General features: G+C 38.9%; 54 protein-coding genes, 3 tRNA genes and 3 rRNA genes (2 of these 60 running past the window's edge). 16 read left to right on the top strand and 44 right to left on the bottom strand.

Annotated features, from left to right (window positions below):
* On the top strand, nt 1-332 hold the 3' portion of the coding sequence (locus AAHF87_RS00965; protein WP_342146374.1) for a hypothetical protein. The gene continues 310 nt to the left of window position 1, outside the view; only the last 332 of its 642 coding nucleotides appear in the window; its start codon lies off the left edge, out of view; it ends in the stop codon at nt 330-332.
* A 54-nt stretch (nt 333-386) separates the two neighbouring features.
* Here AAHF87_RS00965 and AAHF87_RS00960 read toward each other — a convergent pair whose 3' ends face one another.
* A complete protein-coding gene (locus AAHF87_RS00960; RefSeq protein ID WP_342146373.1) occupies nt 387-1,790 on the bottom strand; it encodes a metallophosphoesterase in 1,404 nt (467 codons plus the stop codon).
* Nucleotides 1,791-2,149: 359 nt separating this feature from the next.
* Between AAHF87_RS00960 and AAHF87_RS00955 the strand changes: the two genes are divergently transcribed.
* Together AAHF87_RS00955 and AAHF87_RS00950 are read left to right on the top strand one after the other, a co-directional pair.
* Complete coding sequence (locus tag AAHF87_RS00955; RefSeq protein WP_342146372.1) at nt 2,150-2,425, top strand: hypothetical protein; 276 nt, start codon at nt 2,150-2,152, stop codon at nt 2,423-2,425.
* 36 nt (nt 2,426-2,461) lie between these two features.
* Nucleotides 2,462-3,193, top strand: a complete 732-nt coding sequence (locus AAHF87_RS00950) for a hypothetical protein (protein WP_342146370.1) — start codon at nt 2,462-2,464, stop codon at nt 3,191-3,193.
* Nucleotides 3,194-3,196: 3 nt separating this feature from the next.
* Here the strand turns inward: AAHF87_RS00950 and AAHF87_RS00945 are convergent, their stop codons facing one another.
* Nucleotides 3,197-4,297 carry a D-alanine--D-alanine ligase family protein gene (locus AAHF87_RS00945; protein ID WP_342146369.1) on the bottom strand — a complete coding sequence of 367 codons (1,101 nt, stop codon included), beginning with the start codon at nt 4,295-4,297 and terminating at the stop codon, nt 3,197-3,199.
* Between the two features lie 281 nt (nt 4,298-4,578).
* On the opposite strand from AAHF87_RS00945, the gene AAHF87_RS00940 reads away from it, so the two are divergent.
* Nucleotides 4,579-6,048 carry a hypothetical protein gene (locus AAHF87_RS00940; RefSeq protein ID WP_342146367.1) on the top strand — a complete coding sequence of 490 codons (1,470 nt, stop codon included), beginning with the start codon at nt 4,579-4,581 and terminating at the stop codon, nt 6,046-6,048.
* A 330-nt stretch (nt 6,049-6,378) separates the two neighbouring features.
* Nucleotides 6,379-6,645, top strand: a complete 267-nt coding sequence (locus AAHF87_RS00935) for a hypothetical protein (RefSeq protein WP_342146365.1) — start codon at nt 6,379-6,381, stop codon at nt 6,643-6,645.
* Nucleotides 6,646-7,041: 396 nt separating this feature from the next.
* Here the strand turns inward: AAHF87_RS00935 and rrf are convergent.
* From rrf to rpsB, 22 genes are all read right to left on the bottom strand, one after another.
* Nucleotides 7,042-7,157, bottom strand: a 5S ribosomal RNA gene (rrf, locus tag AAHF87_RS00930).
* A 226-nt stretch (nt 7,158-7,383) separates the two neighbouring features.
* A 23S ribosomal RNA gene (locus tag AAHF87_RS00925) occupies nt 7,384-10,504 on the bottom strand.
* A 505-nt stretch (nt 10,505-11,009) separates the two neighbouring features.
* A tRNA-Ala gene (locus AAHF87_RS00920) sits at nt 11,010-11,085 on the bottom strand.
* Between the two features lie 174 nt (nt 11,086-11,259).
* Nucleotides 11,260-11,336 (bottom strand) — tRNA-Ile (locus tag AAHF87_RS00915).
* A 408-nt stretch (nt 11,337-11,744) separates the two neighbouring features.
* Nucleotides 11,745-13,305 (bottom strand): 16S ribosomal RNA (locus AAHF87_RS00910).
* Together the 16S, 23S and 5S rRNA genes with 2 tRNA genes alongside form the textbook arrangement of a ribosomal RNA operon.
* 620 nt (nt 13,306-13,925) lie before the next feature.
* Nucleotides 13,926-14,522: a ribonuclease HII gene (rnhB, locus tag AAHF87_RS00905; RefSeq protein ID WP_342146364.1), complete on the bottom strand. Its 597-nt coding sequence runs from the start codon at nt 14,520-14,522 to the stop codon at nt 13,926-13,928.
* A 172-nt stretch (nt 14,523-14,694) separates the two neighbouring features.
* Nucleotides 14,695-15,861 (bottom strand): lipid-A-disaccharide synthase, encoded by a 1,167-nt coding sequence (gene lpxB, locus AAHF87_RS00900; protein ID WP_342146363.1) that lies wholly within the window; start codon nt 15,859-15,861, stop codon nt 14,695-14,697.
* Nucleotides 15,845-16,618, bottom strand: coding sequence for an acyl-ACP--UDP-N-acetylglucosamine O-acyltransferase (gene lpxA, locus AAHF87_RS00895; RefSeq protein ID WP_342146362.1), 774 nt, complete (start codon nt 16,616-16,618; stop codon nt 15,845-15,847). Before lpxA ends, lpxB begins: the two co-directional genes overlap by 17 nt.
* A 1-nt stretch (nt 16,619) precedes the next feature.
* Complete coding sequence (gene fabZ / locus AAHF87_RS00890; protein ID WP_342146361.1) at nt 16,620-17,063, bottom strand: 3-hydroxyacyl-ACP dehydratase FabZ; 444 nt, start codon at nt 17,061-17,063, stop codon at nt 16,620-16,622.
* A 197-nt stretch (nt 17,064-17,260) separates the two neighbouring features.
* On the bottom strand, nt 17,261-18,301 hold the full coding sequence (gene lpxD / locus AAHF87_RS00885; protein WP_342146360.1) for a UDP-3-O-(3-hydroxymyristoyl)glucosamine N-acyltransferase: 1,041 nt from the start codon (nt 18,299-18,301) through the stop codon (nt 17,261-17,263).
* Between the two features lie 297 nt (nt 18,302-18,598).
* The gene (locus AAHF87_RS00880; protein WP_342146359.1) at nt 18,599-19,108 is read right to left on the bottom strand and encodes an OmpH family outer membrane protein; all 510 of its coding nucleotides are present in this window, start codon (nt 19,106-19,108) and stop codon (nt 18,599-18,601) included.
* A 25-nt stretch (nt 19,109-19,133) separates the two neighbouring features.
* Complete coding sequence (gene bamA / locus AAHF87_RS00875; protein WP_342146357.1) at nt 19,134-21,476, bottom strand: outer membrane protein assembly factor BamA; 2,343 nt, start codon at nt 21,474-21,476, stop codon at nt 19,134-19,136.
* A 194-nt stretch (nt 21,477-21,670) separates the two neighbouring features.
* On the bottom strand, nt 21,671-22,894 hold the full coding sequence (gene ispC / locus AAHF87_RS00870) for a 1-deoxy-D-xylulose-5-phosphate reductoisomerase (protein ID WP_342146356.1): 1,224 nt from the start codon (nt 22,892-22,894) through the stop codon (nt 21,671-21,673).
* Nucleotides 22,891-23,694 (bottom strand): phosphatidate cytidylyltransferase, encoded by an 804-nt coding sequence (locus AAHF87_RS00865; protein ID WP_342146355.1) that lies wholly within the window; start codon nt 23,692-23,694, stop codon nt 22,891-22,893. The genes ispC and AAHF87_RS00865 overlap by 4 nt, the downstream gene beginning before the upstream one ends.
* Complete coding sequence (locus AAHF87_RS00860) at nt 23,687-24,439, bottom strand: isoprenyl transferase (protein ID WP_342146353.1); 753 nt, start codon at nt 24,437-24,439, stop codon at nt 23,687-23,689. Before AAHF87_RS00860 ends, AAHF87_RS00865 begins: the two co-directional genes overlap by 8 nt.
* Before the next feature lie 12 nt (nt 24,440-24,451).
* Nucleotides 24,452-25,012 (bottom strand): ribosome recycling factor, encoded by a 561-nt coding sequence (gene frr / locus AAHF87_RS00855; RefSeq protein ID WP_342146352.1) that lies wholly within the window; start codon nt 25,010-25,012, stop codon nt 24,452-24,454.
* 2 nt (nt 25,013-25,014) lie between these two features.
* Nucleotides 25,015-25,740 carry a UMP kinase gene (gene pyrH, locus AAHF87_RS00850; RefSeq protein WP_425288008.1) on the bottom strand — a complete coding sequence of 242 codons (726 nt, stop codon included), beginning with the start codon at nt 25,738-25,740 and terminating at the stop codon, nt 25,015-25,017.
* A 148-nt stretch (nt 25,741-25,888) separates the two neighbouring features.
* Nucleotides 25,889-27,787: a hypothetical protein gene (locus tag AAHF87_RS00845; protein WP_342146349.1), complete on the bottom strand. Its 1,899-nt coding sequence runs from the start codon at nt 27,785-27,787 to the stop codon at nt 25,889-25,891.
* 153 nt (nt 27,788-27,940) lie between these two features.
* Nucleotides 27,941-28,636: a hypothetical protein gene (locus AAHF87_RS00840; protein ID WP_342146348.1), complete on the bottom strand. Its 696-nt coding sequence runs from the start codon at nt 28,634-28,636 to the stop codon at nt 27,941-27,943.
* A 227-nt stretch (nt 28,637-28,863) separates the two neighbouring features.
* Entirely contained in the window at nt 28,864-29,241 is a 378-nt protein-coding gene (locus AAHF87_RS00835; protein ID WP_342146346.1) for an ankyrin repeat domain-containing protein, read from the bottom strand.
* A gap of 88 nt (nt 29,242-29,329) precedes the next feature.
* On the bottom strand, nt 29,330-30,229 hold the full coding sequence (gene tsf / locus AAHF87_RS00830) for a translation elongation factor Ts (RefSeq protein WP_342146344.1): 900 nt from the start codon (nt 30,227-30,229) through the stop codon (nt 29,330-29,332).
* A 4-nt stretch (nt 30,230-30,233) separates the two neighbouring features.
* The gene (gene rpsB, locus AAHF87_RS00825) at nt 30,234-31,022 is read right to left on the bottom strand and encodes a 30S ribosomal protein S2 (protein WP_342146343.1); all 789 of its coding nucleotides are present in this window, start codon (nt 31,020-31,022) and stop codon (nt 30,234-30,236) included.
* A gap of 262 nt (nt 31,023-31,284) precedes the next feature.
* Here rpsB and wrbA point away from each other — a divergent pair, with 262 nt between their 5' ends.
* Nucleotides 31,285-31,878, top strand: coding sequence for an NAD(P)H:quinone oxidoreductase (gene wrbA / locus AAHF87_RS00820; protein ID WP_342146342.1), 594 nt, complete (start codon nt 31,285-31,287; stop codon nt 31,876-31,878).
* A gap of 12 nt (nt 31,879-31,890) precedes the next feature.
* Here wrbA and AAHF87_RS00815 read toward each other — a convergent pair whose 3' ends face one another.
* Entirely contained in the window at nt 31,891-33,054 is a 1,164-nt protein-coding gene (locus AAHF87_RS00815; protein ID WP_342146340.1) for a phosphotransferase, read from the bottom strand.
* Between the two features lie 735 nt (nt 33,055-33,789).
* Here AAHF87_RS00815 and AAHF87_RS00810 point away from each other — a divergent pair.
* A complete protein-coding gene (locus AAHF87_RS00810; RefSeq protein WP_342146339.1) occupies nt 33,790-38,655 on the top strand; it encodes a pentapeptide repeat-containing protein in 4,866 nt (1,621 codons plus the stop codon).
* A gap of 55 nt (nt 38,656-38,710) precedes the next feature.
* On the opposite strand, the gene hda is transcribed toward AAHF87_RS00810, so the two are convergent.
* Entirely contained in the window at nt 38,711-39,406 is a 696-nt protein-coding gene (hda, locus tag AAHF87_RS00805; protein ID WP_342146338.1) for a DnaA regulatory inactivator Hda, read from the bottom strand.
* Entirely contained in the window at nt 39,400-39,999 is a 600-nt protein-coding gene (locus AAHF87_RS00800; protein ID WP_342146337.1) for a CDP-alcohol phosphatidyltransferase family protein, read from the bottom strand. The genes hda and AAHF87_RS00800 overlap by 7 nt, the downstream gene beginning before the upstream one ends.
* Before the next feature lie 35 nt (nt 40,000-40,034).
* Between AAHF87_RS00800 and AAHF87_RS00795 the strand changes: the two genes are divergently transcribed.
* Nucleotides 40,035-40,355 carry an HU family DNA-binding protein gene (locus AAHF87_RS00795; RefSeq protein ID WP_342146336.1) on the top strand — a complete coding sequence of 107 codons (321 nt, stop codon included), beginning with the start codon at nt 40,035-40,037 and terminating at the stop codon, nt 40,353-40,355.
* Between the two features lie 173 nt (nt 40,356-40,528).
* Here AAHF87_RS00795 and cgtA read toward each other — a convergent pair whose 3' ends face one another.
* The 13 genes from cgtA to AAHF87_RS00730 all read right to left on the bottom strand — a co-directional run bounded on the left by cgtA (nt 40,529) and on the right by AAHF87_RS00730 (nt 47,599).
* Nucleotides 40,529-41,545 carry an Obg family GTPase CgtA gene (gene cgtA / locus AAHF87_RS00790; RefSeq protein WP_342146334.1) on the bottom strand — a complete coding sequence of 339 codons (1,017 nt, stop codon included), beginning with the start codon at nt 41,543-41,545 and terminating at the stop codon, nt 40,529-40,531.
* A gap of 173 nt (nt 41,546-41,718) precedes the next feature.
* A complete protein-coding gene (gene rpmA / locus AAHF87_RS00785; RefSeq protein WP_342146333.1) occupies nt 41,719-42,003 on the bottom strand; it encodes a 50S ribosomal protein L27 in 285 nt (94 codons plus the stop codon).
* A gap of 12 nt (nt 42,004-42,015) precedes the next feature.
* Nucleotides 42,016-42,321: a 50S ribosomal protein L21 gene (rplU, locus tag AAHF87_RS00780; protein WP_342146331.1), complete on the bottom strand. Its 306-nt coding sequence runs from the start codon at nt 42,319-42,321 to the stop codon at nt 42,016-42,018.
* A gap of 48 nt (nt 42,322-42,369) precedes the next feature.
* Nucleotides 42,370-42,445: transfer RNA gene (locus tag AAHF87_RS00775), tRNA-Asn, on the bottom strand.
* A 112-nt stretch (nt 42,446-42,557) separates the two neighbouring features.
* Nucleotides 42,558-42,833, bottom strand: a complete 276-nt coding sequence (locus tag AAHF87_RS00770; RefSeq protein ID WP_342146330.1) for a hypothetical protein — start codon at nt 42,831-42,833, stop codon at nt 42,558-42,560.
* Nucleotides 42,834-43,123: 290 nt separating this feature from the next.
* A complete protein-coding gene (locus AAHF87_RS00765; protein WP_342146329.1) occupies nt 43,124-43,780 on the bottom strand; it encodes a hypothetical protein in 657 nt (218 codons plus the stop codon).
* A 125-nt stretch (nt 43,781-43,905) separates the two neighbouring features.
* On the bottom strand, nt 43,906-44,313 hold the full coding sequence (locus AAHF87_RS00760; protein WP_342146328.1) for a type II toxin-antitoxin system VapC family toxin: 408 nt from the start codon (nt 44,311-44,313) through the stop codon (nt 43,906-43,908).
* Nucleotides 44,313-44,549, bottom strand: a complete 237-nt coding sequence (locus AAHF87_RS00755) for a type II toxin-antitoxin system prevent-host-death family antitoxin (RefSeq protein WP_342146326.1) — start codon at nt 44,547-44,549, stop codon at nt 44,313-44,315. Before AAHF87_RS00755 ends, AAHF87_RS00760 begins: the two co-directional genes overlap by 1 nt.
* Before the next feature lie 45 nt (nt 44,550-44,594).
* On the bottom strand, nt 44,595-44,795 hold the full coding sequence (locus AAHF87_RS00750; RefSeq protein ID WP_342146324.1) for a hypothetical protein: 201 nt from the start codon (nt 44,793-44,795) through the stop codon (nt 44,595-44,597).
* Nucleotides 44,796-44,871: 76 nt separating this feature from the next.
* Nucleotides 44,872-45,051: a hypothetical protein gene (locus tag AAHF87_RS00745; protein WP_342146323.1), complete on the bottom strand. Its 180-nt coding sequence runs from the start codon at nt 45,049-45,051 to the stop codon at nt 44,872-44,874.
* 49 nt (nt 45,052-45,100) lie between these two features.
* Complete coding sequence (locus tag AAHF87_RS00740; protein WP_342146321.1) at nt 45,101-45,682, bottom strand: DUF6475 domain-containing protein; 582 nt, start codon at nt 45,680-45,682, stop codon at nt 45,101-45,103.
* A complete protein-coding gene (locus AAHF87_RS00735; RefSeq protein WP_342146319.1) occupies nt 45,679-46,647 on the bottom strand; it encodes a hypothetical protein in 969 nt (322 codons plus the stop codon). The genes AAHF87_RS00740 and AAHF87_RS00735 overlap by 4 nt, the downstream gene beginning before the upstream one ends.
* Nucleotides 46,648-46,693: 46 nt before the next feature.
* Complete coding sequence (locus tag AAHF87_RS00730) at nt 46,694-47,599, bottom strand: YdaS family helix-turn-helix protein (protein ID WP_342146318.1); 906 nt, start codon at nt 47,597-47,599, stop codon at nt 46,694-46,696.
* 123 nt (nt 47,600-47,722) lie between these two features.
* Between AAHF87_RS00730 and AAHF87_RS00725 the strand changes: the two genes are divergently transcribed.
* Together AAHF87_RS00725 and AAHF87_RS00720 are read left to right on the top strand one after the other, a co-directional pair.
* On the top strand, nt 47,723-48,058 hold the full coding sequence (locus AAHF87_RS00725; RefSeq protein ID WP_342146316.1) for a hypothetical protein: 336 nt from the start codon (nt 47,723-47,725) through the stop codon (nt 48,056-48,058).
* Between the two features lie 22 nt (nt 48,059-48,080).
* Nucleotides 48,081-49,172: a tyrosine-type recombinase/integrase gene (locus AAHF87_RS00720; protein ID WP_342146315.1), complete on the top strand. Its 1,092-nt coding sequence runs from the start codon at nt 48,081-48,083 to the stop codon at nt 49,170-49,172.
* Here AAHF87_RS00720 and AAHF87_RS00715 read toward each other — a convergent pair.
* The gene (locus tag AAHF87_RS00715) at nt 49,162-49,458 is read right to left on the bottom strand and encodes a type II toxin-antitoxin system RelE family toxin (RefSeq protein ID WP_342146313.1); all 297 of its coding nucleotides are present in this window, start codon (nt 49,456-49,458) and stop codon (nt 49,162-49,164) included. The two genes, AAHF87_RS00720 and AAHF87_RS00715, sit on opposite strands and share 11 nt — an antisense overlap.
* The gene (locus AAHF87_RS00710; protein WP_342146311.1) at nt 49,445-49,702 is read right to left on the bottom strand and encodes a type II toxin-antitoxin system Phd/YefM family antitoxin; all 258 of its coding nucleotides are present in this window, start codon (nt 49,700-49,702) and stop codon (nt 49,445-49,447) included. Before AAHF87_RS00710 ends, AAHF87_RS00715 begins: the two co-directional genes overlap by 14 nt.
* Before the next feature lie 282 nt (nt 49,703-49,984).
* On the opposite strand from AAHF87_RS00710, the gene AAHF87_RS00705 reads away from it, so the two are divergent.
* The 6 genes from AAHF87_RS00705 to pdxT all read left to right on the top strand — a co-directional run bounded on the left by AAHF87_RS00705 (nt 49,985) and on the right by pdxT (nt 56,625).
* A complete protein-coding gene (locus AAHF87_RS00705) occupies nt 49,985-50,170 on the top strand; it encodes a hypothetical protein (protein ID WP_342146309.1) in 186 nt (61 codons plus the stop codon).
* 126 nt (nt 50,171-50,296) lie between these two features.
* Nucleotides 50,297-50,479, top strand: coding sequence for a hypothetical protein (locus AAHF87_RS00700; RefSeq protein WP_342146307.1), 183 nt, complete (start codon nt 50,297-50,299; stop codon nt 50,477-50,479).
* Between the two features lie 383 nt (nt 50,480-50,862).
* On the top strand, nt 50,863-52,158 hold the full coding sequence (locus AAHF87_RS00695) for a DEAD/DEAH box helicase (protein ID WP_342146305.1): 1,296 nt from the start codon (nt 50,863-50,865) through the stop codon (nt 52,156-52,158).
* A 213-nt stretch (nt 52,159-52,371) separates the two neighbouring features.
* Nucleotides 52,372-55,017, top strand: coding sequence for a hypothetical protein (locus AAHF87_RS00690; protein WP_342146303.1), 2,646 nt, complete (start codon nt 52,372-52,374; stop codon nt 55,015-55,017).
* An 83-nt stretch (nt 55,018-55,100) separates the two neighbouring features.
* Nucleotides 55,101-55,973, top strand: coding sequence for a pyridoxal 5'-phosphate synthase lyase subunit PdxS (gene pdxS / locus AAHF87_RS00685; RefSeq protein WP_342146302.1), 873 nt, complete (start codon nt 55,101-55,103; stop codon nt 55,971-55,973).
* A gap of 76 nt (nt 55,974-56,049) precedes the next feature.
* Nucleotides 56,050-56,625: a pyridoxal 5'-phosphate synthase glutaminase subunit PdxT gene (gene pdxT / locus AAHF87_RS00680; RefSeq protein WP_342146301.1), complete on the top strand. Its 576-nt coding sequence runs from the start codon at nt 56,050-56,052 to the stop codon at nt 56,623-56,625.
* 134 nt (nt 56,626-56,759) lie between these two features.
* On the opposite strand, the gene AAHF87_RS00675 is transcribed toward pdxT, so the two are convergent.
* Both AAHF87_RS00675 and AAHF87_RS00670 read right to left on the bottom strand, forming a co-directional pair.
* A complete protein-coding gene (locus AAHF87_RS00675; protein WP_342146299.1) occupies nt 56,760-57,050 on the bottom strand; it encodes a GIY-YIG nuclease family protein in 291 nt (96 codons plus the stop codon).
* 373 nt (nt 57,051-57,423) lie between these two features.
* A protein-coding gene (locus AAHF87_RS00670; RefSeq protein WP_342146298.1) for an SPFH domain-containing protein crosses the window boundary here: on the bottom strand, nt 57,424-57,671 show its end. Its footprint extends 661 nt past the window's final position; only the last 248 of its 909 coding nucleotides appear in the window; its start codon lies beyond the right edge, outside the window; it ends in the stop codon at nt 57,424-57,426.

The following is a 57,671-nucleotide window of genomic DNA, read 5'->3' as shown; positions in this document are numbered from 1 at the left end:
TTTGCATCGTTTCTTTAATATTATTTTCAGTTAATGTTTTTACGTTATTTCATCAAATGAGTGGTTATCAACAAGAAATCGATTGGAACAAACTAAAAACACACTGCTCAGAGTATACAAAAAAATTATATTCTAAACAGAAAATTTCTAGCCCTACCTCTATTTCATGCCTGTTTTCAGCTAAAAAAATCCCACTAAATGACGCGTTGCACAACAACATAAATAACTATCGTTTAAATGATGCTGAAGAGCGACTATCCTCTATCGATGAAGATTCCTATGAAGCTTCGGTCGAATCTAATGGGCGCAGACCTTTAATTTCGCTGACTTAATAGATCCTTCCATACGGAAAAACAAAGACCCTCATCTGCTAATAAATCTAATATCTATAATACACATTGTTTATACTCGGTTTCGTTCGGTGTTTGCAGATTACATACCAGCGCAGGGTAAATGAGATTTGAAAAAATTGAGCTCTCTCGACCAACAGCAAAGAATTTTTTGTATTCCTTTAAATACTGAGTATTTTTTGATAATTGCTTAAGACCATGTTCTAAAGTGCATACTTTACAATCCGCTTGATAGATTTGGTTAAAAGCATACTCTAATTTCCATTTTCCTTCCTGCAATGGATAATAATAAGTGAAATAATTCTTAAGCACATAATGCTGTGGATCGTAATAATAAACTTTATACGCAGGATTATTACCTACCACCGGACTAATGGATGGCGTAGCACTTATCACGACATTATTGGCAACCCCATTAAATTGCAGTAACTGTGCCCAATCCACATGTAAATGCGCAGGTAAGATCGCCATAATATGCGGAGCAGAACATTTAAGTAAATGCAGAAACTGATCGATATAGCGCGACTGCCAAAGTCCGAGTGCTGCAACAGGAATGTCGCGACTAATACTTGCTTCGGCAAGATTAGGTATATGTAATGCAATTAAAGCTTTGCTTTGGGTAGGGTCTAATAAGGCTAGTTGTTTTTTTAGCCAATTTAATTCGCGTTGTGCCTCTTGATCCATACCTACACCCCGAGTAGAGAAAAACGCGGTATTCAGTACAATTAAGCGCAATCTCTTTTGCGTACTCTTCATGCTTGGTATATCTAAGGCGTAATATCCCCCTGCAGTAAAATCCTTTTGCATCTCCTCACGATCTTTTTTATTCTGAATTAACTTAGACCATATAGGTGCGATATTTTTATAAAATACCGGTTGCGAACTATAGTGTTCGGCATAACTATCATTATTCCCAACAACCATATAGACATTGGTATCAGGAAAAGCCGCAGCCAATTCTTTGGTAATAAATTGCATGGTTTTATCAATAAAGTGTTGTAGGCCTTTTTCTGAAGTGTCGCCGGTATAATGTTGGTAATTTTTTTTATAATCATGACTGAGGAAGTCACCTAACACTAAAACGAACTGTAAATGCTGCTGCTGAGCGATTTTTTTTAGCTCATTCAAGGTCGATTTAAACAATACATAATTGGTATCTTCTTTATACCGAGCTGCCTGGGTGTCATATGCGGCGAGAATTTTTGGCCATGCTGCTGTGGGAGCCACTACCAGCTTATTAATGAGCGGACAGGCTTTACTGCGCTTATTACAAGTATAAAACGGATTAAAATGGATATCTGCAACGCTAACAAAACTAGCGTTCGCTGTAGCAGGTAAAAAGTTTGGCGTAGCAGCAGCTATGTCAACAGGAAAAATTGTTGAAATCACTATCAACACATAAGCAAAAAAGGCAATTTTTTTTAAAGCGTGTATCTGCATAATTTTATATTTATTAAATTTAAGTCATTTACAAGCCACATTTTTATCCAAGGTTTTCACCGAAAAATTTAAGCTTTTATTACCTTGATATTACGCCCTCTAAATAAAAAAGAAAACCATTTTTTAATTTTAAGGTTATAATTTAATTAAAATTTTACAGTGAGTAAATTAAAATGTTGCCGTTAAAAAAGCTAACAAAAAATTGACCTAATTCTTTGCTACCTTATTCGGATACATTAAATGAGGCAGAGCTAAGGAATGTTAATTTTCGATAAGTGTCTTAAATTTTATGATTTTGATTAAAATAATATAAAAAAAGTTTAGTTGGAATTAACTAACACCTTCAACTTGAAAAAGAATTGAGTAAAAATCGCGAAGTAGACTTAAAAAATACTTGCAATGCGGAGGAAGAAAATCATAAAAAAACATCCCCGTTTCAATTTGAAAAATTATTTAAACCGGTTATATCGAATGAATCTAATGATAAAACTGTATTTGTAGAAAAAGCAAATGAAATAAATAATACGCACTTAGACAATAATCTTATAACCTCACAATGCATTAGTATTTCAAATCCTTTGCATGGCATTAATCAGCCTACGCTTTACAAACTAACAACGCTTAAAATAGACTAAAGCGTCAATATTCAACATTCTCTACGAGCGACTGATATGCATAAATGGATGGTAAAGCAAGGTTTTATGTTTCTTGTTATTGTTTTATTCAATCAATCCGCGATTGCTAAAGATGTTTGTGCCTGCCATCCCTCCATCGATTCGCAAAGTCGGCAGTTTATTATTGCCTATGGCTCACTGATGGAAAGCAATTCCAAAAAAGCCACCGATAATCGCAGCGGTGAAAATAAACCGGTTTGGGTTGAACACTATCAACGTGGCTGGTTTTCTAAAGGTTTATCCGATGGATTTAGTACCACTTACTTAGGCGTGATTAAAAGTAAACATGCACATTTTAATGGTACTATCTTCAACTTACCCGCTGCCAATTCATTCAGAAATTATGACGCGCGAGAAAAATATTACTGTCGCGTCTTGGTTACGCCACGCGATATTCACTTATTAACGGGGAAAAAATTACCGCGCGGACAATTTTGGATCTATGAATTAAAGCCTGAATTACTCGCTCCACCCTCCGCTACTTATCCCATTGTCGAATCTTACGTCGATATTTTTTTAGCCGGCTGTTTAGAGATTGAGGAAAAGTATCATTTAAGAAATTTTGCTACGGCTTGTGTCAACACCACCAGTGATTGGTCACTGCATTGGGTTAACGATAGAATTTATCCGCGCCGACCTAGTCTGTATCAGCCTCGAGCCGCAACCATCGATAAACTGCTGCAACAACAAATACCGCAATTTTTTCAGCAAATAAAATTAGAATCTTAATTATTAATTAAGCGATCGCTTCAGTAAAGAGAGACGTTGATGACGTACCAACGCTAATTCGATTAAATGCGTCAATAATTGTTGATAGGATAGACTCGATGCCTCCCATAATTTGGGATACATACTGATCTGTGTAAATCCCGGGATAGTATTCAGCTCATTGAAATAGATTTTTTGCGATTGTTTTTCAATAAAAAAATCTATCCTAGCCATTCCCGAACAATCTAAGCAGTTAAATATTTTAATGGCTAGATTCTTTAATTGTTGCAATTGACCTTCCTGCAGTGCAGCTGGAATAATCAATTCTGCACCCTTAGGATCCAAATATTTGGCTTCATAAGAATAAAATTCATGACTAGGGATAATCTCACCCACATTACTCACTAAAGGGTCCGCCCCCCATTGCAGATTCTCTAATACCGCCGTTTCAATTTCACGGATTTCCAATGCTTGCTCAAGCAATATCTTGGTACTATAAGTGAAGGCCATCGCTATGGCATCGGCTAGTTCATTTGGTTTTTTTACTTTAGTAATACCCAAACTTGAACCCACATTCGCGGGTTTAACAAACAGAGGATAGCGTATTTTTTGTTCAATGTTTTGTATCAGTTGCTGTTTTTTAATCGCCCAAACACCCGAATTAAAGCTTAAAAAAGGCATGACTGGAATATCTGCTGCATTGGCTAAGCGTTTGGTCACATCTTTATCCATGCCGATGGCCGAACCTAATACATCCGCACCCACATAAGGCAAACCTAATACTTCCAATAAACCTTGTATGGTGCCATCTTCACCAAAAGTTCCATGTAATACGGGGAAAACAACGTCAACTGGATGTTTTTTATCGCGGCTTAGTTCTACTAAACTATGCAAATACTGCGCATTTTCAGTTTTTAACACTATCGTGTCATTTAAATATAAGTGTTGCATTTCATTGATAAAACAAGCGCCTTGTTTATCAATGCCGATGGGGGTAATGGTAAATTTATTTTTATCTAAATTTTTAATCACTGAAGCTGCGGATAACAACGAAACTTCATGTTCCGCCGATCGACCACCATACAGAACCGCCACTTTAATCTTTGAATTTTCTTTTAAGGACATAAAAGCTCATACACAATAATAAAAGTTCATTATAAAGCCTAATAAAGCTTAATTAAAGCCATCCTGAAAACCTTAAGCAGCTTTACCTTATAACGTCGATCATCAAAACATAAGTCGAGTATTGTTTGCTAAAAATCAATCTATATAGAATTTAATTAAAAGGATTTTTGACAATTTTTTTAAATTATAAAATAGGTCATATTTTTTGAGCCTATTATTCATAGACGGACTAATGATCATGTTAGTATGATAAAAAAGATTTCATGTTCAGGAGATTATTTATGAAATATTATGCTGCTTTTTTAGAAGAATTTGAACCTGTTGAAGAAAAAATAACTTCCTTTTTATTTAACATAATCCTTAAAAATTTAGAGAAAAATAAAAAAAAATCAAAATCTATCCGGATCGATAATGTTAATGAAAAAATTTGGCTGAAAGAAAAATTACTTTTTCATTTCAATAAGCAGACACGATTATTAGAAACAGAATCTGTTCAGACATGCAAAGCGGAGATGATAAAATTTTGTGAGTTATTTCCATACGCCGGATGTAGTGATTTTTTTAAAAATTTAAACTTTGCTAGCTCTGAAACAGAAGCGCTGATGTTAAGTGATAATGGACTTTTATTCTCACAAAGCATGAGGGTCCATAACAGTAAACGTAGCAAAAATCTTGCTTTATTCAATGGCATTGTAAGCCCAAGCTTTGCGATGCAACAAATTTTAATGCATAATTCAGGCTTGGTACTCGGAAATGTCCATAACGATGCCTCCTCTTATGCTACGCTCATCAGTTTACTTCCTACCTGTAAGTCTCAAGAAATAAAAATTCTTTATCTAGAGCTACCTTACTCCATTTTTTCACCCTTATTTGAAGATTTTAATCAGCAAAAATCTGATCATAGACTTATCATCAGTGAAATAAAGAAAGGAGCGAATAAGCTTTATCAAGATAAAACTTTTCTGAATAAATTTGGAAAATTGTTATTAAGAGCAAGAGAGCAGCAGATTAAACTCCAAGCTTGTGATGTTAATTCGTTAAATTTTATCAATCAATCTGAACTGATATTAGATGAAAAACATCGGCTCAATGTAGGAAATGCTTGTATGATAAGAAGCATCGAGGCACTACAATTTCAGCAAAAACATCCTAAATTTCTATTGTTAGTAGGATTAGCTCATGCGCCCACTATAGCCCATGAATTAGGCGTACCCTCCTGCTATATTGGTGACAAGAAAACTATACAAGACTTTTCAGATCTAGCTCGGATAGTGGATTATGAATTTTTTGCCGACAATGCTAGCTTCCATGCTCCAAAATCCAACTTTTTCATGAAGATCCCTCCTCAATTAGATCAAACGAGCGATCCTAAAATTAATGAAATAATAAACCATTGGCATGAACTCATTAAAATAATACCACGATTTACATCGATTACGGCGAGCGAAATTAAAGCCGCAAGAGAGGTATATATAGAATATATCTTGGAAAAATCACATATTCATAAACGCGAAATTTCTGATATTTGCAAAACCCAGCAATCGCTCATAATCGAATCATTGACGCAGGCTATTTACAGTAAATCTATCGAGTTAGCACATCCTAAAAACTGGTATCCATTATTTTATTGTCAACGTCCGTATGGCATTCGATTGGCCGAAGGCGAAGCAAATGCGTTTACCGTAACTCATTTATATGATAATGAAACAATAAAAACTGAAGAAAATTTGGGGAAGTTACATTATCACTAACCCCGTTTAAAACTTTAATTTGAGCCATGAGAATTTTGAGGTACATTAGAAATCGCGTTTTGATGATCAGCGACTTTTTCTCTTACGTCTTTCCATAATGATTTTAATGGCTTTGGCACTTCAATTTTTTAAGCAAATTATCAAAGTCTTAAACGTAAGCAGACTCGACTCAAATATTTCTCGAAGTTAATAAAAAAGTTAAGTTAATGGTAAAACTACGCATAAAAGACAAAGATAAATAAAAGCTTTGCTATCCATTTAAGTTACGTTTAATAATCAATACTGTTCAAGTATGATAAATCTTCTTAACTTAGCTCTCAGGAGAAAAAAATGCCAAAAAAACATCAAGCATCCGAAAATATTCCGCTTTCACCATCAACACCGGTGACCGCTTATGGCAGTACTGCTATAAATTCCCAAACTAACAGCCTAGAAAATATAGCTAATCCCATTAACCAAAGTATCGAAAATACTGATAGAACAGATTCAAATGTCTATGCTAATTTTTTTAGGCAAAAATTTAGAGAAGATTTTCCTGATGAATTTAACTTTTCAATTGGATTAGCAGGTGGAAGTATGAATGCATTTAGATTTTAATTCATAAATGGCCGCGCCCACTTTGTGAGCGCGCCACGACACCAATTATATATTTTTCGCAATTAAATTTTTGGCCAGGCGCTGCGAAATGAGCCAAACTATTATAATAATCAAGTCTGTTGCTTTAGTTCGAGGCGAATTGTTTTTGAGTAGCGGAGTGTACTGGAAAGTACATGAGTACCGCAAACAAGCATTCAACAAAGAAGTAAACAAAAAGACGCTGATTATATACTCAAAGGAATTGTATTTTTGTCAAGGCGCCGCGAAAACGGAGCAACCGGAGTGTATTAATAATACATGAGGATTGCGAGTTGAGTGGCAACACAGACAAAAGTTCAATTGCGAAGAGTATAAAGAAAAAACCCGCGGTTAAGCGGGTTTTTTGGTTACACAGTAGCCTGGCGATGCCCTACTTTCCCATGGGGGAACCCCAAAGTATCATTGGCGCAGAGTAGTTTCACGTCTGAGTTCGGAATGGGATCAGGTGGGACCTACTCGCTAAGGTCGCCAGGCGTTCTTTTAATTTCCGTCATGGCGAGCTCACGTTAGTGAGCGTGGCCATCTAGTTGGATTGCCGCGCGCTACGCGCTCGCAATGACGAGGATTTCTGCCCTCGCATTGACGGAAATAATTCTTAAATAATGCTTATCAAAACAAAAAAATCTGTAAGAAAAATGTTGTGTGGATATGCTTTATTCAGCTCCAAAGTATATTCCAAAGAATAACCAGTTGGATTCTCAAATCAAGCCACACGGTCAATTAGTATGGGTTAGCTCAATACATTGCTGTACTTACACACCCCACCTATCTACGTCGTCGTCTTCAACGGACCTTTAGGAGGAATAAATCCTCGGGAGATCTTATCTTGAGGGAGGCTTCCCGCTTAGATGCTTTCAGCGGTTATCCTGTCGGTACGTAGCTACCCGGCTATGCTTCTGGCGAAACAACCGGACCACCAGCGGTACCTCCACGCCGGTCCTCTCGTACTAGGCGTAGCTCCTCTCAAATCTCCAGCGCCCACGGCAGATAGGGACCGAACTGTCTCACGACGTTCTGAACCCAGCTCGCGTACCACTTTAAATGGCGAACAGCCATACCCTTGGGACCTGCTTCAGCCCCAGGATGTGATGAGCCGACATCGAGGTGCCAAACACCGCCGTCGATATGAACTCTTGGGCGGTATCAGCCTGTTATCCCCGGCGTACCTTTTATTCGTTAAGCGATGGCCCTTCCATTCGGAACCACCGGATCACTATGACCTGCTTTCGCACCTGCTCGACGTGTTTGTCTCGCAGTCAAGCACCCTTGTGCCATTACACGCAATGCGCGATGTCCGACCGCGCTGAGGGTACCTTCGTGCTCCTCCGTTACTCTTTAGGAGGAGACCGCCCCAGTCAAACTACCCACCATACACTGTCCCCAAACCCGTTAAGGGCCCTAGGTTAGAACTTCAACTTTAACAGGGTGGTATTTCACCGGTCGGCTCCACGAATTCTAGCGAACTCGCTTCATCGCCTCCCACCTATTCTACACAGTTAAATTCAAAGTCCAGTGTAAAGCTGTAGTAAAGGTGCACGGGGTCTTTCCGTCTTGCCGCGGGTACGCTGCATCTTCACAGCGATTTCAATTTCACTGAGCCTTGGGTGGAGACAGTGTGGCTGTCGTTACGCCATTCGTGCAGGTCGGAACTTACCCGACAAGGAATTTCGCTACCTTAGGACCGTTATAGTTACGGCCGCCGTTTACCGGGGCTTCGATCCGCAGCTTCACCTGCGCTGACATGACTTTTGATCTTTCTCTTCGAATTATTCTTTTCTCTAATTCAATTTCAAAAGCCATCTCAGCGCAAGTTAACCACTTCAATTAACCTTCCGGCACCGGGCAGGCGTCACACCCTATACTTCCTCTTTCGAGTTCGCAGAGTGCTGTGTTTTTGGTAAACAGTCGCAACCACCTGATTATTTCAACCTCCCTCAGCTTTTGGGGTAAACCCAATCACCAAAAAAGGTGCACCTTCTCCCGAAGTTACGGTGCCAATTTGCCTAGTTCCTTCACCCAAGTTGTCTCATCGCCTTAGTATTCTCTACCTGTCCACCTGTGTCGGTTTGCGGTACGGTTCCTATAGACCTGAAGTTTAGAGAGTTTTCCTGGAAGCAGGGCATCAATTACTTCATCGTTAACCGAGGTTAACAACTCGTCATCACGCCTCGAGATTAACGAACCTCCGGATTTTCCTAGAGATTCTCTCTACACGTTTAAACCGGAACTACCAGTCTCCGGCTAACCTAGCCTTCTTCGTCCTCCCATCACAGTCTATAAAAGTACAGGAATTTTAACCTGTTTCCCATCGACTACGCGTTTCCGCCTCGCCTTAGGGGCCGACTCACCCTGCGTCGATTACCGTTGCGCAGGAATCCTGGGACTTTCGGCGTGCGGGGTTTTCACCCGCATTATCGTTACTCATGTCAGCATTCGCACTTCGGATACCTCCAGCAACCTTTACAAGTCACCTTCAACGGCTTACCGAACGCTCCTCTACCACATCATTAATTCGTAAATCAATGACATTCACTGCTTCAGTATTAGGTTTGAGCCCCGTTCATTCTTCCGCGCAGACCGATTCGACCAGTGAGCTATTACGCTTTCTTTAAAGGATGGCTGCTTCTAAGCCAACCTCCTGGCTGTTTAAACCTTTCCACTACGTTTCACACTTAACCTAACTTTTGGGACTTTAGCAGGTGATCTGGGTTGTTTCCCTTTTCACGACGGACGTTAGCACCCGCCGTGTGTCTCCCGTGCATCACGTCCTAGGTATTCGAAGTTTGCATCGGCTCAGTAAGTCGGGATGACCCCCTTACCGAAACAGTGCTCTACCCCCTAGTCGTTAACACGAGGCGCTACCTCAATAGCTTTCGAGGAGAACCAGCTATCTCCGAGCTTGTTTAGCCTTTCACTCCTAGCCACACCTCATCCCCATCTTTTGCAACAGATGTGGGTTCGGGCCTCCACTTAGTGTTACCCAAGCTTCACCCTGGACATGGCTAGCTCGCTCGGTTTCGGGTCGACTCCTAGCGACTCAACGCCCTATTCAGACTCGGTTTCCCTTCGCCTACCCTATTCGGTTAAGCTTGCCACTAAAAGTCACTCGCTGACCCATTATACAAAAGGTACGCAGTCACTCCGCACTTTAATTACTCTGTGTACTATCTAAGACAATAATCTTTAATTTTGTTTTTTATTATTATCCTAATAGTCTTCTTTATTTTTCAGTTTCATATCTCTATTAACTGGTCTACAAAGTAATTTAAGTGCGGAGCTCCTACTGCTTGTACGCAGACGGTTTCAGGTTCTATTTCACTCCCCTCACCGGGGTTCTTTTCGCCTTTCCCTCACGGTACTGGTTCACTATCGGTCAGTCGAGAGTATTTAGCCTTGGAGGATGGTCCCCCCATCTTCAAACAGGATTTCTCGTGTCCCGCCCTACTTGTTTTCACGTTTAGTCTCATTAACAGATTTTCGCCGACGGGGCTTTCACCCTCTATGGCAGGCCTTTCCAGACCTTTTGGCTAACCTATTAACTAGCTCGTGAAGGCTCTTCCACGTTCGCTCGCCGCTACTTGCAGAATCTCATTTGATTTCTTTTCCTCGAGGTACTTAGATGTTTCAGTTCCCTCGGTTCGCTTTGTTAACCTATGTATTCAGTTAACAATGACCTATATAAAATAGATCGGGTTTCCCCATTCAGATATCTCCGGATCAAAGCTTGTTTGCCAGCTCCCCGAAGCTTTTCGCAGGCTTCCACGTCTTTCGTCGCCTTCGACTGCCAAGGCATTCACCTTCTGCGCTTCATTACTTGATCTGAGAACCCAACTCGTTACTCTTATCGGTGAACAATCTTCGTCTTTTAATTTATTTTTTCGTTGGACTTACTTTTCGAATGCTCATGTACTTTCCAGTACACTGCGCTTCTCAAAGCGCGCCCGCCTCGAACTAAATTAAAATACTTGATTTTCTAGATCAGCTTTTATTTCACTTTTTTAAGAGAAACATAAAAACTTCTCGCCAACTTAAGTGTAAAGCTTGCAAGCTTTGACTCGTTGGATTCCTCTCTTTCTGGTTCTTTTCGCTGAATGCAACATACCCTGAAATTGTTATAAAACAACTTCATTATTTCATTCTTGGAAGATCATAAAAAAATGTTACTTCTTTTATATCTTCGCGCCTTCTTACAGATTTCTGTTTTGTTAATGAACTTCTCTATAGTCGCCTAAGACGACTACGATCTCCTTTTTTACCTTCCTGGCTTCTTATTATTTTTTCCTACTCTTCCTTATATTCTAAAATTCTTTATGGGCCTGTATTCTTGGTGGAGCCAGTCGGGATCGAACCGACGACCCTCGGCTTGCAAAGCCGATGCTCTCCCAGCTGAGCTATGGCCCCTCATACTTTAGGAAGCTTGTCTTTTACTCCATCTCTGCGTTAAAAGCTTGTCTGCGGTACTCATGCACTTCGCAGTGCACTTCGTTCCTCGGCAATCTTTCGCCTTGAACTCGAATAAAATTCTTCGCTTCTCTAGTTCTGCACCCAAAAGACTTTTTTAATTTAGTCTTAAGCTGGTGGGTCTGGGTGGACTTGAACCACCGACCCCACGCTTATCAAGCGTGTGCTCTAACCAACTGAGCTACAGACCCCAAACACCTTTAACTTCGGTCTATTCTGCGTGTGCTCCTTTCTTCGCTACGCATTCCTGCTTCGCTCGAAAGCCAACCCTGCGCTCCTGCTCCGGGCGTTCGCAAGGAAAAAGCTTTGCTTTTTCTTTTCTTGCTCACCCAACTGAGCTACAGACCCTTAATCTTGTAAGGCCTTCGTCTTTTGTTTTATTTCTTCGTTGAACTTGCTTTTCGAATGCTCATGTACTTTCCAGTACACTCTGCTTCTCAAAGCGCGTCCGCCTTGAACTAAAACAAAATACTTGGCCTGCTAATTCAGTTATTTCTTTATTCTCTTATAGCCAAAAAGAATCCGAAGATTCATTTTGTAAGAGTAAGCAATGTGTGTGAGCGCTTAGGCGTTTAGGGTTTATTATTGTCTTATTTTCATAAGGAGGTGATCCAGCCGCAGGTTCCCCTACGGCTACCTTGTTACGACTTCACCCCAGTCATGAATCTTACCGTGGTCGGCGATCCCCTCTTGCGAGGTTAATCTACCGCCTTCTGGTAGAACCCACTCCCATGGTGTGACGGGCGGTGTGTACAAGGCCCGAGAACGTATTCACCGCGACTTGCTGATTCGCGATTACTAGCGATTCCAACTTCATGGAGTCGAGTTGCAGACTCCAATCCGGACTACGAGACGTTTTAAAGGATTGGCTCCCCCTCGCGGGTTGGCTTCCCTCTGTACGCCCCATTGTAGCACGTGTGTAGCCCTACCCATAAAGGCCATGATGACTTGACGTCGTCCCCACCTTCCTCCGGTTTATCACCGGCAGTCTCCCTTAAGTTCCCAGCATAACCTGTTGGCAATAAAGGATAAGGGTTGCGCTCGTTACGGGACTTAACCCAACATCTCACGACACGAGCTGACGACAGCCATGCAGCACCTGTCTCTTGGTTCCTTTCGGCACAAAGGCATCTCTGCCTTCTTCCAAGGATGTCAAGGGTAGGTAAGGTTCTTCGGGTTGCATCGAATTAAACCACATGCTCCACCGCTTGTGCGGGCCCCCGTCAATTCCTTTGAGTTTTAACCTTGCGGCCGTACTCCCCAGGCGGAGAACTTAACGCGTTAGCTTCGCTACGTCATGCAGAGATTGCTCCCTACACATCACAGCCAGTTCTCATCGTTTACTGCGTGGACTACCAGGGTATCTAATCCTGTTTGCTCCCCACGCCTTCGCGCCTCAGTGTCAGTTAAGATCCAGGTTGTCGCCTTCGCCACTGATGTTCTTTCCGATATCTACGCATTTCACCGCTACACCGGAAATTCCACAACCCTCTATCTCACTCGAGTCGACCCGTTTTCGACGCAATTCCCAGGTTAAGCCCGGGGATTTCACATCAAACCTAGTCAACCACCTACACGCCCTTTACGCCCAGTCATTCTGATTAACGCTTGCACCCTCTGTATTACCGCGGCTGCTGGCACAGAGTTAGCCGGTGCTTATTCTGCGGGTACCGTCACAGCAATGAGTTATTCGCTCATTACCTTTCTTCCCCACCTAAAGTGCTTTACAACCCGAAGGCCTTCTTCACACACGCGGTATCGCTGGATCAGGGTTTCCCCCATTGTCCAAGATTCCCCACTGCTGCCTCCCGTAGGAGTCTGGGCCGTGTCTCAGTCCCAGTGTGGCTGGTCATCCTCTCAGACCAGCTACGGATCGTCGCCTTGGTAGGCTCTTACCCCACCAACTAGCTAATCCGACGTAGGCTCACCCCAGAGCGCAAGGCCTTGCGGTCCCCTGCTTTTGATCTCTCGATATCATGTGGTATTAGCCCGAGTTTCCTCGGGTTATCCCACGCTCCAGGACAGATTCCTACGCATTACTCACCCGTCCGCCACTCGCCACCCATAAAGACCGAAATCTTTACTGTGCTGCCGTTCGACTTGCATGTGTTAGGCATACCGCCAGCGTTCAATCTGAGCCAGGATCAAACTCTTCACTTTTTTGTTTAATCCCGTCTCACTCAAATTATGATCTCTCACAATCTCAGCGCTCGGTTTGCTAATACTTATAACTATCAAAATTGCTTCTAATAGCCCTCATATCGGCTCTTGCCAAGCGCCCACACACTTTGCTTACTGCTTTACTTTGTTAATGAACTTTAAGATATTTTTAGATGCTTTATAGCTCTTACACTACTTCAACTCTAACTCTTCTCTCCACTCCCTCAAGCCAAAAACTCAAGAGCTCGCGAATTCTACCTCATACATTTTTTCTGTCAAGCGTTAAAAAATTTTTTAACTGTTTTGTTAGAAAAAACTAAGTAACTTGAAATAAGTTTCGTGTCTAAAGAAATTTATTTGCTTTTATACTGTAGAATAAGCCTATTATAACATTATTTAGTAAAAAAATTAACCATTATTAATGCTAATTTTACTATTTATAAAATCAAGCAGTTTACAAAACATTATCCGAAGTTTTGCAAATTGAGTTAAACAATTATAGAAAGGCATGGTGTGCGTATGTCTAAATTGTCGCGCACGTAAGATGCTTGCAATGACGAGAGTTTGCAACGGTGCACGCGAGACAAGGAATACTACACACGCGCGCAATGACGGGTTTGCTACACATTCGCAATGATGAGAGTTGCTTGTCTAACAGGAGCAAAAGAACGGCGATGAATTGGACTAGGGCCTAATTTTTTTAAAGCGAGTAAATGTTGCTGCGTACCATAACCTTTATGTTGTGCTAAACCATAGCCAGGATATTCTACATCTAGCAAGACCATGCTGGCATCACGATGTACTTTGGCTAATATAGAGGCGGCACTAATGACCGCAACTTTCTCATCGCCTTTAATGATGGCTTTGGTCGAGTAGTCTAACTTAGGACAATGTTTACCATCCACTAACACTAAGCTCGGAATCAACGCTAAAGTAAGAACTGCACGTTGCATAGCGAGTAAACTTGCATGAAAAATATTTAAGCGATCGATTTCTTCCACTTCAGCACGACCTATCGCCCAGGCCTTGGCTTTTTCTTGAATTTTTTCCGCGAGATATTCGCGCTTTTTTGCGGTTAATTGTTTAGAGTCGGCTAAACCTGCAATTGATTTTCTGCTATCCAAGATAACCGCTGCTGCAAACACCGGACCTGCCAAAGGGCCTCGCCCTGCTTCATCAACACCGGCTATACTCTTCGCACTTGAATGCTTTTCCATGAGAACAGAACTTATGGAATTAAAAAATTAAATCACATCGAGAAAAAATTTTACTCACAGTAATTGAGTTTTTGGCAAGTGCCGTGCTCGTGCAGTAATCTATGTATAACAAAGATACATGAGGATTGCGAATTGAGCGGCAACACAGACAAAAATCCAAGTACAGAGTATTTTAAATCGAGTGTGTGTTTAAAATTTTCAATACCGCATCCACTGCTTGTTTACTTGCGTGACAACTTAGTTGTTGATGGAGTACTAAAAATTCTTTTTCTAGTTTACTCACAATATCTGGATTGTTCAAATAATAAAAGAGTGCTTGCGACAAGCTATCAGCGTTAGCTTTTTCTTGAATAAATTCCGGAACCAATAACTTCTTAGCTAATAAATTAGGTAAAGCAATATAATCAACTTTAATTAAAAGTTTTGCCATCCAATAAGATAGTTTACTCATCCTATAAGCAACCACCATTGGTTTTTTTAGTAGCATCGCTTCTAAGGTAGCGGTACCAGAAGCCAACAATACTACATTAGACGCTGCCATGACTTGGCGAGATTTCCCGCGTATCACCTGCAAAGGAAGATCAGGTGTAATTTGATGAGCTAGTTGAAGAAATTGCTGCTCCCTTGCTTGATTTAGCATGGCAACGACAAAAATTAGCTTGGGGTCTTGTTGATAACAACGCAACGCTGTTTGAAGAAATAATTCACCTAAGTAATTAATTTCATTGCGTCGACTGCCGGGCAGTATAGCAACAATGGATGCAGATTCGGGCAAACCTAAGTCTTTACGCGCTGCTAAGCTATCGACAGCGAATGGAATTTCGTCGGCACTAGGATGACCAACAAATTGCACGGGAATTTTATGTTCTTCATAAAAACGTTTTTCAAAGGGAAATAGGCATAACATTAGGTCGACCGCTTTTGCAATTTTTTTTAAGCGCCAGCGACGCCATGCCCAAACGCTAGGACTCACATAATGTATCGTGCGTATGCCATGCTTTTTTAATTTTTTTTCTAAATCTAGATTAAATTCGGGCGCATCAACGCCAATAAACACGTCCGGAGGATTTGAAATAAAATATTCAGTAACTTCCCGCCGACAACGCAGTAGCTGTGGCAACTGTTTCAGGATTTCACCTAAACCCATGACAGACAAGCGTTCCATGGGTAATAAAGAATACGCGCCTTGTTGCTGAAGTTCTGGGCCGGTAATTCCAACAACAATAAATGGGATTTGTCGGCGTTTTAATTCTTTGCAAAGATCCGCAGCCAGCAAGTCGCCTGAGGCCTCGCCAACCACGATGCCAATGCGAAGTGGTAGTTTAACGAATGATGCCACGTTCAGAATTTTTAAGTGCTTCTGCCATGAGTCTCACCTGAGGAGAATTGAACTCCAAAGGCTTTAGTTCTTCTAAGGCTTGTTCAACGGTTAAATTTTTCCGGAAAATTAATTTATACGCACAGCGTAAAATACTAATCGCTTCGTCGGTGAAACCACTTCTTCTTAGACCTTCTTTGTTAAGACCACAAGCACGAGCTTCATGTCCGCCTTCAACCAAAATATAGGGTAATACATTTTGCCTTACCATACTTGAAGCGGCAATAAAACTATGATCGCCAATATGACAAAACTGATGCACGGCACTATAAGCACCTAAGATAGCGTAATCTCCGATGGTCACATGACCAGCCAAAGCCACATTATTAACAAAAATAGCATGATCGCCAATCACACAATCATGTGCAATGTGAGAACCAACCATGAAAAGATTATGGTGACCAATTTTAGTTAAGCTTTTATCTTGTGCGGTACCGCGATTAATCGTGCAATACTCGCGAATAACATTATGATCACCTATCTCTAAGTGGGTTTTTTCTCCTTGATATTTTTTATCCTGCGGATCATCACCGATGGATGAAAAAGAATAAATTTTGTTATGTGCGCCCAAACGCGTGGGACCTTTCAATACAACATGGGGTCCAATAATAGTATTAGGACCTACCTCTACGTCAGGTCCAATAATACTCCAAGGTCCTACACTCACATTAGGGCTTAACTTAGCCGCGGGGTCAACAATTGCCAGCGCATGTATCATGTTAGCATTTTCTCCCAGCACCCATGAGTGTTGCTTCACAAGCCAATTCGTTGTCCACTTTTGCAGTGACTTTACATTTCCAAATATTACCTTTTACCTTTATGACCTCAGCTTCAATTAATAACTGATCGCCGGGCACTACTGGCCGTTTAAAACGTGCATCATCAATACCGGCAAAAAGATATAAAAAACCTTCTTTATTTTCTCTATTAGCATGTAAAGCGAGTATGCCTGTCGCCTGCGCCATCGTTTCTAAAATAAGTACGCCTGGCATAATAGGATTACCGGGAAAATGACCCAAAAAATAAGGTTCATTAACGGTTACATTCTTTATAGCCACTATCGATTTTCCCGGCTCTATTGAAATGACTTTGTCGATCATTAAAATAGGGTAACGCTGCGGTAAATAAGATAGTATTTCTTGGATATCCATAACGTCGCTCATAGTTCTTACCTAAGTTTACTATTTTTTCTATTAATTGATTTATACATTCTTTATTCTGATCTTTTTAATCATTCACTTTTCGTCTTTACGACGCATAAAATATTAATCGTCATTGCGAGCGCGTAGCGCGCGGCAATCCATGGATGGCCACGGCCTTTCGACCTCGCCATGACGCATTAATTTTTACCCGTAATGACTTAATCATTATCGATTGATATATTATTAACCAATGCTTCAGTTTTTCGCAATCTTTTAGCTAATTGATCCAACTGACGAAATCTCACACTATTTTTTTGCCATTCACGCACCGGTTGCGTCGTATGTGTGGAAGAATAAATTCCAGGATGTCGGATAGAATGTACGACACTCGACATGCCAGTAATATAAACATTGTCCACAATTTCTATATGTCCATTGATACAAACTCCACCACCAATCATGCAGTTTTTACCAATATGCGTACTTCCAGCAATGCCTGTGCATCCTGCAATAGCCGTATTTTCGCCTATCGTAACGTTATGGCCTACCTGTATTTGGTTATCTAATTTCACACCATCACCGATGATCGTATCGCCTAGCGCGCCACGATCAATACTGACATTAGCTCCGATTTCGACGTCATGACCTATTTGCACTTTTCCTAATTGAGGAATCTTAACCCATTTATTATTTTCTTTGGCTAAACCAAAACCATCACTACCAATAACGCTACCATTGTGAATAATCACACGCTCGCCTATTTGCGTATCTGCACACACACTCACATGCGATGCTAAACGTGTATTGGCACCAATAACAACATTTTCGCCTATCACACAAGCTGCACCTATCACTACGCCTTCATCTAAACGCGTGTTAGCGCCTATTACAACGTATGGGGCAATACTCACACTAGGGTGAATATGACAATCTTTAGCTATGACAGCCGTTGTATGAATTTCGCGTATGACTTGCGGCAATCGTTCAAATAATTTAGCGACCTTAGCAAATGCAAGATAAGGATCAGCAACGACTAAGGCATTATTCGGAGCATGTTTTAAACTTTCTGCATTTAGAATAACCGCGGAGGCTTGTGTAGCTGCAAGATATTTTAGATAACGTTTATTATCTAAAAAAGAAATTTGCCCTGCCTTTGCGCTTTGCAACGCCATAATGCCGCTGATCAAACAATTCGGATCGCCTTTCAGATCAGCACCGATCAAACGAGCAATTTCTTGTAATGTATGTCGACGCTGCATATTTTACTCTATTTTTTGTTTCAGCAGATAATCAAGCATTTTTAGTTATTGCGAATGCGCAAAATATTAATCGATTGCCGACATGAAATATCACTAGTCATTGCGAGCACCGTAGTGGTGCGACAATCCATGCATTTGCACTATGCACAGACAAAAATTCAAGTGCAAAGAGTAGTTACTCACAGCAGTGGAGCTTTTGTCAAGGCGCCGCGACAGTGAGCAACCGGAGTGTATATACTATACATGAGGATTGCGAAGCTAGCGGCAACACAGACAAAAGCTCCACTGCGAAGAGTACTAAGCTCTTTTTAGCGCATCTAAAATTTGCTGTGTAATATCAAGATTATTTTTAGCATATAAAGTGCTACCTTTTTGAATGACCAAATCATAACCGGATTGCGCCGCTACTTTACTAACCACGCCGTCTAGTTGCTGACTAAAACCGTGTAATGATTCACTTTGTTGTTTAGATAAATCACTTTGAAAAGAAGCAACCATCGACTTAACCTTGTTCTCATCGGTCATGAGCTTATTCTCTAAAGCGCTTCGATCCGCCGCATTCATGACTGCCGCATTTTTTTGTAAATTCTCTGCTTCTTTGCGTAATGCGTTTTGCTCTTTAACGATACTATCTTGTCGACCTTTAAATTGGCGGGTTAATGCTTCATTAATTTTGGCAATCTGTGGAGCCTTTTGTAATACCACTTGCATATCCACGACAGCTAATTTTACTTCTTCTGCTTGAGCCGACACGGTCAGCAGACCTGTCATTAATGTGATGATAGATACTAAGCAAACTTTGTTCATTATCAGCTCCTTAAATAAGCTAAAATTAAAAACCTGTTCCAATATTGAACTGGAAGACTTGGGTTTGATCGCCTGGTTGAGGATTCATGGCCTTCGCTATGCTAAAGCTTAATGTTACATTAAAAACTGGAACTCGCCAATCCACATCTATTCCAGCGGAATAACGGAGGGGCCCTGAGGCAGTGCCGCCCCTAATAACATTAGGCGGATGAGTAACACCTTGAGTCGAATAAGTATTACCCGCATCGACAAAAATACTGGTTCTTAATTTATCAGACACCGGATTAGGCACAATTAAAGCTAGGCTACCGACCGTCATCACATTACCTCCCAGAGGATAACCGTTGGTATCTCTAGGCCCTAAAGAACTGATCTCATAGCCTCTTACTTGACCATCGGTACCGATACCGCCTGCATAATAATTGGTGAAAAAAGGCAATCCAGACGTCGAAGCAAAACCATTACCGTAACCTAAGCTTAGACGACTTTCCAGAATAAAATTATGCTTGAAAGGCAAATAACCTGTTCCGGAGTAATTTGTTTTATAATAGTATAAAGGTTGACCGCCGACCGGCAAGGCAAGTTGTACGTTGGCACTTTGATAAATTCCATTGGTGGGAAATACCAACCGGTCTAAGCTATTTCGTGACCAGCCCAGTGTAAATAAAAATTGATTAAATTGTACACCGTGTTGCGCAACAAATTTTTGCACTTCCAGCGATTGTTGATTAGTAGGTGGCAAATTAAGTTGTAATTTTTGTAAGCCACCTTGTAGCAGTAAGCTATCCCCACGTTCATCAAAAGGAATAACATAATGCAGATCACCACCATAGGTATTCGTATTATAGGTCGTGGTATTCAGATCACCGGGCGTAGATCGCTGATAGAACAGATCATATCCGCGTTGTATGCCATCCAAGGTGTAATAAGGATTATTATAACTAATACTATAAACCGTTGCCGCGCGCGTATTATTGAAATTTAAAGCTAATTGATTCCCGGTTCCGAAAACATTATTTTGATTTAAAGAGGCTCCGACTACCGGTCCGTTGGTACCATAACCTAAACTAAATAAAGCTTGTGCGGCATGCGCTTCATTTATATTGACATCGAGATCCACCTGATCGGTATATCCAGCAATGGGAACCGGTGTTAACTGTGGCTGTCCTTCCAGAAAACCACTGAGATTAAGCTGTCTTATAGATGCCTTCATATCCGATTCTGAAATCACACTGGCTTCTTGTTGGCGCAACAAACGCCGAAATACCAGATCCTGCGTTTTTAGATTGCCGGATATATTGATATGTCGTACATAGACTCGATTACCCGGATCAACATAGAAGGTTAAAAAAACGGTTTTATTTTCTTCATCAACTTGGGGTACGGTATTAACGGTCGCAAAAATATAACCAAAATCACCTAGTGATTTTTTGATACCCTGCTCTGCCGCTACAATTTTTTCACGCGAAAATATCTGGCCACTTTGTAAAGGCACTAATAGTTTATGTAATTTTGTTTGCGAGACGATAGCAGTTCCGGTGAACTGAAAACCACTGAGTTTGTATAGTGGCCCTTCAGTGACATGGATAATAAGATAAACATGTTTCCTATCGGGCGTTAGCGTAGCCTGCGTAGAATCTATTTTAAATTTAAGATAACCCCGATCCATATAATAAGATTGTAAGGCATCTAACGTAGCGGATAATCGATCTTGGCTATATTGATCCGCATTGGTGAAAAAAGACCAAAAGTGATGCGTGCCCAAGGGTAAGGCAGCACGTAATTTTCTTTCGCTAAAAACATGATTACCGACTATGGAAATATCAGCAATTTCTACAGTAAGACCTTCAGAAATAGCAATACGTACCGATACTCGGTTATTAGGCAACGGCGTAATAATAGGTGTTACGCGTGCTGAATATTTACCCATATTGTCATACTGCGTACGCAACTGTGAAACGAAACGATCTAAAGTAGCTTTGTCAAATAAGCGGCCACGAACTAAGCCAATTTTTTTTAAGATTTGCTTTAATTTATCTTTAGGAATTTCTTTATTACCGGTGATGTCGACTTCGCTAATGGTCGGTCTTTCCACCACTTTTATAATCAAGGCATTAGCTTGCTCTTCTAATGTGACATCACTAAAGAATCCGGTCGCATACAGTGCATTGATGACAGCAGATGATTGATAGGATTGAAAAGATTGGCCGGTGCTAACGGGCAAATAACTGAGCACCGTATCACGACTAATGCCTTGGAGACCATCGATCTCTATGCGATTGACGGTAAAAGCTTGCGCAGGCAAAGCAAAGAAAAAAATGATCGATAACGATCCTACTAAAAAAGTTCTCAATAAATGTCGTAACATAGTCGTTATTTTTTAGCCAAAAAAATACGCTTCGCACTGGAATTTCTAGCGGTGTTGCTGCTCAATTTGCAATTCTCATGTATGAAAATACATTCTGGTTGCTTCATTATCGCAGCGTCTTGCCAATCCCATTGCTGTGAGTATATAAAAATAATTTTAACGAAAACTAAACGGTGTGCCTTTATGACACATTCTTAATGGATGATGGACGCTTTTCGCATCATTTTCGCTTCTGAAGCGCTATAATGCTTTAAAATCATCTCTTTAGCAATCTCACGCGCTAAATTATCATCCTCCAATATAATACCTAGATTAGTAACGGGTCGTGAATGAATTTTTTCCAGCACATCCTGATTAAGCTTGGCAATATCAGTAAAATAGATTTTACCGTCTAAAAACGCTTGTACCGCAATTTCATTCGCAGCATTCAGTATTGTTGTCGCTGTCCCACCGATGCGCAGTGCTTGATAAGCTAGGTTTAAACAGGGGTAGCGCTTTTCATCAATCGCTAAAAAATCCAAGCGTGCGACTTTTAATAAATCTAATGAAGTGACTGAGTTGGTAATTCTTTCTGGAAAGGCCAAGGCATAAGAGATAGGGATACGCATATCAGGGCTGCCTAATTGCGCTAACAGGGATCCATCTAAATATTCTACGAATGAATGTACGATACTCTGCGGATGTAACACCACTTCAATTTGCTCGAGTGTAAGGCCAAACAAAAAATAGGCCTCTATGACTTCAAAACCCTTATTCATGAGCGTCGCAGAGTCGACGCTAATTTTGCGTCCCATACGCCAATTCGGATGTTGACAAGCCTGTGTAGGTGTAGTCGCTGACAATTGCTCTAAGGGTTTATGTCGTAAGGCACCGCCCGATGCGGTTAAAATAATTTTCGCCAGACTTTTACAGGCGCTACCGGGTGCAACTTGTCCATGTAAACACTGAAAGATAGCATTATGTTCACTATCTACAGGCACCAATGTAGTTTGCGCGCGTTGTGCTTCTTCTATGAACAAAGAACCTGCCATAACTAAGGCTTCTTTATTCGCCAGCAATATTTGTTTTTTGGCTTTAATAGCGGCTAAGGTCGGTAATAAGCCTGCGGCGCCAACAATAGCGGCCATTACTGTATCCACTTCATCGAGACTGGCAACAAAAGCTAAAGCATCCCTACCGAATAATACTTGGGTTTTTACAGATTCCGCGCGCAAACGTTGCTGCAGGTTTTCACATAAATTTTCACTGCCAACCACGGCATAATTAGGCTTAAATCTTAGACATTGTTGAAATAGTAAATCAATGTTGTAGTGCGCGGTTAAAGCAATCACATTAAAACGCGTTGGATGCTGATTGATAACATCCAAAGTACTAACACCTATCGATCCGGTTGCACCTAAAATAGTTAGCGATTTCATGTTACTAAACCTAACAGTAATAAAGATCCTGTAAACACGGGGGCTGCAGCCAATAAGCTATCGATCCGATCCAGAATTCCACCGTGACCAGGTAATAACTGACCACTATCTTTTAACCCTCGTAGTCGTTTTAGTTGACTTTCAAATAAATCTCCAACCACTGCCGCTAAACCCGTCAATAATACCAATAAACACATTTGCCATAGCGTGGGTTTGATTCCATGGAAAAAATAGAACATAAGCATCGCTGCAAAAAAAGTAAATAATAAACCAATAATAAACCCTTCCCAGGTTTTTTTGGGGCTCAAAGTCGGCGCTAAGAGATGCTGCCCCCATAAACGACCACTGACAAACGCTGCGGTATCGGCTAACCAAATAATCAACAGCATAAACATTAAATAAACCGGTGTCATTTGCAATTTTTGTAGCGCCACCCAACATAAACTAATGATTAACCAACCTAAACCAGCAGTGATCCCAGGACTAATCATTGGCAATAGAGGTTTGCTACCTGCCCAAATTAAATAAACGCTTAGTAAACCCCAAAAAATCAAACCAATTTTTATAAGTCCGGCATAGTCTAAGTAAGGTAAAATAAGAAATAAAATCGCCGCTTGCACGCCTACATATAAGCATCGCTGAGGTACATCTATCCAAGCACTCAAACGTGACCATTCCCAAGCAGCTAGTAACATAATTGCCGCTGTAAATAGCTTAAAATAAAATTCCGATGTATAAAAAATTCCAATTATAACTAAGGGAATCAAAATCAATGCAGTTAAAATTCTAAGTTTAAGCATTTATTTCCGCGAGTTGCTCGCTAGTGCATCCAAATCGCCGTTCTCGTTGCGCATAAAAATGCAAAGCCTTATTTAATTCTTGTTCATCGAAATCAGGCCACAAAGTATCAGTAAAATACAGTTCAGTATAAGCTAATTGCCAGAGTAGAAAATTACTAATTCGATATTCGCCACTGGTGCGGATCAACAGATCTACACCAGGCAAATCAGCCAAACTTAAATAATTAGCAAAGATTTCTCGAGTTAATATCTCACTTTCCAATGTGCCTGACTTAAGTTGATTGATGATTTTCTGAGCAGCCTGGACAATATCCCATTGGCCACTATAATTGACCGCAATGACCAATTGCAGACCGGTATTTTTAGCCGTTAAAGCCTGAGATTTGTCGATCCATTCACGTAATGGCTGATTAAACCGTTCTAGATTACCCACCATTCTTAATTGCACATTGTTCTTAGCTAATTTATCAATTTCGTTTTTTAAGGTATTCAGAAATAAGGTCATTAAATAGTTAACTTCTTGTTCAGGGCGCTGCCAGTTTTCACTACTAAAGGCAAATAAAGTAAGCACTTCAATACCGATTTCGCCACACAGTTTAATCACCTTACGCACCGCTTTCACACCTTCTTGGTGGCCTAGCACCCGAGGTAAATGCCGTTGCTTTGCCCAACGGCCATTGCCATCCATAATAATGGCGATATGGCGTGGACGTTTTAGTTCATGAGTAGTGTCTAGCGTTGACATAGCAAGTCGAAATTAAATTTGCATTAACTCTTCTTCTTTAGTCTTTGCTATCTTTTCTACTTCAGCGATATTTTTATCAGTCATTTTTTGTATCATGTCTTTAGCGCGACGTTCTTCATCTTCAGTAATGAGCTTTTTCTTAATCATTTCTTTAAGCTGGTGATTCGCATCTTGACGATAATTACGAATGGATACGCGAGCATCTTCTGCTTCTTGTTTGACCAATTTACTCATATCGCGTCGACGTTCTTCGGTTAGCATGGCTAAAGGAACACGAATAACATTGCCTGCGGTTAACGGATTTAAACCTAAATTAGATTGAATAATGGCTTTTTCGATAGTGGGAATAGACGATTTTTCCCAAGGCGTAACCAACAAGGTTCGTGCATCAGCGACGGTAATACTCGCCACATGATTCAAAGGCACTTCTTTACCGCCATATTGAGGAATGCGTAATTGCTCTAATAAACTCGGATGCGCCCTGCCGGTGCGTAACTTGGCTAAGTTAACTTTTAAGGCTTCCAATGCTTTTTGCATCCCTTGTTCGGTTGTTAATTTTATCGTTCCTATCATAATTAATTCCTCTTACTCACTAGTGTACCTTTACTTCTACCTTGCAAAATATCTAATAATGCGTTTTTGCATTTAATATTAAATACCAGTATGGGTAAATCATGATCACGACATTGCGAAAATGCCGATAAATCCATGATACCTAATTCTTGTTCTAAGGCTTTTTCATAGCTGACATGGGAATATAGCACCGCTTTAGCATCCTTTTTGGGATCAGCGCTGTATACACCGTCAACATGCGTTGCCTTAAGCAATAATTCGGCACCGATCTCGATACCCCGTAAACTCGCTGCAGAATCGGTACTCACCAGGGGGTTTCCCGTACCACCGGCAAAGATAACCACATAGCCTTTTTCTAAATAACGTATGGCTTTGTAGCGTTCAAAAAGTGGCGCAAAACCACCGATGGGAATCGCTGACATGATTTTAGCTATTTTTTTGTGCTTCTCAAGCGAATCACGCAGCGCTAACGCATTGATTACGGTGCCTAACATACCCATTTGATCGCCGGTAATTCTATCAATACCGCTACGAGCTAAGACTTCGCCACGGAAAAGATTACCCCCACCAATCACGATACCTATTTGCACACCTAAATCCACTGCAGCAACAATGTCAGAAACAATACGGTTAAGCTCTACTGGATCCAGCATTTGTGCCGTCTCCCCATGGAGCGCTTCCCCACTGAGCTTAAGCAAAACACGTCGATATTTTAATGGATGTGCCATCATAAAATAATAGATTTAAAGAGATGGGATAATAACCTATGCAGCGCAGTGTTTCTAGCCCGAAAGTTAAACTAATAGCGATGTCAGTAAGAAAGTTATAAAAAACATTCTACTTAGAAACTAAGCAGGCATATTCATATATTTATGTTCAGGGGGTGAGTTGTAGCGCATTGCTTTGAGGAAAATTATTAAGCTGCTTTTCTAATTGAATGACCTTCTTCAAAGAATCTGTAAAAAAGAAACTATTACTGGTCGTTATTTTTTGTAACCCAAGTAGCTTAGCCAGATCTACTAACAGCTTCTTCCATCCCCGGTGTTTTCCTAATTTGGGCCTCGCAATGTTAATCTGTTGGTTACAACGTTCTTTGAAAACATCGATAGTGATACATCCTTGTTCAAAAAAAAGTATATGAATTTGCAAATTTTCGACCAATCTTTGAACAGAAGTGCCTGCTTCCGGAAAATCCCTACTATTGAGCTCTGAAGCTTTTTTAATCAAAGCCTCAATCTCAGTTTGAGAAATCTTAAATTTTGGTTTATCGACAAGTTGGGGAGCGCTAAAATCCACTTTAACAAGCGCAAGCTTTTTGCTAAGTTCAACTCTGACGTTATATGCTTGCTGTTTTAATGAGCTTAATAATGGCTCGGTCTTTTCAAAATGCTTTTCAATGTGCTCTGCAATTTCTGCATAACACTGCGTCAATATTTCTGGATTTTTGCTTAGAAATGCTTCGGCATGTTCATCTTCTAAGAATAATGCTAAGCAAATCTTACTGCGTGTAATATATTGCTGTGTTATTTCATGCAAATTAGTCTCTGTATACACTTTCTGTGCCAGTGCAAACACAATCTCTGTTGTTAATAGACTCAGCTTTAATCTGGCATATAAGGTTTCCTGAAGATATTTTTTATCTTGTTGAACATGAGGAAGGTCATGATACATTCCATTCCGACCCAATAATATATTTTTTGCGTAGGCTTCCTTTGAGATAGTCGGATGCAGAAAACAGAGATCAAAATCAATTTTTATTAAGTAATTATATTGAAAGTCTTTTGAAGAAAAACCAATATTTTCTATATTAGGATCACTTTCTCCCACATAATTCTGTACTTCATTGATGATGCCAGTACCAGGAAAAACTCGCTTTTCCACTTCAACAAATCTTTTTCGTCCATCCCGAATACTAGGCTCTGCCGCAGAAATAAAACCCGCTAGCTCTCTTGAACCGCCAAAGCCATTATTGAGCAATCTTTCTGAGGAAAAATGTTTTGTACTGACTAATCTAGCTATCTTTGAAGCTAAAATACCATGGGCAGGACGTGAGGGATTCAAATAAAGTAATTTTGAACCATCCGCTTTAACCGCCAAAAAAGTTCGATTGCCTAGATCACCTTTATGTATCTTAGAAACTCGCCGCAACAGATAATAATCTGCATGATTTTTAATTCCTTTGACGAAGTTAATTTTATTGCTAGAAGAACCTAACGGATAGCATGGCTTGGCTAAATTAATCCCATGAAAATTATCACTTTTTGGAAATACCCCAACTATAACCAGTATGTTTATAGCGCAAGGAATAAGCGAAGTAATAACATTATAGTCTTGCTTTTCTGGATCGTGAGTTTCAGGATAATATTCTCTAAGGGTACTGAAAACATTAGGATAATTAAATAGACGATAGCTATTAATAACACCTATAAAATCTTTAAACTTGAAAAGACACTTAGGAATTGGCTGCTGTTCTCTTACACTATTCTCGATAGCCGCCAATGCCTGCTGAATCCCAGACTCATGAGTGTTGTAATTAGCTATGCAAGCTTTTAATAACTTAATGTAGATTTCTTTTTGAATATTCTCGTTCTTAGATTCTAAAAGCTTAAAAAATTCTTTAAATTCTGCATCGCTTATTTCCGAAAAACTCTTAAATTTTCTTAAGAAAACAAAATTTTTATCGATAGGTACATTTGAATTTGGGTCTTTAAATTTAACCTGCTGATTTGCATGTAAATCTTTCACTTGAGCAAACGGTATTTTTTTTTGTCCCATATCTTCATTTATTATTGAGTTATTTTTTGTTTATTTAATTTAATCTTAATATATATTCAACCAAAAATAAACCAAAAAATCCAACACACAGCAAAAATAAAAAAAGCTCGCCATGCTGAAAAATCAGTGTGAGAAGTGAGAAATGAAAAAAAATTAACTAGCATTTAATGATAAAGGTTGCAGGTTGTTAATATTTAGGACTTGAAAGCGTTGTTCAAGACGAGTTAAGGTATTATTTATTTCATCGAGTCGCAGTTTATCAACCATGGCGGCATGAATATCCGCTTGTTTTTCTAATACCTGCCAAAATTCTCCCAACCAAGCTTTTACCACTTTTTCTTTTAAGCACGGATAATCTTTTTTCATTTTCGGCCAAAGTAAGTGCCAATCAGCTGCAAAAAATATTTGTAAAGCGCATCGCATTCTTTCGAGATTTTCCGCCAACGCCGCATGATGCTTCGCATTAAAAGGCAAGCATAAGGATATATGATCGATTAACTTAATTTGCTTTCTATCAGGATGAGATATAATTCTTACTAAATTTTCCATTAATTTTGGTGCACCTTCTTGTAGATGCTCCACTCGGTCATCCATCGGATCAATCAATAGGCCACTATTCCAAGTTTCAGGTTCATCACGGCCTTTTTTATTGATAAGAATAAAATTATGCCCTCCTGGACCCCTTAAATTAATAGCCTGCATCCATTGCAAGTAGCCTTTTTTCTCAGTTAATAACAACTGATTAAATGCTACGGCAACCTGTTCATCACAGCGGCCTATCTGTAAAACTTCCGCTAAGGAACTATGTATTATTCTGAAAGCAAGAGAACATGAAACTGTATCTTGCAATTCTTCAGCAATTTTTTTATCTATGCTTAAAAGCAGATCTTGTAAAGCATCAATACGATAATAATCGGCATCTTTTTCTTTCCATCGCGATGCAGGACTCGCTTGTTGATGAGGAAATGCTACTTGGCCCCAATTAGGAGCACCGTAAGGAAGCGCTTGCTTAACATAAGCATTGATCTGAGATAAGTCTTCGATGGTTAAGCATTCATCGCTGATATTTTGTGTATTCAGCTCAAAAGAATAGTTTTTTTAAGTTGGTTTTTTTGAAGCAATACTGATGCTTGCAATGCATTTTTCTGCATACTTAATAATTCTTGCCATAGTTCTGCCGTCGATAAATGTGTAATAATATCAACCGCTTTTTTGCCTGCGCTATTGACTTGATGACAATCGATGTGTGGTTGATTAAAAAGAAATTCTAGGATGTCATCATGAGCATTTTCTGATGCTAAATGTAAAGCAGTATTACGTTTTGCATCCATAGCGTTCAACGTATAGGCATCACAATTCTTTTTAACTTCCTCTAATTTTCCTTGTGCCGCAGCCACCAGGAAACAGATGCATTTTCTTCTTTGTTCTTGGGAAATGACATTATTGTTAGGCATGCATTAATTCCTTTTATTTAGATTGTGCTCCCAGCAAGAACTTGACGCATTTAAGATACTTAAATGCGCCAGTTCGATTAAAAAAAGCTTAAGAAGAACTCTTAACTTGCGCCATCACCGCTTCAGCGAAATCTTCGGTGGGTTTTTCTATGCCTTCGCCAACGGCAAATCGTACAAAGCTGACTATTCTCGCTCCGGCAGTTTCTAAAAGTTGTCCGACACGAATATTCGGATCCTTTACAAAAGCTTGGCCTAATAAACTCATTTCATCACGGAATTTATTCAGTCGACCTTCTACCATTTTATCGATTACCGCTTGCGGCTTACCGCTGCCCTGAGATTGCGCCATAATAATTTCGCGTTCTTTCGCCAAAATTTGTTCAGCAATATCATCCGCGGAAATAACCATAGGATTATTAGCAATAATATGTAAGGCTAAATCTTTAGCCAGCTGTTCATCACCGCCTTTTAATTGCACAATAACGCCGATACGCCCCATATGCACATAGGATCCCAGAATAATATCAGTCTGCGCTGCAACAAGCTGTAGACGTCTTAACTGAATATTTTCGCCCAATTTCGCAACTAAGGCTTCGCGAGTTTTTTCTACACTCTCGCCGCTATCAGCACACGTAGTGTCTAACAATGCTGCTATGTTAGTGATCTGAAGATCCAATGCACATTGTGCAACTTTCTCTACAAATTGTTTAAAATTTTCATCACGTGCGACAAAATCCGTCTCGCAATTGACTTCTAAAATGACTGCAGGACCCTGCGCTGATTTTGATTTAATCACAATTAAACCTTCAGCGGCGATACGCCCTGATTTTTTCTCCGCTTGAATTTGACCGGATTTACGCATCGCCTCAGCGGCTGCATCCAGATCACCGCCTACAGATTCTAAAGCCTTTTTGCAATCCATCATGCCTGCCCCAGTTCGAGCACGTAAAGCCGAAACCATGGCGGCCGTTATTATTGTTGGCGTCATGTGCTTATCCCTCTTTTCCTTCGGTAGATTTAGCCGGTTCCACTACAGACTCTTGGACCTCAGCTTTTTCTACTTCAGTCAGTGTTAAGTCAGTCGGTTTTTTTGCAGCAGCGCGCGCGTCTAAAACAGTGTCCGCTACCATTTGTGTATACAGTGTAATCGCACGGGCTGCATCATCATTACCGGGAATAATATAATCAATACCTTCAGGTGAATGATTCGTATCGACAATACTAATCACGGGTATTTTTAGCTTTTGTGCTTCACAGATGGCAATATGCTCATAACCTCTATCAATCACAAATAAGGCATCCGGCAAGCCACTCATATCTTTAATGCCGCCTAAACCGCGTTCCAATTTATCCATTTGCCGCTGCAAATTCAGCGCTTCTTTTTTAGTCAATTTCTCAAAACTACCATCTTGGCTTTGTGCTTCTAATTCTTTCAGTCGCTTAATGGACTGACGGATGGTCCGATAATTAGTTAACAAGCCGCCTAACCAGCGGTGGTTAACATAAGGCATACCGCAGCGTAATGCTTGTTCTTTCACTAAATCCTGCGCGGCACGTTTAGTTCCGACAAACAAGATTTTACTACCCGGTCTAGCCGCTATTTTCGCGATATAGGTAAGGGCTTCAGTAATATATTCTCGGGTTTTTTCTAGATCGATGATGCTAATACCATTGCGCACACCGTAGATATACGGAGCCATTTTTGGCTCACGAAAACAAGTACGGTGACCAAAATGGACACCGGCTTCAAATAACTGTCTTAATGTTGCTGTTGCTGACACTTTATGTAATCTCCAATTGGGTTAAACCTCCACCTCGTATCGCCTCAAATCAAGCAAGCTTTTTTCAAGGTCTAATATTTGAAGACTATGTTTGACAAGGGTGTGCCGTCATTTAACGACACACCCCTAATAGCCACCCTCAAATAATGTAGATAACTAGGTGTGTGAAATAATCGCTTTTCAGCGCGGTGTTTTATACCATAGAATGACTTGTTGCATCAACATCGAGCCCATCCTATCAGGACCTCGCAAAGGAGAACCCATGCCCTATCTACTGGTACTTTACTACAGCCGCTATGGTGCCGTGGCAAAAATGGCCCAACAAGTCGCGAGAGGCGCAGAGTTTATAGAAGGTATAGAAGTAAGAATTCGCACCGTCCCTAATATTTCGACGGTGTGTGAAGCCGTGGAAGAGAAAATTCCAGCCACCGGCCCTCCCTATGCCACACTCGAAGATGTTCGAGGCGCGATCGGCATCGCCTTAGGCAGTCCGACGCGTTTTGGTAATATGGCCGCTCCTTTAAAGCATTTTATCGATAGCTTAAGTGGTTTGTGGTTTTCAGGTGAACTAGTCAATAAACCCGTTGGCTTTTTTTCTTCGACGTCTAGTCTACACGGCGGACAAGAAACCACACTGCTGAGCATGATGCTGCCAATGATCCATCTCGGCATGATCGTGGTAGGCATTCCGTATACGGAATCCGATTTAAGCACCACACAAACCGGAGGCACACCTTACGGACCAACGCATATGGCTGGTAAAGATAGTAAAAATCCGCTGAGTGACGAAGAAAAACGACTCTGTCTAGCCTTGGGTAAACGTTTAGCGCACATTGCCTTGAAATTAGCCATTTGAAAGATAGCTCATTTATGGTTTTTTCGCTGGTTTGTATACCGATGTAATGTGAGGGTCATTTTCATGCGTCAGTCTAAAAAATGAGAAATAACCGCTAGGATACGTAAACTCATGCTGTCCCTCCAACGGTTTTACAATATCTTGCCGGGCTTCAATAAGCGGTAGATTAATGTCATGTAATGCAGTTAAAGTTTTTTTAGTATAATGCGTGATGGTCTCGTTAAGAATTTTTCTTTCCTCACTATTACAAAACTGGCTATTATACTTGCACCAAACGACTATAGAAAAATGATTTAATGGCTCAAATAGCTGAATACGTTGCTTAAGGTGTTCAATTTTTTGTTTAGATAAAAAAATGTCAAAAGCATTCTGATAAGTGTTAATAAAAAAACTTTTTTGCTCTGCATTAAAATTATCAACACTGAAAAGTCTGGCTATATCATAGGCCGGATCAGCAATACTAGAAAGCTCCCAATCTATTAATTGCATAACACCCGCTACTTTAATGAGATTATAATGATGTAAATCACCGTGCGAAGCACGTTTGAAAATCTTAAATTTATCAAGCACCTTTCTAAGCACCTCTAATCTTTCCAATATAGCGTAATCCTCTTTGCTTAACGCAGCTTTTACGTGTTGAAAATTTGGAGATAATTTATCTACAAGAGAGATTGCAGATCCTGAATTTTCTTCAAAATAAGATTGAGAGTAATGGAGGCGTTTAACTAAATTAGCTAAAGCAATTAACTGTGGTGGACACTGAAAAGCATCTAAGGGATAAACTTGATAATTTAAAATAAAATGTGTCACTAAGATATGATGTTTAGCATAATTCGCAGCTACAATTAAGGGGGTGAGATCAAATAAACTAGCTTGGAGTATATTTCTAACTTCAGCAGCTTGATTGCAATGGTAGGGATTATTCAGTTTTGAAAAACGTAAAACCAGTTTATCAGGTGAATAATGATAAGTTTCATTAGAATACCCACCGGTTATCTCTAAAAAATTGGCGTCTTGAGTTATTTTCAGTTTTAATAACTTTATTAATAGCTTTTTATTATATAGCACGGTGATTTTTTCTGGTACATCTTCTTTTTCATTTTGCAAGTGAATTAACATGTCAACTAGAGGCTGATCTTTTTCTTGAACAGAGTTTGTTACTACTTTTTTTAACATAAATCTTCCACCATAATTACAGGGTTGGTTAATTGACATCCATCGAATAGAAATTACTGATATACTTATTCGGCTTGATTGCTAGTTACGTTTAGTCATGACATGTCAACATATCAGTATATTTAAATTTTTTTATACTATTATAATTAATTTATAAAAACAAAATTTTTTTATAAATTAATTATTTATGTTTGACCAAACTATTTCATTAACCCGTTAATATATGATATAAATAATTAAATTTCGATGTAATGGTTCAAAATTACTTTGATAATAATATTTTAAAATTTTTTATTATCTTGACAATGTACACTTTAGGTTAATCAACAATAAAAAAGTAGCCAAATCAGAAACTCCCTTGGCTGAGTCTTATCAAAATAAAGTGGGAACTGCACGACGAACTAACGATTTATTTTATGTGCGCAGAAGAAAAGATTGCGCAATAAAAAGATCTATTTTTCATTTACGTAATAAAATGTGCCAGCACCTGTTATCCAAGTCGTTTTGTTTTTTTTAATCTATTCCAGATAACCAGTATGATTACTTAATAGTAAAAAAATCTGCGTATTTTTACCATCTAGTACAATTGATCGAGAATAATGGAAAAATTTTAATTGGAGGTTTGGCAAAAATATTGTTATGGTAACAATTAGATTTATAGTTTTAAAATAGTTTCACTAATCGAATGGTTAATTTACGTTGTATACTTAATCTGGTTTTATCAAAAGTACATTTATGTTTAAAGATGCACTACTGTCCCAAAAATTCTTCTCAACGTTAGATGTTGATTCTGAATTAACCGCTTCATTTAAAAAAGAAAGAGATGAGATGGCGCGACTTATAAAAAATATATTATACCCAGCCGCGCATGAAGGAGCAGTTTACTATTTAGAGAAACATAACAATAGGGCCGCGTTAAACGATTTTATTCAGTCCGAAAATTATCCGATATTGCAATCCCAACTTCAATTTATTATTAAAAGGCTTAAAACCTGGGGAGAGCACTATCAGCTTGAAAATAATAGCTTAGATGATTTTCTCATTAAACTAAAAACCCCGAGTGAAAAAATAACTTTATTATATGCTGACGGCAAGCGTTCACTCGAAACGCTAACTATTTTGCTTGAGGATCCTCAAATTGATTTAGAACTGCGTAAAACCGTCTACATTCAGCTATTGGCCGATAATGAGCTATCTAAATGTATTGATGGTTGTTATACGCGCATTGTAACCAGTACTCAACAATTACAAACTTATCGAAATAGTCCCAATCAAGTGAACCGCTGGATTCGTGCCTACACCACTGATATTGCCAAAAAAGTAGCCGGTCAGCGTCCCTTCGCTATGCCTGAATCATTCCAAATATTAGTTTGTCGCACGTTGGATATCCAAGTAGCAGCGAATGAACTCCATGCGAGTAATTATTTATTATCTCAAGCCAAAGAAGAAGGCTATCCTATTGCGGTGATAAATGATATCGGTGCATTGGAGATCGCTCATAAAATGAAAACAGCCCGCAAAAATAAAATCGCCGAGCTCTATATGGATGATTTATCCGCTGCAGTAAGTGCTACTGACTTAGTTAATGTTATTGCAATGCGCTTACATACGGAATTTAGCCAAATTCTCGCGGATCCAAGCAAAGAATATTTTGAAAAAATAAGTGCTATTGAAACTAAACTTAAATTAATAGGTTCTGATCCGGGTTTTTTACTCGAAGAAATTCTAGATGCAGAGTCATTCACGCTGAAAACAGTCGATAGTCTAAAAATCACTACAGAAAGACGATTAAGTGAAAAAGATTGGTTCAAACCTATTCAGCCAGGTAAGTTAAACATCTCGTTTAAACTTTATTCTTATTATAATTTTCCAGATAACATTGAATTAAACTGGTTTGTAAAAGAAGGTGAAAGTACGCGCTATCGATTTTTTGATTTAATTAACGATATTGATCTCGGATTAAGCACTGACCTTAAATTTCAACTGCTAATGTCTTTACTGCGAACTCCTCACTATATCAATAGTGCTAATAATTTACAGGTATTATTAGAAAAAAATTCATTTACAGGCTTGTTAGCGGACATCATTCCCACGCAACGAATTGTAGAAATTTTAAAATCCAATGGGGATGCTTTACTATTTGTTAATATTTTAAAAAAGCTCGATCAAGATAAAGGCAGCGAAGTAATAGCAAAACTTGGTAGACCATTTATTTCTAACATAATTTTCGAAGGTAATTTTAAAGCTAATATCGATCGTCTTTTTTTTTGGCTAGAAGAAAATTACTTTCAGGATCGTTATAATTCACTTGCTCATACAGAAGGCTTACTGGTTACTCAACATTTGTTCCAGCAAATCATAAAAAAAGGCTATCGAGATTTTGAGCGCTTTCTGTTTTATAGATTAAAGTATATAAACTATCTTGATCATATTGATTTTTCTTACTGCCAGCTAGACCGAGCCTTTTTCTTTCAAAAAGTCAGTGATTGTACGTTTGATCATGCCTCTTTAAAAGGTGCGCTTTTTGATGCAAGACTCGCTTTTAGTTCCTTTAGAGGCGTTGATTTACGCAAAACTAGATTCATGCCTCCGATCTATTATCCTTATTATAAATTAAATTTAAACGCAGCACTGCTGTCTACCGAATCATTTCAACAATTACTCTCTGCAGGGATAGATATTTTTTCAGGATCCGATTTAACTGAGGTTGATTTTCAAGTTATCCTACACAGAAAAAGCTTAAAATTAGATTTTTCTGGTGTGAATTTAGAAAATAACAATTTAAAAGAACTAGATTTTAGTCAAATAAAATTATATAGCAGTAATCTAAGAAATACTAATTTAGTCTATAGTCTATTTAGCCATACGCATTTAGATGAAAATGTCATTATAGAAGGTGCGGAATTAACCCGATTCGCTGCGTTCACGGATTTTCTTAAGGCTGGCATTAAGCAATTTAATAAATGTAAAATTATAGAATTTGATACTTTTCTTCAAATAGATGTGCTGTCTATCTTAAAAATTGAAGGCGTTAGTTTTAGAGAGACACAGTTTTTAGGTCATTTAAATGATATTGACTTTATAACTTGCGATCTAAGGCATGCTAAATTTACTAATTTACCTTCTGCAACGGAGCCAGCCCTACTGACTAATATAAAATTTCAGGATTCTCGATTAGAACATAGTGAGTTTCATCACCTCCAATTTGTAGAACCGTTTAAATTTCAAGCCAGTGCTTTAAGGGGTGTGAAATTAGAAAATATAGAAATGCCTGCTTCAATTTTATTTAAATTTTACTCAGGTGGACAACGTAATTTTAACAACGTACGAGCATTGAAGGGAAAAATCCCTGATAAACTACCTCCTATGCCTTTATTAGAAGCCCGTTTATCAAAAGAGGTTTTTATTCATTTATACAGACAAGGTTTACGCGATTTTAGATCCAGTAATCTCTATGGTTTTATACTGAGCGAAATTTTGGAAAAAGAAGCTATTCCACTGATTGATCTGAAATTGGAAGGTGCCGACTACCAACAATCAACGCTGAGTTGTGCAAGCACTAGCCATAGCTCAAAGCACGCAAAGAGAAGTTTATCGCTACTGCCTATGCCCTCAAGCTGTAAATTTTATGTCATTATACAAAAACCCATGTCAAAAAAAAATGTGGCTTGGCAAAATCTATTAGAGGGCCCTTTTGCTGATAATAAAAATGAATTCTTCAAAGAAGTTGTGTTAGGAACTAAGCCGCTTTATTTGTTAGAAAATCCAGATATTCTTAATTTCTATTGGGGTTATGATCCTGATCATGAGGCATTGATTAACGCAATCGCTTTTTTAAGCGAAAGTACACAGCTGATGCAAAGAGAAAAAGCACAACTTAATTTTTACTTTACATCGACAAAAGCAGAGGGAACAGTAAAGAATTTTGCTCAAATTTTATATCAGTTCGGCTTTCGAAAAGGTCAACTCATTTATCCTACTGAAAAGAATAAATTGACTGCGTTGGATTTAACTACCCATACTGTTTCGCTAAGTTATCCTAAAAAACTTCAGGATAAGTTACTCTCTGTAAATAAAAAATTAGCTATAGCTCCCACGCTTGCAAAAAGCACACCATCCTATATACAACATGCCATTGCTAATATGAAAACAAGCTTGAAGGGAAGCGTCCGTTATAGCTTGAAACAAGGCATGCAGTACGATCTTGCACTAGTTTTGATGGATCTTATCTCGGTTTGGTTATACCAAGCAAATACGCCCGAAGCTAAACAGTTAGATGTAACAACCAAGTTAGCTTTACGAGAATTTGCCAGCCAAACCGTTGACCGAGAAGCAATCAATCACCGCGCCAATGAACATCAACATAGTTTGACACTCCGACTCGCACTACAATGTATCGAGCGTGGTGAATGCTCGACTCCTGAGTTGGTGCAAGCCAATATTATGGATACCTTACAAACCCTAAAGCCGGATATTCAGGTTGGCTTCGAAATAATGGGGGAAAAAATTAAACAAGCTTTTGATGACTTAGGTAGATGTATTACTGATAAATTTAATGAGATTGAAAAAAATTTCAAATTAACCGCTTCAGTGTTCACTATGCTAGAGCAGTATAAATCATCGAGTGACTATAAAAACTCAAAAAAACCCAAAAGAAAATTATATAATTGGTATGAACAGCCTTATTTGACCTATTTAATTAAATACGTTGAAATAGCTTTTATTGAATTAGGTTATGATCTTAATCTGGATCCTAATTTTTCAGAGTCTTTATTAGCCGGATATTTGCAGGATTTATGGTCGGCTTTAATCAAGCAAGGGGTGTCTAATCAGACACCTCCACAAATTATTTTACAATTATTAGAAAATGAATCATTCAGACAAAGTACGTTTGATGGCACTTATTTAAACAATACTAAAACTTTTTATCCCCTAGGTGAATGGAGTAAAACTGAATTAAACTCGACTGCTCAAGATTTAATGAACAAAACTATAATAAATAGTACTAGCCTACCGATAAATAGTTCAACTAGTAACAATAAAACCAGAAAAAAAAAATCGGTGCCGGTATTCACACCAACAAGCACATCTCACTTAAAGAGTTCAGCAACACGATCCCTAGGCTTTATAAATACCATGGCACATCATGTGAAGAATTCTTTTTACGCATTAAAGGCTAGAATGCCACTCTTTGACAAGCTGCTCGATAGACAAGAAAATAACATGCACTTATTAAGTTGGCAATCACCTATCAAGGCAAACAGCATCAAATATACGATCCCAACAATTACGTCGGAAGTTCCATTACCTAATACTCATGCTTTATCTCCTGTACCTTATACACTCGATACTTTTAACAGCGGACTTTTTCTAGCTAATTATGCATTAAAATTATTTTTTAAAGCAAAAAATTCTAAACAAGATAAAAAAAATAGTGTATCCGCTAAAAAATCCAGAATAAAACTGATTTCTAAGAAACAACGCCGCTATTATCCAAGCCATTTTATTTTTTTTAAATCCATTTTAGATGACCAAACAAACTATTTACAGGAAAAAACAGTATACTTTTTAAGTCTAGAACGATTGATTTCGCTAGGATAATGGGAAATTTTAATTAGGTTTTAAGCATAAGTATTTTTATGCTAAACATTTAAATTTATAGATTTAAAATCGTTTTCACTAAAGGAATAGTTAATTTACGTTTTAAACTTAAGCTGGCCTTATCTAATTGTTCTAATGCTGAAAAAAGCGCTCGAGAATCGCGCGGAAGACGGTGTAATAAAAATTGTCCTACTTCCTCTGAAAACTCTAAGCCTCTCAGGTAAGCACGCTGCTGTAAAGCAATGAGTCTCTCTGTGTCATTTAATTCACGTACTTGAAATAAAACGCCGCTGGACAAACGTGAAATTAAATCCGGCAAGGAGAAATTTAATTGCTGCGGACTATGCTTAGCCGCAATCAACAAAAAACGAGATTGTTCTTGTAAGCGATTATAGAAATGGAATAAGGACTCCTGCCAACTACTATCGTCCATAATACTATCTAGTTCATCGATACACACCATATCAACTGATTCTAAGCCGCGCAAAATTTCGCTACACTTGTTTTTTTTTAGTGTACTTAAAGGCAAATACGCGACAGAAAATCCTTGTTGTTGTGCGGCATGACAACAGGCTTGCAGTAAGTGTGTGCAACCTGCACCCGGATTACCCCAAATATAGATATAAGGCTCACCCCTTTTTAGCACAAATTGTTGTAGGGAATTTAATAGAATAGCATTCTGACCGATATAAAAATTTTCAAAACAACATGCATCAGGCGGTTGGATGGGAAGAATGAGCTGTGTTAGCATTGCTTTTGATTCTTAGCGCTTAATTTTTTACTCGCTAACTTTAAATAGTAAGCCGCTTGCCAAAACCACATCCAGGTATATTGGATAAAACTCAATAATGTAGTAACAAAAACCGCCTCTATAATACGTGGAATTAATTCGGCAGGGATATCAAAAAAAGCTAATTTAATAATGAGTAAACTCACTAAAACTAATTGAAAAAATGTATTTAACTTGCTAATCCAAACCGGCTTATAATCTAAAGGGCCGACCCAATAGCGATACAGCAAAGCGCCGCCCATAATCCAAATATCGCGCCCTATCACCATAACCGTTAACCATAAGGGAATTTGCTGTAAATAAGCTAACACAACAAAACTGCCCATGAGTAAGAGCTTATCGGCCAAAGGGTCCAATAAAGCGCCTAAAGGGGTGGTCCAACCAAAAAAACGTGCTAACAAACCATCTAAGCCATCACTCAAGCCGGCTACCACAAACAAATAAAAGGCCAGGGGATAGCACTTTGTCAATAAGGCCCATAAAATGGGACCTATTAGGATAAAGCGCATACACGTAATCAAATTAGGCAGATGACGTAGTTGTATTTGCATCATTTTTTTGGCTTAATCAAACTTATCATAGGTGATCCATGCTGAAACCAGAACTCATTAACCAACTTATATTAAAGTTTCCTCAACTTCAGGCTACCACTGTTAAGAAAAGTGTAGAGCATTTAATCGAACTGTTGGAACAAACATTATACCAGGGCCATCGTATAGAAATACGCGGCTTTGGAAGTTTCTCACCCCATTATAATGCAGCACGAACTGCTTTTAATCCGAAAACAGGAGAACATTTTTTAGCTCCAGAAAAATATCGCATCCATTTTAAAATGGGAAAAACGCTCAAATATTGTGTTAACAAACCTACTCATCACACTAAGCAAACTGAACTAAATCCTGTTGAATAAACTAGCATTATCAATGCGAGCACGTAAAACATCTCGTCAGCAGAAACACATTGTGACTCTCGTCTTACGAGCGCGCGGCAACCACCGTCATTGCGAGCGCGTAGCGCGCGGCAATCCATGGTTGAACTCACCCTCACCGACGTTTCGACCTCGCATGTCGTTTAATCGCTACGTCATTGCTGTGCATTTTGTTCCAAAAAATCTCCAAGAGCATAACATAATGCTTGCGTCCCGACACGCTGTAAAGCCGAAATTTCAAATAGCGGGACATGCTCAGGAACTTGAGTTTTTATATATTGCACATACTCGTGCAACTCTTCAGCAGAAAGTAAGTCTATTTTATTCAACACTAGCCACCTAGGTTTGGCAGCTAATTCAGGGCTATATTTTAACAGCTCATTTTCAATCAAGGCCATATTTTTTAATGGATCACTGCCATCGATGGGTTGGATATCCAATACATGCAGTAATAAACGCGTACGATCCAGATGCTTAAGAAAGTTTATACCTAAACCTAAACCTTCGGCAGCACCGGTAATCAATCCCGGAACATCTGCCATCACAAAACTACGTCCCGCTTCTAAGCGCACCACACCTAAATGCGGCTGCAAGGTAGTAAATGGATAATCAGCTACTTTAGGCGTCGCCGCCGATACCGCTCGTATCAGACTCGATTTTCCGGCGTTCGGCAAACCCACCAGACCTACATCCGCCAACAATTTCAACGAAAGCTTTAGTCGACGACTTTCGCCGGGATGACCGGGTGTAAATTGCCGTGGACTGCGATTAGTACTGCTTTTAAATCGGGCATTACCCAAACCATGCCAACCGCCTTTTGCGACACATTGCGTTTGCTCTTTGATCGTTAAATCACCGATCAATTCTTGCGTATCCGCATCAAAGATTTGGGTACCGACAGGCACGTCTAGAAAGAGATCAGCACCCTTTTTCCCGGCGCAATCACTGCCTTTACCATTTTCGCCACGGGCAGCTTTATAGAGGCGATTATAATGAAAATCAATCAGTGTATTGAGGTTAGCCGTGGCTTTTAAGTAAACACTGCCGCCATCGCCGCCATCGCCGCCATCGGGCCCACCTAAGGGGATAAATTTTTCGCGACGAAAACTAACGCAGCCTGCCCCGCCTTTTCCTGCTTCTACTAGTATCTCAACTTCATCTAAAAATTTCATAAAAAACCCCGCTGAGCGGGGTAACCATTAAAAACTATTAAAAACTATTTTTATTTATATATATAAAACTTCGTCATGGCGAGGCAAGGCCGTGGCCATCCATGGATTGCCGCGCACCTTCGGTGCTCGCAATGACGAGGATTGGTCGCCTACCTCGCGCAAGGACGAGGAAATTAAGCAGCGTGTTCAGCCGACTCTGCTAATGCAGGAACTACATTCACATAACATCTTAGCTTAGCGCCTTTACGGGCAAACTTAACCACGCCTTGCACTAAGGCAAATAAGGTGTGATCCTTGCCGATACCGACATTATTACCTGGGTGGTAATGTGTTCCTCGTTGACGGATGATAATATTGCCTGCTTTAACCGATTCACCACCGAAGTGTTTTACACCTAAGCGTTTTGAGTGTGAATCGCGACCATTGCGGGTACTACCGCCTGCTTTCTTGTGTGCCATGGTGAGTATCCTCTATAAAATCTCGGTAATTTTTACCGCTGTATAATGCTGCCGGTGGCCCATTTGCTTTCTATGGTGCTTACGGCGTCGAAACTTAATAATAGTGATTTTATCACCACGACCATGCTCCACGATAGACGCCTTAACCTTGGCCTCAGCTAAAAAAGGTGATCCCACTTTGACATCGGTCTTATTAGCCAGCAGTAACACCGGAAACTCAATGATTTCGCCGACCTCTGCCGATAGCTTTTCTAGCTTAATAATTTCGCCTTCGGCGACCTTATATTGTTTTCCACCAGTGGAAATAACTGCGTACATTTATACTCTCCAAATCAGGGTCTGTTACAAAATCTTTAATGATGATACTGGCTCCCCGAACAGGACTCGAACCTGTGACCCAATGATTAACAGTCATTTGCTCTACCAACTGAGCTATCGGGGAATTTAAAGCCGTTAAGGCCGCTTATAGTAATAGCAGAGGTAGCATGGGTCAAGAGCTGAAATAAATTTATTTACTCACTCTCCATGCTAATTAAGCTTTATGCAAAGAGATGCTAAACTTCTTCCTGTTCAAGCTGCTTAGAAAGCTTTAATATCTCTTGGATAGTCTTTGGAGCGAGGCCTTTAGATTGCATAATTTTTTCAACTGCCTTCATAGCCTTTTCGACACCTTGATGCAGGTCTTGTTCTTCAAGTTTCTGAGCAACACTCATATTATCTTCCCCATATGTCGGAATGTTTTCGAGCATAACTAATAACTGCTTAACGCCACGAGTATTAGCGTCTCTAAAGATAGAATACAGCATAGTTTGGCATTGTTCACTGGACAAATATCCCTTTTTGAGTTCCTCTTGCGGTCCAAAACAATCGAAAGGACTTCCCGTGCAGGGATAAAGGCGTGACTTTCACGCTGCTGAGTAGATGACTGTTAATCATCTACTCAGTTGTTTTTGCTATGATTAAACTTCTATTAAAACAAGCACTTATTCGACTAACGTCACTAGTCAAAAAGCTCTTGATGCGAGCTTTGCGCGTCAAGAGCTCTTCATATCTGTCAGATATTTTTCTTGGATAGTTTTTACCCTCCTATCAACAGTGAGATTTATGTTAGTCAGTTGGATTATTTTTTATCATACTCATCCAACTTTTCTTTGTAATCATTCTTTTCCTGCTCAGACTTATCTAATTGCTCTTGCAAATCTTTACCTTTTTTTTCGCAGTCATCCAACTTATCCTTGATTTTTTTTACTTCATCTTCGAGTTTTCTTTTGTCTAATTGATCCTTTAAATCCTTACCGTTTTTCTCGCACTCAGTCAATTTATCTTTGTATTGTCTTAATAAATTCTCATACTCGGCTAACTTATTTTTGAATTCCTTTCTTTCTTCTACACATTCCTCTAGCCTTTTTTCGTAGTTAATTTTATCCAATTCACATTGTGTGAGCTCATCCTTAATATTTGCATCCAAATCAAGTTCAGCCTTAAAGGAAGTAAGTCCCAAGGGTATTTGTGTTAAATCACTGTCAGCCGGTACTGCAATATTATCACCTAACAAACCATAGTCCTCAAAAAGTTCTAATTTGCAGATGTTACCGGTTTTGACCGAATGCAGATGATCGTTCAATGAATCTGGTATGTCTTTTAACCCTTTGCCAAAATCCACTACATAACCCACATAGGCGATATAAGCATCACCCTCAAACTTAGGTTTAGTGAAGAAAATCGCTTCGGTAGGACCCGGCTCTTTTTTGTCTGTTTTTGATAAGGTATATATCATTTAATCTTTCTCCTATTAAAGTAGAGAAAGATTATCTAATGAAAATGGGTAATATAATTTACATGATTGAATCATCATCTTGAACCATTTGCCAAGCAAACGCGCGCCAGTCCAGGAAATACAAATTAAATTAAAATAACTCCTAATTTCTTAGCGATCTTAGCTAGAGCCTTATCTTTAGTCGCTAAAGGAATACCTAAGCGTAAGGCTAATTCAAGGTAACTAGCATCATAGCTAGTGAGTTTTTCCTTATAGGCCAGCTGACTGGTCTCATGAAAGGCACGATAGGAAGTCTCTTCATCAACCTGTATCGATAAACTACCGATCAACTCGAGAGATAAGATGACATGAGCATAACTAATGCGTTTACGCCTTTCGGCAAGAATTAGAATATTGCTCATTTCTAGCGCCCAAAGACTCGGCACATGCGCCGTTTCTTGTTCTAAGCGCTCTAATAGAGACCAGGTATAGGGGCTAGCTTCATCATCAAAGCACCAAGACAAGGCGATAGAAGCATCTAATACAAAGCTCATTAGCGCCGTCCCTGGTCACGTAATTTTTTCCAATCATCCTTAAGCGTATGCCCATGGATTAAATCTTTGAGCGCCGCAATAGCTTGTTGAATACGTAGCTGATTAGCCGCAGTCGCGGGTACCAGCTTAGCCACGATGCGACCATGTTTAGTGATAACGATTTGCTCACCTTTTTCCACTTTATCGAGCAACGCAGAAAAATGTGTTTTGGCTTCAAAAGCACCCACTGTTTGCATAATGACCTCTTTAAATTAAACTAGTCTTAAACTAGTTTATCACATTTAATAGGTCATTAAAAGATTTAACGATGCCCTTTTTTGTGCATTCGGATAACCAAAGTAAGCGAGGACCTCAATCGAGGTATAGCGTTTATTACACTTAGGACAATGTCTTCTGCGTAAGATTTTTTTTCCTTCTTCTGATTTACGTGAATTAATTACCCGTGTTTTGGCATATTCACAAAACGGATTTAAACACTTCATAACTTTATTCCCTTGTATAATGACTTTCAATAAAAAATGATAAATTACACATCAAGCTTAACTGCCTGCCTATCCGCTACAGACGACGTATGGTCCCGGACAGCATGACATAGCGTCTTAAATGTTTAGGCTCATCTTTGGGTAATTTACGCTGCATTTTTAATCTTTTATGTCTTATTTTTTTGCGTAATCGAAACTCTCTTACGAACGGAAAACAATCAATCAATAGCGATAGGAATCCGAGACGTTTTAACATAATTTATTCCTTAAAAATGATATAGATAAAAAAATTTATTATTAATGAATTACTTTACCTCCTTATTTTTTAAATGACTTGAATTCAAGACTTGCCTTATATTTTTAGGCCTAGGAATATATTCAGTAAAACCCTTTAATTTATTTTGATGTTCGATTTGTCCAGTTAAATAACGTGGCATGCTAGCCAATTTTTTAAGTGCATAATAATTTTGATAGCGCCGCTCAAATTCTTTTTGTGCAAAAATCAAATCACGTTCCGATTGTTGACATAAAAAAATCCACCCTCCCATATCTCTAATCACAGAGTGGATCAAAGGATCCGTGAATATCACACTCTCGTAATGGCCGATATGTCGAATGGTGGTAATAATTTCTGTCCAAGCCGCTAGACCTTTACTTGCTGTATCACCCTCTATCGCTTTAATCCAATCCGCAGGACTTGGAAAACCTCTTTTGGCATAGTCAGGATTTTTCAAAAAATCCCATAAGCTTACCTCAAACACGGCATACGCATATTTTTTCAAACAATTCCAATAGGTATGTAATAATAACGAAGAAAGTTTGCGATTATAAACTTCTGCCAAAACCATCATTCCTTGCGTAAATTTTTCTTGATCTTCTGAAGTCATACCATTTTTTTCCCTTTTAATAATTGCAGATCATGCGGCTTAGTCACTTCTGGATTAGAAGTCATCCATTTTTTTGCTATTTGTAAATTATGTTCAAAAGTTATTGGAAATGAACGACACGCCGCTGGAAACTGTTTTTTTTGCTGTTGCTCTTTAGTCAACCACGCATGAATATGTCGTAAAATACTCGCGCGGTGCTTACGTTTATTCGGATTAGTAATATTCCAGGCGATCAATTTGCGCAATTCTTGTAATACATCGATTTCAGCATAAAGAGTTTGCCATTCTTCATATTCTTGCTGCCTCACCTGATAAATGGCATTACCCATGAGAGGTATCGTTAATAACGGTTCTGAACTTGGGACACTGGAATGCTTAGTCGTTAAATTAGCAATGTGTGCGTCGGATGGTGATTTAAACCCTTCAATCTCTTCTTCTTGATCCTGTTCTTGTTTCTGTTCCTGATCCTGTTCCTGATTAAGGCAAGACTTAGTCAATGACTTAGTAGCATCTTTTACTGCAGGTTGACGTAAGGTTTCTGCAAAGGCTAGCTCGAAGGCTTTACCTAAGCCTTTTACAAATGCTTCTAGTTTATAATAAGCTTCGTTTTTAAGTGTACATTCAGGGATTTCATCCCAATGCAATGCCCAGCTTCGCACTACATTCGGTGATTGAGGTTTATTATATTTAATGGCATTAGCTATAAAAATAACGCGTGCCTTGAGATCAGCTTGCACCAAACCTTGGCCCATCACTTCTTTTAAAGCACGTTGAAATCCTATCAATGACCATCCTAACTCTTCTGCCATAGCACCCGCACCCGCACGATACAAACCTGGGATAGAGGTGGTATGCGGATTGCATAATAGATAAAGAAAAAGTGCTTGGCCACTCGGTTTTAAAGGGGTTAATGAGCGAAATTTCTCATCACACCAAATCCTGACATCTAACATTCGATAGCGCATAATTTCCCTCACTCAATGAATTAGACTGAGAATTTATTAACCCTAATTAACTTACTGCTTTACTTAAATTAGTTTTTTTTACTTTTCTAACCGATAAAACTGGACATAATTTAGCTGCTTTAGAAATACTTATTTTTCGCTGATCAACCTGCTTCATCAATTCCTTGCTCGCATAAAGTTTTAATCTTTTAGCATTTTGATAGGTGAAATGACTGCCAAAACCTAAGCGAGTGGCAATTAATTGTCGTAAAGGTGTCCTTTCTTCTTGATTCACTTGTGCATCATTATTCATAAGTCGTGGCTTTTGAATTCCTCTCGGCATAATATTTCTTTTTTTGCTGAGCTCAGCTTGGCTTTTTGCTTTTTCAAGATCACTACGATACCCTTGTCGACTCCCCAAAAATTTTTCTAATGCCATGCCTATCGCAACGCGCTCACTGATAAGGAAATTTTTTACAAATAATTCACTGCTGTAATGCCCTTTCGCTAAGTCAGTTAAAGAAACACGCCACGCTGGAACTGTTTTTTTAGTATGGTGTTTATATAGATAAAAAATCTTTTCACCAAAGATCAACGTATTCTCTTCATCCAAACAAATAGGGCGCTGTTTATGCAGAGGAATCGATGCGTTTTTCTCAGTAATAGTTATTACACATTTTTCTGATTTGATACGCTCAATGGCAACATAAACTAGCTCACACGGTGGTAAATCAAACTTGGGTAACCGTAAAGTTAAGTGCTTTAAACGTTGCACAATATGAAAGGGCACTAAATCCTTCCAGTTAATTTCACCGCCGGTTAAATATTCAATTTGCAAGGCATACTCTAAGGGTATTTTGCTGACTCCTTTTATCCAGGCGTAGACATGTTCACGGTGTATACCTAACTTTTTGGCCATATGCTTAACTGAACCTAAACTATATATAGCTTTATCTAACATTGCTTCCTGCATGAACTCACATCCTTTATTTTTCGTTCTACAAAAAGTCTATACAATAAAAGTTAAATTTTTTTACATCGTAAGTGCGTATCTTATCGAGATAAAGTGAATGCTTAGTTAGAGTTAGGAAGAGTTATGCAACCTCGCTTAATCCGTTTGCGTGATGCCGCAAAATATTTAGGTATGGATAAAAATCGATTCAATAGCGAAGTTAGGCCTTTTTTAATTACATTAAGAATTGGTCAGCAAGGAATTGCCTTTGATCGATTGGATTTAGATCAATGGGCCGATGAGTTTAAAAAACATCAAGGCAAACCTGCACAACGTGTTATACGTTGGCAAGCTCATGCGATTAAACACTTGTTAACAGAAAAAAAACATACCACTATCTCAAAAAAAACGCTTGATGAAGAATTTCAGCAGTTGGTCGATCAATTATCGAGAAAGAAAGCAAATCTTTCACGTTCATAAGTTATGGTAAGGAGTTAGCTAAATGGCAAGCAAACGCTCACCCGGTCTCATTAAAAGAGGATCGATATGGCACATCAATAAAAAAATTTATGGTCGACGCCTGTCAGAAAGCACAAAATCGTCCTCATTGGCAGAAGCGGAACGCTATTTAATGCATCGCCTTGAAGAAATCCGGCTAGCCAGTATTTACGGAGTAAGACCGACACGTTCATTCCGACATGCCGCACTTAAATTCCTTATTGAAAACCAACATAAAGCGAGCCTGCATATTGATGCGCGCTTACTAAAACAACTGGATGCGTTTATCGGTCATTTACCGCTGACAGCGATTCATCAAGGCAATCTAGCAACCTATATACAAACGCGTAAAGCGGCTGGAGTAAAAAATCGAACTATTAATTACGGATTACAAGTCGTACGTCGCATTTTAAATCTCGCTGCACAAGAATGGTTGGACGAAAATGGTTTAAGTTGGTTAGCCAGTGCGCCAAAAATTCGCTTGTTACCTGAGCAAAATAAACGTTTACCCTACCCTTTATCCAAAGAAGAAGAACAACGCTTGTTTGATCATTTACCCTTTCATTTAAAACAAATGGCCATATTTGCCGTTCATACGGGCTGTCGTGATCAAGAAATTTGTCGCTTACAATGGCAGTGGGAAGTGAGCATACCTGAATTAAATACCTATGTTTTTATTATTCCTGCCAACCTAGTTAAAAATCGGCAGCATCGATTAGTTGTTTTAAATCAACAAGCCAAACAAGTGATTGAAGCACAACGCGATTGCCACCCTATATTTGTTTTTACTTATCGGAATAAACCTTTATCACGGATGTTAAATTCTGCATGGTTAAGCGCACGCAGGAAAACCAAACTTCCACAGGTACGTGTGCATGATTTAAAACATACGTTTGGCCGGCGTTTACGTGCGGCTAACGTCAGTTATGAAGATAGACAAGATTTACTCGGCCACAAAAGTCAACGCGTGACTACGCATTACTCCAGTGCAGAGTTAGCCAATTTAATTGCAGCGGTAAATTCTATAGAGATGCAAACTAGCAGCGCCGGTCTATTTACGTTATTAAAACCTTCCTCGAGGCAGTCTATGCATTAGACAGATTAACTTTTTTTCGTTTGAATTTTTTATAGACCTCATTATCATTGCGCTTACCCATAAAAGCGATGATGAGTAATTTCCTTGCTGCGTCTATTCGGTAGATCACTCTATATTCACCGACATCAACTCGATGATAATCAGAAATCCCTTTTAATTTTTTTGCGTCTTGTGGAAATGGATTTTCCTTTAAGGACTCTACAGTCATTGCTAACTGTCTTCCATGTTTAATAGGTACTTGCTTTAAAAACTTTAAAGCTTGTTTAGCAAAACTAATTTTTATCATCGTCACGTAAGGATTTTAAAAAATCTTCACTTTCTTTTTCGCTAACTAACCCGTCCATTTCTGAAGTTTTTGCTAAAATTTCCCACAACTTATCTTGAGCATCTTCTAATAGTTGATATTTTTTTATCGATAGTACCACTGCAACAGGCCGCCCTTTCTTTTCAATTAGAACATTCTCGCTTTGAGCGGCATCCAGCAGTCGACCAAATTCATTTTTTGCTTCTCGGGCTCCAAGTGTCAACATAATTCACCTATAGTGTTCATTAGGTGCATAATAGCTCTAATAGATCGGTATAGCAACTAATCCTAGTTAATACCATAAATACCAGTTTTGTATTTCCCTGATCAGTGATAATTTATATCTATCATAAATAGAAATAGTTAATAAAAAATCTATTGCTATAGAGATCATTCAATGATCTCTCCATTTATGCTCACTTAACAAAAAATAAGAAAGTTATTACTTTGAAGCACTAATGCTTTATTGAAAAAATAGTTATCACAAATTTTATTAAAGGAAAAAATTATGCCTATCGCAATTATATCTACCTTACTTACTACAGTCTTAGGAACCTTAAACACTGTACTTACTTTACTAGCTGTAGTTCCGGGCGCTGGCTCTGCTATTGCTCCCGTACAAGCTGCAATCGCTTCTGTCATGAGCGCATTAAGTATATTAAACGGATTGCCAGGGATACCTGTTGTAAGATAATTAATTAAGTGTAGATGAAGGAAGCATTGTGCTTCCTTCATGAAATTTAATTTTTAAGTATTAACAGCATATTAAATAAAAAAGATAAAATTTAAACACAAATAGATTCACAGCAGGATAAAAAAGATGTCCCTTATTATTATAACCGGCATGTTATCAAATGCATTAAGTATACTGACCACTGTATTAACTTTAGTTCAAACTATAGCGGGCGCTGAGGCAGCTACACTCGCTATAAAAGATGCGATTATCTCGCTAATAGAAGCCATCGGTATTTTAAATTCATTACCTCCTATAACCATTCCATAAAAAGCGTTTGATTATACCCAAGCAAATATTACTTACTTGGGTATAATCTAGTCGAAACCTATTTTTTGCATGCCTGAGTAAGGCATAGTACGTCAGCGTAATGCTCATTATGCTTTTTTAAATTTAAAAAAATGATCTAAAGTCAAATGAATACGTGAACCAGTCGATGACTGTTAATCATCCACTCAGCTGCTATAGTCAATGGGGAGATGAGAGGAAAAACAGCCACTGGGCTACTTGAAGGCTTACGTTAAAAATGGCTGTTTGCGACCGTCTATTTTTAGTGCAATTGTCCTATCATTTGCCACATAAGCCTGTTAGAATGCCCACTTTTAGAGCTAAAGATGTTACTTGGCTCAACTACTATAGCCAGGAACTTTTTAGTGAACTTTACAGAATTCAAATTAAACGCCCAAATTTTATCCGGTATTCAAGCCGAAGGCTACGAAGTAGCCACACCTATCCAAGCAAAAGCCATACCCGCCATCCTCGATGGCCAAGATGTTGTAGGCTTAGCACAGACGGGAACCGGTAAAACCGCAGCTTTTGCCTTACCCCTCTTACAACACCTGATGGCAGGACCTAAAGGTCAACTACGTGGGCTTATCCTTGCGCCGACGCGAGAACTAGCCGACCAAATTTGTGTTGCTATCAATAAACTCGGTGCTAAGACCGGTTTACGCTGCGCCACTATTTATGGCGGCACCGTTAATTATCGTGAACAATATCGAACATTACGCGGCGGCATCGATATCGTCGTCGCTTGTCCGGGTCGTTTGCTCGACTTACTCCAAGGCGGCAAAAACAGCCGTGAGCAAGCAAATCTTAACCACATTGAAATATTAGTCTTAGATGAAGCCGATCATATGTTTGATTTGGGATTCCGCGAGCCTATTTATCATATTTTAAAATATTTACCCAAGCAGCGCCAAAACTTGCTGTTTTCTGCCACCATGTCAGCCGATATCCGCTTACTGGCAGACAAAGTATTGAATAAGCCGGTTTCGATAAAAATTGGTGAATCCGCGCCCGCCAACACCGTCACGCAAACATTGTACCCCGTTTCAGAAGCACTCAAAACTGATTTACTGGAAACCATTTTACAAAACAATGCGGTTCAATCGGCCATCATTTTCACTCGCACCAAACATCGCGCTAAGCGTTTGGCCGAACATCTTGGCCATCTCGGTTACAAAGCAACTTCCTTTCAGGGAAATTTATCGCAAAGTAAACGTAAGATTGCGCTCGGCAAATTTCGCCATGGTGAATTAAAATTCTTAGTTGCTACTGATATCGCGGCTCGGGGAATTGATATCGATCATATATCCCATGTAATTAACTTTGATATGCCTAATACGGCGATAGATTATACGCACCGCATCGGACGTACGGGCCGCGCTTCTAAGTTAGGTGCCGCCTTTAGTTTGATTACCAACGGCGATAGACGCCAAATTCGTTCGATTGAACATCTACTTAAAAAACGTTTAGAAGAATGTATTATCCCTGAATTTGACTATAAAGCGAAAGCAAAAGCCCCCGCTGAACTCACCACAGCCGATAGACCTAGACAATATAACTATGCTCATGCTCATCAAAATTCAGCGTCTAGAAAACCAAAGCCACGCGTTAATTACCAAAAAAGTTATTCCGGTAGCAGAAGAAGAAAAACCACCGATTGATCCAATAACCGCTGCTTTCTTTTAGAAACCCATAATTCGACCTAAACATTTTAAAGCTCTTTTGATAAGAGATTTTTTCAGTGTTAATAATTTATTTTAAATTTTTGTATCTACAGCAAAAAAATCTTCTTCTTTTTTATAAATAAAAAAATTGATAAACTAAAAGTGAGTTGAAAAATTTAAAAAAATAAATATCTAAAGGGAAATTAGATTATGTTGGATTTTATCGCAGAACATAGAAAAATTGCTATAAATAAAGAAATTGAAGGCTTAAAGCAACAGTTATTAACGGACAAATATGAACGACAGGACATTGAAAAAAAGATTGAAGATTTACAAAAAAAATTAGATATTCAATGCCCATCCGTCGAAGATATATATGCTAATGCAAAACAAAAACTGAAAAATGAACGATCGATTGATTGTACGCTCAACATTAAAGAGAAAAAATTTTTTTACGAGATTGAAAGAATATTAAGTGATCCAGAATTTGTTCCTGTGGATGACCCTGAAAAAGTCATTGATTACCAAATAGGTCTGATTCGCCAATTAAAAGAATATAATTTGATCAAAGATCCACTATTTAATTACCTTCTGGCATTAAGATTATTTGACTATAAAAAAGAACTTGTATCTAACATCATTTCAGATCTACCTACAGAAAATATCCCAAGAGAAAACCTTATTAACGAGCTTAAAGTTAATTTTGACAATGAAATTTTTAGCAAAGTTAAGGATAAATTTGCCAATAGATTATTTGACCTATTAATTGATAAAAAAAACTCGGAAGATAAAATATTCGAGCTATCGCTTAAAATTGGCAAAATTAATTGTAAAGATAAACTAACTGCCGAACAAATCAATTATTTTTCAGCATTAGGAATCATTAATTTTTTAGAAAAAAAAGCATGTACGCAACCGGATTCTGATCAGGACAATGCAGAATATGATTTAATACTCCCTGTTGTTCCTGAGGATCTTCCTAGCGATGAAGTAAGTCCTATTGAAGTTTTTCAACTTAATCAATTGGCCCATGAAACGTTTGACTTAAAGGAATTTCAACAGATAACTGCAGCCGTGCTTGAAGCACTACCGGATGATAAAAAGATAGTGATAATTAACCAATCTAGTATAGCGTTTACCGATATTATTCATGCGACCTTAAGTCTTCAAGACTCCCATATCGATACCTTCCCTGTAAAAAATTATTTTGAGCAGCTTTTTAAAAAAAATGTTGCGACATTTAAAGCAGCGTTAATAGAACACTCTATTGAAATAAAACCAAAATATATCGAAAAATTGTGTGTTTTATGCACTTTAGGTTTATATAAAGGAAAAGAAAAGCAATTGCAAAATTTAAAAAATGACATTAAGCGAAATATTTTTAAAGTAAATAATAATAACCGTACCGCTTTATATATTTTAGACATTTTTTTAAAAAAATATGTGGATATTAACAACTTAAGCCAAAAACTGGTAGAACATAATCCTCGTAACGTAACATGGAACATGAAAGAAGGATTTAGTTCAATTCACATACAGCAAAACCAGCAACCACCCACTTCTCATCAAAACAGCATTTTTTTAAAACCTATGCAACTGAGTAATCGAATTCCTTTTTTAGTTCGGCGTAATGCGGATGAAATGAAAAAAATAAAAGCATTGATAGATTTAATGCAGCGTAAAAAAACACATTTAGATATTCTAACTCCGGTTTCATTCGAAAAATTGATGCAATCTAGTCTAAGAATTCGGCCATTAGAAAAAGAAAGGACACGATTATTTAATCAATTGGAAGTAAAAATAGATAAAGTGTGTGCAGAATTTCAAAATAAGCGGCGTAAAGCAGCTTCAAGTGAAAGAGAACTAACAGAAGACGAATGTTCAGAATATGTAACTTCCTTAGAAAAAAGAATAGCAGAATACAAAGAAAAAAATTCTCCAACCACTACTCAACAACAAGGAAAACTCTTGAAAGATGCTTTTTTTTATAAATGCCGAATGGTGGTTCTGGATAATTTAAAAACTAAACTGATGGAGATTAAATCCATATCTCCTAATACCAATAGGTCATTTGTAAGCTATAAGAAATACTTAAAACCTATTGACAAGCTAATGCATATTCAAAAAAAGCTAAGTTTACAACAACAACAAATTTTACAGGAATTTTCAAACTTTATTTTAAAAAAATTTTCGCAACTTAATCTATCTTTTGATGAGGCACAAAATGTTATCGCTTCCATACAACAGCATGCTATCTGTTGTTTGAGAAGCTATTCTGAAAAATTAAATGATGATTTATTAAAAAATTCACCTTCCTTATATGACAAGAATAAGAAATTGTATAACAAATATGCTGAAGTTCTACAAAAAATAGCTGACTCAAAACAACACGCGCTTAAAAAAGAAGCCCTTATATTGAAAATATTGGATCACAATATTTCATCTAAGAAAAATATTATGTATAGGGAAGAAGCGCTAAGCATATTGCATGACACTGAACAGTATTTGCATGTCATCGATTATCTACAGCGAGTGAGTGAATGGTTTGATCCAGAACACATTAATCTATACTCCAACGCTATTGAATTTGTTAATATAACAACAAGACAAAAGAAAATAATGCAAACGATACAAAAGACAGAGACGGGTATATCGACAATCTCAATCCAGCAGCCTACTTTAACATCAGTAAGCCAAATTGCAGCCAATGGTGATCCTGAAACCAACAACACAGCTAACTCTCAAACAGTGTCAGCGTCATACGTATCTCAAGGGCCGCTAAAAGTTAATTTTTTTAATTCATCTAAAACCGACTCACCCAAAGAATTAAGGAGCACTAGTTTGCAGTTAGTTTAAATATGACGTTTTACTGAAATTTATTGTACAATAGCCCACTATTTCGCAGGAATAGAATAAAATTTTTATTGTGGTGATAGGCTATGAATTTTCTCGATGATTCTCAACGCATCAAAACCGGTCTCGCTGAAATGCTCAAAGGCGGCGTCATTATGGACGTCACTAACGTTGAACAAGCGCAAATTGCCGAAGCTGCAGGCGCTTGTGCCGTCATGGCTCTAGAACGTGTGCCCGCTGATATTCGTAAAATGGGCGGCATCGCACGTATGGCCTCTCCTAAAATTATTCACGATATCATGCAAGCCGTCTCGATACCGGTAATGGCAAAAGTACGTATTGGCCATTTTGTCGAAGCTCAAATATTACAAGCATTACATGTCGATTTTATCGACGAAAGCGAAGTGTTAAGCAATGCCGACGATGAATGTCATATTGATAAACATGCGTTTGATGTGCCTTTTGTGTGTGGCTGTCGCAATCTTGGCGAAGCATTAAGACGCATTGCCGAAGGTGCGGCCATGATACGTACTAAAGGTGAAGCAGGTTCAGGAAATATTCTCGAAGCAGTACGCCATATGCGCGCTATCACCCGCGAAATTAAACAACTGACCGTTTTAAATAAAGAAGAACTTTACGCTAAGGCAAAAAGTTTAAATGCCCCTTTGGAATTAATACGTTGGGTTGCTGAAGAAGGTAAATTACCCGTGCCGCATTTTTCTGCGGGGGGTGTAGCGACACCTGCCGATGCCGCTTTATTACGCCAGCTGGGTGCCGAAAGTGTGTTTGTCGGTTCAGGAATCTTTAAATCGACGGATCCTGAAAAACGTGCCTGCGCCATCGTGCAAGCCACTACACATTTTGATAATCCGGAAATTTTGCTGAATGTTTCAAGTGATTTAGCTGAAGGCATGAGTGGCTTCAATCTTAAATTCGAAGAAGAAGAAAGCTTGGTTTGAGACCTCTTGCAAAACTCAGTGATGGGCTTAAGTTCGAGGCAAACAATTTGCAAAGACCGGAGTTTACTAAAGTATTATGAATATTGGAGTTTTAGCCTTACAAGGGGGCTATCAAGCGCATATCAATAGTTTAAATAAGCTTGGTGTGTTTTGCTCCTTGGTACGTGATCGTCCGACACTGACCGCCACCGATGCATTAATTATACCCGGTGGAGAAAGCTCGGTAATGATCAAATTATTGCATCAGTATCAACTTTGGATGAGTCTCATGGATTATGACAAACCTATCCTAGGCATCTGTGCCGGAGCAATACTTTTAGCTCAATCCGTCTTATCACCGACACAAGATAGCTTGCGTCGTATCAACATCTGCGCCACACGTAATGCTTACGGCAGACAACTCGCCAGCCACATAGTAAACGGACACTGCGTAGTAAGAAATCTGGCTATGGAAATGGTTTTTATCCGCGCACCTAAACTTACAATCCTGGGAAACTCGCACGTTAAAGTACTCGCGCAATACCAAGATGATATTGTTGCGGTGCAAGAGAATAATATCATCGCCGCTAGTTTTCATCCTGAGCTGAGTCAAGATAATTATTTGCATCGATATTTCATCAAGCAAGTAGCCTGCAGTTCGGCAAAGGCTTAAATTTCGTTGCTTCTTCTCGTCATTGCGAGCTCGAAATATATTTATTGTCATTGAAGCACCGATATATTCATCATCACTGGAGCACTGAAAAGATACATCGTCATTGCGAGCGCCGCAGGTGCGCGGCAATCCACTTATATGATTTCTTCGTATAAATCATTCCAACTTGGGTTTTTTGTTTCTATCAGCTGCAGTTTCTTTTTTCTAGAACCCGCTTTAATTTGTTTTTCTCTCATAATGGCTGACTCCATCGTTTCGTGTAATTCATAAAATACTAATAAATTACAGTTATATTTTTTAGTAAAGCCATGAATTAAGCCTTCCTTATGCTCATAAACTCTTTTAGTTAGCGTCGACGTTACACCGGTATAAAGAGTCCCCCTTTTTTTATTGGCAACAATGTAAACGGCGGGTCGTTTTATCATAAGTGTTTTGCATGGATTGCCACGCGCTATGCGCTCGCAATGACGATGAATATATCAACGCCCGCAATGACGAGAAGAAAAGGCACCGCCACACACCACGCTCGCAATGACATAATTAACGCATTGTGAACGCACGCCTGCCAATGCTTGATTCTCTCGTCATTATGGTCGCGATGGCAATAAAACTCAGTCGAGGTCATTGCGAGAAAGCGCGAAATATATTTATTGTCAACGGATCACTGAAATATGCGTCGTCATTGCGCGCTCGAAATATATTTATTGTCATTGAAGCATCGATATATTCATCGTCACTGGAGCACTGAAAAGATACATCGTCATTGCGAGCGCATAGCGCGTGGCAATCCATGTCAGACTATTCCGAATTTTCCGAATTCGCGACTAAATTTCCGGTAATAATACTTTCCTGGAGTTGCGCAGCAAGATCTTTTAAACCACTTGGCGAGTGGGGTAATAAGATAGTCGTACTTTTGTTATTGGCACCAATTTCTTTCAGCGTATCAAAATATTGCGTAATCAATGCCAGACTCATGGTGTCCGCCGCTGTCACACCAGGAATAGCTTTTTGAAATTCGCCCACCGATTCTTGTAGACCGCCGATAA

The sequence above is a fragment of the Rickettsiella endosymbiont of Aleochara curtula genome (assembly GCF_964030935.1).
GTDB lineage: Bacteria > Pseudomonadota > Gammaproteobacteria > Diplorickettsiales > Diplorickettsiaceae > Aquirickettsiella.
The sequence above is the reverse complement of the archived record's forward strand: the minus strand, read 5'-3'. Positions and strand labels throughout refer to the sequence as shown.

What these genes read in the sequence shown, in the direction of transcription:
- AAHF87_RS00730 (WP_342146318.1), bottom strand. Translation starts at nt 47,599, where the DNA reads ATGCAGGAAGCAATGTTAGATAAAGCTATATATAGTTTAGGTTCAGTT.
- AAHF87_RS00845 (WP_342146349.1), bottom strand. Translation starts at nt 27,787, where the DNA reads ATGGGACAAAAAAAAATACCGTTTGCTCAAGTGAAAGATTTACATGCA.
- fabZ (WP_342146361.1), bottom strand. Translation starts at nt 17,063, where the DNA reads ATGAGCGACGTTATGGATATCCAAGAAATACTATCTTATTTACCGCAG.
- AAHF87_RS00675 (WP_342146299.1), bottom strand. Translation starts at nt 57,050, where the DNA reads ATGATAAAACGACCCGCCGTTTACATTGTTGCCAATAAAAAAAGGGGG.
- AAHF87_RS00740 (WP_342146321.1), bottom strand. Translation starts at nt 45,682, where the DNA reads ATGACTTCAGAAGATCAAGAAAAATTTACGCAAGGAATGATGGTTTTG.
- tsf (WP_342146344.1), bottom strand. Translation starts at nt 30,229, where the DNA reads ATGACGCCAACAATAATAACGGCCGCCATGGTTTCGGCTTTACGTGCT.
- AAHF87_RS00860 (WP_342146353.1), bottom strand. Translation starts at nt 24,439, where the DNA reads ATGTCAACGCTAGACACTACTCATGAACTAAAACGTCCACGCCATATC.
- AAHF87_RS00755 (WP_342146326.1), bottom strand. Translation starts at nt 44,549, where the DNA reads ATGCAAACAGTGGGTGCTTTTGAAGCCAAAACACATTTTTCTGCGTTG.
- lpxD (WP_342146360.1), bottom strand. Translation starts at nt 18,301, where the DNA reads ATGCAGCGTCGACATACATTACAAGAAATTGCTCGTTTGATCGGTGCT.
- rplU (WP_342146331.1), bottom strand. Translation starts at nt 42,321, where the DNA reads ATGTACGCAGTTATTTCCACTGGTGGAAAACAATATAAGGTCGCCGAA.
- AAHF87_RS00715 (WP_342146313.1), bottom strand. Translation starts at nt 49,458, where the DNA reads ATGATAAAAATTAGTTTTGCTAAACAAGCTTTAAAGTTTTTAAAGCAA.
- AAHF87_RS00760 (WP_342146328.1), bottom strand. Translation starts at nt 44,313, where the DNA reads ATGAGCTTTGTATTAGATGCTTCTATCGCCTTGTCTTGGTGCTTTGAT.
- AAHF87_RS00720 (WP_342146315.1), top strand. Translation starts at nt 48,081, where the DNA reads ATGGCAAGCAAACGCTCACCCGGTCTCATTAAAAGAGGATCGATATGG.
- pdxT (WP_342146301.1), top strand. Translation starts at nt 56,050, where the DNA reads ATGAATATTGGAGTTTTAGCCTTACAAGGGGGCTATCAAGCGCATATC.
- pyrH (WP_425288008.1), bottom strand. Translation starts at nt 25,740, where the DNA reads ATGGCACATCCATTAAAATATCGACGTGTTTTGCTTAAGCTCAGTGGG.
- AAHF87_RS00710 (WP_342146311.1), bottom strand. Translation starts at nt 49,702, where the DNA reads ATGTTGACACTTGGAGCCCGAGAAGCAAAAAATGAATTTGGTCGACTG.
- AAHF87_RS00765 (WP_342146329.1), bottom strand. Translation starts at nt 43,780, where the DNA reads ATGATATATACCTTATCAAAAACAGACAAAAAAGAGCCGGGTCCTACC.
- AAHF87_RS00700 (WP_342146307.1), top strand. Translation starts at nt 50,297, where the DNA reads ATGTCCCTTATTATTATAACCGGCATGTTATCAAATGCATTAAGTATA.
- AAHF87_RS00950 (WP_342146370.1), top strand. Translation starts at nt 2,462, where the DNA reads ATGCATAAATGGATGGTAAAGCAAGGTTTTATGTTTCTTGTTATTGTT.
- bamA (WP_342146357.1), bottom strand. Translation starts at nt 21,476, where the DNA reads ATGTTACGACATTTATTGAGAACTTTTTTAGTAGGATCGTTATCGATC.
- rpmA (WP_342146333.1), bottom strand. Translation starts at nt 42,003, where the DNA reads ATGGCACACAAGAAAGCAGGCGGTAGTACCCGCAATGGTCGCGATTCA.
- AAHF87_RS00960 (WP_342146373.1), bottom strand. Translation starts at nt 1,790, where the DNA reads ATGCAGATACACGCTTTAAAAAAAATTGCCTTTTTTGCTTATGTGTTG.
- AAHF87_RS00705 (WP_342146309.1), top strand. Translation starts at nt 49,985, where the DNA reads ATGCCTATCGCAATTATATCTACCTTACTTACTACAGTCTTAGGAACC.
- rnhB (WP_342146364.1), bottom strand. Translation starts at nt 14,522, where the DNA reads ATGGAAAAGCATTCAAGTGCGAAGAGTATAGCCGGTGTTGATGAAGCA.
- AAHF87_RS00835 (WP_342146346.1), bottom strand. Translation starts at nt 29,241, where the DNA reads ATGCCTAACAATAATGTCATTTCCCAAGAACAAAGAAGAAAATGCATC.
- AAHF87_RS00745 (WP_342146323.1), bottom strand. Translation starts at nt 45,051, where the DNA reads ATGTTAAAACGTCTCGGATTCCTATCGCTATTGATTGATTGTTTTCCG.
- ispC (WP_342146356.1), bottom strand. Translation starts at nt 22,894, where the DNA reads ATGAAATCGCTAACTATTTTAGGTGCAACCGGATCGATAGGTGTTAGT.
- AAHF87_RS00810 (WP_342146339.1), top strand. Translation starts at nt 33,790, where the DNA reads ATGTTTAAAGATGCACTACTGTCCCAAAAATTCTTCTCAACGTTAGAT.
- AAHF87_RS00880 (WP_342146359.1), bottom strand. Translation starts at nt 19,108, where the DNA reads ATGAACAAAGTTTGCTTAGTATCTATCATCACATTAATGACAGGTCTG.
- AAHF87_RS00795 (WP_342146336.1), top strand. Translation starts at nt 40,035, where the DNA reads ATGCTGAAACCAGAACTCATTAACCAACTTATATTAAAGTTTCCTCAA.
- AAHF87_RS00935 (WP_342146365.1), top strand. Translation starts at nt 6,379, where the DNA reads ATGCCAAAAAAACATCAAGCATCCGAAAATATTCCGCTTTCACCATCA.
- AAHF87_RS00690 (WP_342146303.1), top strand. Translation starts at nt 52,372, where the DNA reads ATGTTGGATTTTATCGCAGAACATAGAAAAATTGCTATAAATAAAGAA.
- AAHF87_RS00735 (WP_342146319.1), bottom strand. Translation starts at nt 46,647, where the DNA reads ATGCGCTATCGAATGTTAGATGTCAGGATTTGGTGTGATGAGAAATTT.
- hda (WP_342146338.1), bottom strand. Translation starts at nt 39,406, where the DNA reads ATGCTAACACAGCTCATTCTTCCCATCCAACCGCCTGATGCATGTTGT.
- frr (WP_342146352.1), bottom strand. Translation starts at nt 25,012, where the DNA reads ATGATAGGAACGATAAAATTAACAACCGAACAAGGGATGCAAAAAGCA.
- AAHF87_RS00865 (WP_342146355.1), bottom strand. Translation starts at nt 23,694, where the DNA reads ATGCTTAAACTTAGAATTTTAACTGCATTGATTTTGATTCCCTTAGTT.
- AAHF87_RS00940 (WP_342146367.1), top strand. Translation starts at nt 4,579, where the DNA reads ATGAAATATTATGCTGCTTTTTTAGAAGAATTTGAACCTGTTGAAGAA.
- cgtA (WP_342146334.1), bottom strand. Translation starts at nt 41,545, where the DNA reads ATGAAATTTTTAGATGAAGTTGAGATACTAGTAGAAGCAGGAAAAGGC.
- AAHF87_RS00725 (WP_342146316.1), top strand. Translation starts at nt 47,723, where the DNA reads ATGCAACCTCGCTTAATCCGTTTGCGTGATGCCGCAAAATATTTAGGT.
- AAHF87_RS00750 (WP_342146324.1), bottom strand. Translation starts at nt 44,795, where the DNA reads ATGAAGTGTTTAAATCCGTTTTGTGAATATGCCAAAACACGGGTAATT.
- pdxS (WP_342146302.1), top strand. Translation starts at nt 55,101, where the DNA reads ATGAATTTTCTCGATGATTCTCAACGCATCAAAACCGGTCTCGCTGAA.
- AAHF87_RS00945 (WP_342146369.1), bottom strand. Translation starts at nt 4,297, where the DNA reads ATGTCCTTAAAAGAAAATTCAAAGATTAAAGTGGCGGTTCTGTATGGT.
- AAHF87_RS00800 (WP_342146337.1), bottom strand. Translation starts at nt 39,999, where the DNA reads ATGATGCAAATACAACTACGTCATCTGCCTAATTTGATTACGTGTATG.
- lpxA (WP_342146362.1), bottom strand. Translation starts at nt 16,618, where the DNA reads ATGATACATGCGCTGGCAATTGTTGACCCCGCGGCTAAGTTAAGCCCT.
- AAHF87_RS00815 (WP_342146340.1), bottom strand. Translation starts at nt 33,054, where the DNA reads ATGTTAAAAAAAGTAGTAACAAACTCTGTTCAAGAAAAAGATCAGCCT.
- wrbA (WP_342146342.1), top strand. Translation starts at nt 31,285, where the DNA reads ATGCCCTATCTACTGGTACTTTACTACAGCCGCTATGGTGCCGTGGCA.